The sequence below is a fragment of the Ruminococcus sp. MSJ-25 genome, assembly GCF_018917825.1.
GTDB classification, from domain to species: Bacteria; Bacillota; Clostridia; order Oscillospirales; family Ruminococcaceae; genus Hominimerdicola; species Hominimerdicola aceti.
The window spans coordinates 57,672-112,023 of the sequence record NZ_JAHLPI010000009.1 but is presented as its reverse complement, the minus strand read 5'-3'; the positions used below and the strand labels follow the sequence as shown (position 1 = coordinate 112,023).

Annotated in this window: 49 protein-coding genes, 1 tRNA gene and 2 pseudogenes (1 of these 52 running past the window's edge); 7 read left to right on the top strand and 45 right to left on the bottom strand. The window is 39.9% G+C overall.

The features are described from left to right. The first annotated feature begins 1 nt into the window (after position 1). Positions 2-109 carry an IS3 family transposase gene (locus tag KQH97_RS08830; RefSeq protein ID WP_216552594.1) on the top strand — a complete coding sequence of 36 codons (108 nt, stop codon included), beginning with the start codon at positions 2-4 and terminating at the stop codon, positions 107-109. A gap of 133 nt (positions 110-242) precedes the next feature. Here KQH97_RS08830 and KQH97_RS02740 read toward each other — a convergent pair whose 3' ends face one another. The 19 genes from KQH97_RS02740 to KQH97_RS02650 all read right to left on the bottom strand — a co-directional run bounded on the left by KQH97_RS02740 (position 243) and on the right by KQH97_RS02650 (position 17,871). Continuing rightward, positions 243-434 carry a hypothetical protein gene (locus KQH97_RS02740; protein WP_216552592.1) on the bottom strand — a complete coding sequence of 64 codons (192 nt, stop codon included), beginning with the start codon at positions 432-434 and terminating at the stop codon, positions 243-245. A gap of 96 nt (positions 435-530) precedes the next feature. After that, positions 531-1,601 (bottom strand): response regulator, encoded by a 1,071-nt coding sequence (locus tag KQH97_RS02735; protein ID WP_216552590.1) that lies wholly within the window; start codon positions 1,599-1,601, stop codon positions 531-533. A 26-nt stretch (positions 1,602-1,627) separates the two neighbouring features. Next, positions 1,628-2,320: an urea ABC transporter ATP-binding subunit UrtE gene (urtE, locus tag KQH97_RS02730; protein ID WP_216552588.1), complete on the bottom strand. Its 693-nt coding sequence runs from the start codon at positions 2,318-2,320 to the stop codon at positions 1,628-1,630. A gap of 1 nt (position 2,321) precedes the next feature. Beyond that, positions 2,322-3,101, bottom strand: a complete 780-nt coding sequence (gene urtD / locus KQH97_RS02725) for an urea ABC transporter ATP-binding protein UrtD (protein ID WP_216552586.1) — start codon at positions 3,099-3,101, stop codon at positions 2,322-2,324. A gap of 1 nt (position 3,102) precedes the next feature. Further along, positions 3,103-4,212 (bottom strand): urea ABC transporter permease subunit UrtC, encoded by a 1,110-nt coding sequence (urtC, locus tag KQH97_RS02720; RefSeq protein ID WP_216552584.1) that lies wholly within the window; start codon positions 4,210-4,212, stop codon positions 3,103-3,105. Positions 4,213-4,229: 17 nt separating this feature from the next. Further along, positions 4,230-5,135 (bottom strand): urea ABC transporter permease subunit UrtB, encoded by a 906-nt coding sequence (gene urtB, locus KQH97_RS02715; protein ID WP_117927753.1) that lies wholly within the window; start codon positions 5,133-5,135, stop codon positions 4,230-4,232. Positions 5,136-5,233: 98 nt separating this feature from the next. After that, positions 5,234-6,475 (bottom strand): urea ABC transporter substrate-binding protein, encoded by a 1,242-nt coding sequence (gene urtA, locus KQH97_RS02710; RefSeq protein ID WP_216552582.1) that lies wholly within the window; start codon positions 6,473-6,475, stop codon positions 5,234-5,236. 127 nt (positions 6,476-6,602) lie between these two features. Then, positions 6,603-7,295 (bottom strand): AAA family ATPase, encoded by a 693-nt coding sequence (locus KQH97_RS02705; RefSeq protein WP_117927751.1) that lies wholly within the window; start codon positions 7,293-7,295, stop codon positions 6,603-6,605. Positions 7,296-7,385: 90 nt separating this feature from the next. Continuing rightward, positions 7,386-8,144 (bottom strand): response regulator, encoded by a 759-nt coding sequence (locus tag KQH97_RS02700; protein WP_216552580.1) that lies wholly within the window; start codon positions 8,142-8,144, stop codon positions 7,386-7,388. A 5-nt stretch (positions 8,145-8,149) separates the two neighbouring features. After that, positions 8,150-10,861, bottom strand: coding sequence for a response regulator (locus KQH97_RS08825; protein WP_216552578.1), 2,712 nt, complete (start codon positions 10,859-10,861; stop codon positions 8,150-8,152). Positions 10,862-11,660: 799 nt separating this feature from the next. After that, positions 11,661-12,158: a hypothetical protein gene (locus KQH97_RS02690; RefSeq protein ID WP_118125300.1), complete on the bottom strand. Its 498-nt coding sequence runs from the start codon at positions 12,156-12,158 to the stop codon at positions 11,661-11,663. Positions 12,159-12,178: 20 nt separating this feature from the next. Continuing rightward, positions 12,179-12,868 (bottom strand): metallophosphoesterase, encoded by a 690-nt coding sequence (locus KQH97_RS02685; RefSeq protein WP_216552576.1) that lies wholly within the window; start codon positions 12,866-12,868, stop codon positions 12,179-12,181. Between the two features lie 32 nt (positions 12,869-12,900). After that, a complete protein-coding gene (locus KQH97_RS02680; RefSeq protein WP_118125296.1) occupies positions 12,901-13,521 on the bottom strand; it encodes a hypothetical protein in 621 nt (206 codons plus the stop codon). A 25-nt stretch (positions 13,522-13,546) separates the two neighbouring features. Continuing rightward, positions 13,547-14,530: a DUF6557 family protein gene (locus KQH97_RS02675; protein WP_216552574.1), complete on the bottom strand. Its 984-nt coding sequence runs from the start codon at positions 14,528-14,530 to the stop codon at positions 13,547-13,549. A 13-nt stretch (positions 14,531-14,543) separates the two neighbouring features. Then, positions 14,544-14,798, bottom strand: coding sequence for a hypothetical protein (locus KQH97_RS02670; protein ID WP_117876760.1), 255 nt, complete (start codon positions 14,796-14,798; stop codon positions 14,544-14,546). A gap of 32 nt (positions 14,799-14,830) precedes the next feature. Further along, positions 14,831-15,184, bottom strand: a complete 354-nt coding sequence (locus KQH97_RS02665) for a hypothetical protein (protein WP_216552572.1) — start codon at positions 15,182-15,184, stop codon at positions 14,831-14,833. Positions 15,185-15,366: 182 nt separating this feature from the next. Continuing rightward, positions 15,367-16,236, bottom strand: coding sequence for a helix-turn-helix domain-containing protein (locus tag KQH97_RS02660; RefSeq protein WP_216552571.1), 870 nt, complete (start codon positions 16,234-16,236; stop codon positions 15,367-15,369). 281 nt (positions 16,237-16,517) lie between these two features. Beyond that, positions 16,518-17,051 carry a hypothetical protein gene (locus KQH97_RS02655; protein ID WP_216552569.1) on the bottom strand — a complete coding sequence of 178 codons (534 nt, stop codon included), beginning with the start codon at positions 17,049-17,051 and terminating at the stop codon, positions 16,518-16,520. Between the two features lie 31 nt (positions 17,052-17,082). Next, positions 17,083-17,871: a hypothetical protein gene (locus tag KQH97_RS02650; protein ID WP_216552567.1), complete on the bottom strand. Its 789-nt coding sequence runs from the start codon at positions 17,869-17,871 to the stop codon at positions 17,083-17,085. Between the two features lie 419 nt (positions 17,872-18,290). On the opposite strand from KQH97_RS02650, the gene KQH97_RS02645 reads away from it, so the two are divergent. Next, entirely contained in the window at positions 18,291-21,059 is a 2,769-nt protein-coding gene (locus KQH97_RS02645) for a clostripain-related cysteine peptidase (RefSeq protein WP_216552565.1), read from the top strand. Positions 21,060-21,125: 66 nt separating this feature from the next. Here the strand turns inward: KQH97_RS02645 and KQH97_RS02640 are convergent, their stop codons facing one another. Together KQH97_RS02640 and KQH97_RS02635 are read right to left on the bottom strand one after the other, a co-directional pair. Further along, positions 21,126-22,469 (bottom strand): hypothetical protein, encoded by a 1,344-nt coding sequence (locus KQH97_RS02640; RefSeq protein WP_216552563.1) that lies wholly within the window; start codon positions 22,467-22,469, stop codon positions 21,126-21,128. A gap of 192 nt (positions 22,470-22,661) precedes the next feature. Further along, a complete protein-coding gene (locus KQH97_RS02635) occupies positions 22,662-24,839 on the bottom strand; it encodes a transglutaminase domain-containing protein (RefSeq protein WP_216552561.1) in 2,178 nt (725 codons plus the stop codon). Positions 24,840-25,430: 591 nt separating this feature from the next. On the opposite strand from KQH97_RS02635, the gene KQH97_RS02630 reads away from it, so the two are divergent. Continuing rightward, a complete protein-coding gene (locus KQH97_RS02630) occupies positions 25,431-27,350 on the top strand; it encodes a cellulase family glycosylhydrolase (protein WP_216552560.1) in 1,920 nt (639 codons plus the stop codon). Positions 27,351-27,672: 322 nt separating this feature from the next. Here the strand turns inward: KQH97_RS02630 and KQH97_RS02625 are convergent, their stop codons facing one another. Together KQH97_RS02625 and KQH97_RS08730 are read right to left on the bottom strand one after the other, a co-directional pair. After that, positions 27,673-29,001 (bottom strand): NYN domain-containing protein, encoded by a 1,329-nt coding sequence (locus KQH97_RS02625; RefSeq protein WP_117957977.1) that lies wholly within the window; start codon positions 28,999-29,001, stop codon positions 27,673-27,675. A gap of 31 nt (positions 29,002-29,032) precedes the next feature. Next, a complete protein-coding gene (locus KQH97_RS08730) occupies positions 29,033-29,161 on the bottom strand; it encodes a hypothetical protein (protein ID WP_256321323.1) in 129 nt (42 codons plus the stop codon). 185 nt (positions 29,162-29,346) lie between these two features. On the opposite strand from KQH97_RS08730, the gene KQH97_RS02620 reads away from it, so the two are divergent. Continuing rightward, positions 29,347-29,601 (top strand): DUF3795 domain-containing protein, encoded by a 255-nt coding sequence (locus KQH97_RS02620; protein WP_117896348.1) that lies wholly within the window; start codon positions 29,347-29,349, stop codon positions 29,599-29,601. Positions 29,602-29,731: 130 nt separating this feature from the next. Here the strand turns inward: KQH97_RS02620 and KQH97_RS02615 are convergent, their stop codons facing one another. From KQH97_RS02615 to KQH97_RS02590, 6 genes are all read right to left on the bottom strand, one after another. Continuing rightward, entirely contained in the window at positions 29,732-30,157 is a 426-nt protein-coding gene (locus tag KQH97_RS02615; protein WP_216552558.1) for a hypothetical protein, read from the bottom strand. A 15-nt stretch (positions 30,158-30,172) separates the two neighbouring features. After that, entirely contained in the window at positions 30,173-31,654 is a 1,482-nt protein-coding gene (locus KQH97_RS02610; protein WP_216552556.1) for a DNA methylase, read from the bottom strand. Positions 31,655-31,843: 189 nt separating this feature from the next. Beyond that, positions 31,844-32,530: a metallophosphoesterase gene (locus KQH97_RS02605; RefSeq protein ID WP_138339209.1), complete on the bottom strand. Its 687-nt coding sequence runs from the start codon at positions 32,528-32,530 to the stop codon at positions 31,844-31,846. Beyond that, complete coding sequence (locus tag KQH97_RS02600; protein ID WP_216552554.1) at positions 32,508-33,650, bottom strand: hypothetical protein; 1,143 nt, start codon at positions 33,648-33,650, stop codon at positions 32,508-32,510. Before KQH97_RS02600 ends, KQH97_RS02605 begins: the two co-directional genes overlap by 23 nt. An 11-nt stretch (positions 33,651-33,661) precedes the next feature. Further along, positions 33,662-34,945: a WYL domain-containing protein gene (locus KQH97_RS02595; protein ID WP_216552552.1), complete on the bottom strand. Its 1,284-nt coding sequence runs from the start codon at positions 34,943-34,945 to the stop codon at positions 33,662-33,664. A 70-nt stretch (positions 34,946-35,015) separates the two neighbouring features. Beyond that, positions 35,016-35,792 (bottom strand): hypothetical protein, encoded by a 777-nt coding sequence (locus KQH97_RS02590; RefSeq protein WP_216552550.1) that lies wholly within the window; start codon positions 35,790-35,792, stop codon positions 35,016-35,018. Positions 35,793-36,323: 531 nt separating this feature from the next. Here KQH97_RS02590 and KQH97_RS02585 point away from each other — a divergent pair. Continuing rightward, entirely contained in the window at positions 36,324-37,187 is an 864-nt protein-coding gene (locus tag KQH97_RS02585; RefSeq protein WP_216552549.1) for a transglutaminase-like domain-containing protein, read from the top strand. Positions 37,188-37,243: 56 nt separating this feature from the next. Here the strand turns inward: KQH97_RS02585 and KQH97_RS02580 are convergent, their stop codons facing one another. Then, positions 37,244-38,137 carry a hypothetical protein gene (locus KQH97_RS02580; protein ID WP_216552547.1) on the bottom strand — a complete coding sequence of 298 codons (894 nt, stop codon included), beginning with the start codon at positions 38,135-38,137 and terminating at the stop codon, positions 37,244-37,246. 2,255 nt (positions 38,138-40,392) lie between these two features. Between KQH97_RS02580 and KQH97_RS02575 the strand changes: the two genes are divergently transcribed. Next, positions 40,393-41,487, top strand: coding sequence for a site-specific integrase (locus tag KQH97_RS02575; protein ID WP_216552545.1), 1,095 nt, complete (start codon positions 40,393-40,395; stop codon positions 41,485-41,487). A gap of 87 nt (positions 41,488-41,574) precedes the next feature. Here the strand turns inward: KQH97_RS02575 and KQH97_RS02570 are convergent, their stop codons facing one another. Then, positions 41,575-42,651, bottom strand: coding sequence for a hypothetical protein (locus KQH97_RS02570; protein WP_216552543.1), 1,077 nt, complete (start codon positions 42,649-42,651; stop codon positions 41,575-41,577). A gap of 16 nt (positions 42,652-42,667) precedes the next feature. Beyond that, a complete protein-coding gene (locus KQH97_RS02565) occupies positions 42,668-44,278 on the bottom strand; it encodes a hypothetical protein (protein WP_216552541.1) in 1,611 nt (536 codons plus the stop codon). 190 nt (positions 44,279-44,468) lie between these two features. Here KQH97_RS02565 and KQH97_RS02560 point away from each other — a divergent pair, with 190 nt between their 5' ends. Then, positions 44,469-45,002, top strand: coding sequence for a hypothetical protein (locus KQH97_RS02560; RefSeq protein WP_216552539.1), 534 nt, complete (start codon positions 44,469-44,471; stop codon positions 45,000-45,002). Here the strand turns inward: KQH97_RS02560 and KQH97_RS02555 are convergent. From KQH97_RS02555 to KQH97_RS02495, 13 genes and pseudogenes are all read right to left on the bottom strand, one after another. After that, a pseudogene (locus KQH97_RS02555) lies at positions 44,987-45,235 on the bottom strand (polymorphic toxin-type HINT domain-containing protein); the annotation flags it as partial. The gene KQH97_RS02560 and the pseudogene KQH97_RS02555 sit on opposite strands and share 16 nt — an antisense overlap. A 120-nt stretch (positions 45,236-45,355) precedes the next feature. Further along, positions 45,356-45,850 (bottom strand): hypothetical protein, encoded by a 495-nt coding sequence (locus KQH97_RS02550; protein ID WP_216552538.1) that lies wholly within the window; start codon positions 45,848-45,850, stop codon positions 45,356-45,358. A gap of 12 nt (positions 45,851-45,862) precedes the next feature. After that, positions 45,863-46,708 (bottom strand): polymorphic toxin-type HINT domain-containing protein, encoded by an 846-nt coding sequence (locus tag KQH97_RS02545; protein WP_253286348.1) that lies wholly within the window; start codon positions 46,706-46,708, stop codon positions 45,863-45,865. A gap of 60 nt (positions 46,709-46,768) precedes the next feature. Further along, entirely contained in the window at positions 46,769-47,554 is a 786-nt protein-coding gene (locus KQH97_RS02540; RefSeq protein ID WP_118159258.1) for a hypothetical protein, read from the bottom strand. A gap of 2 nt (positions 47,555-47,556) precedes the next feature. After that, the gene (locus KQH97_RS02535; RefSeq protein ID WP_216552534.1) at positions 47,557-48,492 is read right to left on the bottom strand and encodes a polymorphic toxin-type HINT domain-containing protein; all 936 of its coding nucleotides are present in this window, start codon (positions 48,490-48,492) and stop codon (positions 47,557-47,559) included. 455 nt (positions 48,493-48,947) lie between these two features. Beyond that, positions 48,948-49,373 (bottom strand): hypothetical protein, encoded by a 426-nt coding sequence (locus KQH97_RS02530; protein WP_216552532.1) that lies wholly within the window; start codon positions 49,371-49,373, stop codon positions 48,948-48,950. A gap of 12 nt (positions 49,374-49,385) precedes the next feature. Beyond that, positions 49,386-49,937: pseudogene (locus tag KQH97_RS08725) on the bottom strand (polymorphic toxin-type HINT domain-containing protein); the annotation flags it as partial. 123 nt (positions 49,938-50,060) lie between these two features. Next, positions 50,061-50,135 (bottom strand) — tRNA-Gly (locus KQH97_RS02520). A gap of 16 nt (positions 50,136-50,151) precedes the next feature. Next, positions 50,152-50,637 carry a VanZ family protein gene (locus KQH97_RS02515; protein ID WP_216552530.1) on the bottom strand — a complete coding sequence of 162 codons (486 nt, stop codon included), beginning with the start codon at positions 50,635-50,637 and terminating at the stop codon, positions 50,152-50,154. After that, entirely contained in the window at positions 50,588-52,426 is a 1,839-nt protein-coding gene (glmS, locus tag KQH97_RS02510; protein ID WP_216552528.1) for a glutamine--fructose-6-phosphate transaminase (isomerizing), read from the bottom strand. Before glmS ends, KQH97_RS02515 begins: the two co-directional genes overlap by 50 nt. Positions 52,427-52,439: 13 nt before the next feature. After that, a complete protein-coding gene (locus KQH97_RS02505; RefSeq protein ID WP_216552526.1) occupies positions 52,440-52,898 on the bottom strand; it encodes an NUDIX hydrolase in 459 nt (152 codons plus the stop codon). Next, positions 52,898-54,091: an NAD-dependent epimerase/dehydratase family protein gene (locus KQH97_RS02500; RefSeq protein WP_216552524.1), complete on the bottom strand. Its 1,194-nt coding sequence runs from the start codon at positions 54,089-54,091 to the stop codon at positions 52,898-52,900. Before KQH97_RS02500 ends, KQH97_RS02505 begins: the two co-directional genes overlap by 1 nt. A gap of 13 nt (positions 54,092-54,104) precedes the next feature. Then, positions 54,105-54,352, bottom strand: the 3' portion of a protein-coding gene (locus tag KQH97_RS02495; protein ID WP_216552522.1) for a UDP-N-acetyl glucosamine 2-epimerase. 943 nt of this gene lie beyond the right edge of the window; 248 of the gene's 1,191 nt are visible here — the last part of the coding sequence; its start codon lies off the right edge, out of view; the stop codon is at positions 54,105-54,107.

Below are 54,352 nucleotides of genomic sequence, written 5' to 3'. Positions count from 1 at the left end.
ACTGATTTCAGCGATAGAGGAATACATAACCTATTACAACACAAGGCGTTACCAGATCAAACTGAGCAGCATGACACCTATGGAATACCATGAAGCGTATGCTGCTTAGCTGGTCGGTGCTTGCCATTTGCTAACAACAAAGCAGCCTGCACAAATTGCACAGACTGCTTTTAGTCACAACATAGAATATTTTTGTTTTTTGCGCTGTCTACTTGACAGGGGGCGGGTCACTGAGAGTACCGCTATATATTATTCTTCCTCGCGGATAGTCTTAACGCCGAAAACAAAATATACCACATGGCACACCCAAACCACTGCCACTGTTCTGCCTGCGCTCTGTCACGGAGCACTTTGAGTATCACCGCTTCGTTAAGGCTGTCAAGATCGCTTGTCGGCTCGTCAAGTATAGCGAACATCTTGTCCCTTGCCGCCATGCCGTTCATTGCAACGTGAAAAAAAGTTGCCCGATCTTCTCATTGGTATGAAAAAAATCAGCCGAGAGCATCCAACACACAGTACAGCCTTTATAGCTATTTAGGGAAATATAGAGTAAATTCTGCACCCTTGTCAACCTCGCCATATGCTTCTATCCTGCCGCCATGACGCTTTATTATGCGGTCTGCCGTGGCAAGCCCAATGCCGCTGCCCTCGTATTCTTCGTCAAGATGAAGCCGCTGAAAAACACCGAAAAGCTTGTCAGCATATGCCATGTCAAAACCTGCACCATTATCTCTGAAGGATATTACCACATAGCTCTCGTCAGGTATTGCAGACACTGTTATAACAGCGTTCTGCCTGTGGCGGGTGAATTTGAAAGCGTTCGTCATAAGGTTTTTCACAAGCATTCTCACCAGCACATCATCACCGCTTATTTGCGGCAAACTGCCCTCGATAAGAGTTATGTTTCGCTCAGGCTCAGCGGACTTGCACTCGTCGAAGATATCCCTTACTAATTCATTCATATCAAGCGTTTCATATTCAGGCTCGATACTGCACATTTTTGAGAAACTCAGAAGCCGTTCTATCATTGTGATAAGCTTTGCAGTCTTACCCTCTATCATTGAAGCTATCTTCAATGCGTCCTCTGTGTTGCCTGCGCTTATGTCCTTTTTCAGCGTATCAGCCAACATCTGCGTAACATTCAGCGGCGAACGCAGGTCGTGAGATATTGCCGAGCAGAACAGACTAAGCTCATTGTTTGCCGCCTCAAGCTTTCTGCGCTTGCTGTATATTTCAAGGTGAGTTTTCACTCGTGCCAAAAGCTCCTCCTTTGTAAACGGCTTCACAACATAGTCACAGCACCCAAGCTCAAAGCCCTTTTTTATCATAGCAGGGTCGGATTCAGAAGTCATGAAGATAACAGGTATCTCCTTTGTTTCCTCATCAGATTTGAAATGCCTGCAAAGCTCCAGACCGTCCATGCCCTCCATTTTGATATCCAAAAGAACAAGGTGTGGCTTGCTATTTTCCATCATTTTTAGAGCCGCCTTTGCACTTGTCGCCCCAAGCACCCTGAAGCCCTCATTTCGCAGGATAGTGCCTGCAAAGGCGATATGCTCAGGCATATCGTCAACAATAAGTATCTCCGCTTTTTCAAACATTTCATCACCGCCTTGCCTAAAAAATGCTATTCCGTCATGAGTCTTTGTACCTCGTCCTTGTCTGCAAGCTTTGTTTCGTTTGCATAGATTATCTCGCCCTTTTCCATTACATAAAGCTTGTTGGTGTTTTCAAGAACAAAGTCCAAATACTGCTCCACAAGAAGCACTGTTATGCCTTTCCACTCGTTTATTTTCTGTATCGCCGCTCCGATATCCTGAATTATTGACGGCTGTATGCCCTCTGTAGGCTCGTCAAGAATAAGTATCTTCGGTTCTGCTGCGAGGGCTCTTGCAATTGCTAACTGCTGTTGCTGACCGCCTGAAAGGTCGCCGCCCTTACGCTTTGCAAACTTCGGCAGTATTGGAAAAAGGTCATAGATATAGTCAGGCACTTTGCCCTTTCCGCCCTTTGGCTGCAATCCAAGCTCGATATTTTCCTCAACTGTCATTTGCGGAAAAATATCACGTCCCTGTGGAACATAGCCTATGCCAAGCTTAACACGCTCATAGACAGGCTTTTTGATGATGTTCTCCCCGTCAAATATTATCTCGCCTTTTGGGGTCTTTACAATGCCCATTATGCTTTTGAGAGTGGTGCTTTTGCCAACGCCGTTTCTGCCGATAAGCCCCACTATCTTTCCCTTTTCCACCTCAAAGCTGAGGTTTTCTATAACACGGCTCTCACCATAATATGAGTCAACGTTTTTCAAGCTTAGCATTTTACTCGCCCCCTCTTCCAAGATAAACAGCCTGAACGGTCTTGTCTGCAAGCACGTCGCTGATGTTGCCCTCCATGAGCATTTTGCCCTCGTGAAGCACTGTTACGATATCAGCCGCCTGCTTTACAAAGTCCATATCATGTTCGATAACGATAATAGTGCAATCCTTTTTTATCTCCTTTAGGATCTCGCCCGTTCGGAAAGTTTCGGGCTTGCCCATGCCTGCGGCAGGCTCGTCAAGCATTATTATCTCAGGCTTCTGCACAAGCTGCATCGCTATCTCAAGCCACTGCTTCTGACCATGAGCAAGACTGCCTGCACGTTCTGACGCTTTATCCTCAAGTCCCACACGTTCAAGTGTTGAGCGGATATTTTCCATATCCTCCTTTGAGGGCTTTTTGAAAATGGAATCAAGTATGCCCTTGTGACCCTTCAGGGAGAGTATCATGTTCTCCTCCACTGTGAGATTTACGAACACTGACGGCACCTGGAACTTTCTTCCCACGCCCTCCTGCACTATCTTATACTCTTTCATGCCTGTGAGCCTTACGGCTTCTCTGCCCTTGGGGTGGAAAATAACAGTGCCGGAGGTGGGCTTGGTCTTTGCGCAGATTATGTCAAGAAGCGTGGTCTTTCCTGCGCCGTTGGGTCCGATAAAAAAGTGTATGCTGTTGCGCATGACCTTTGTTCTCACCTCTGTGAGGGCGTAAAAGCCGTCAAAGGAAACGGAAATATTGTTTATTTCAAGAACAACGTCATTTGTCTTTGTAGCTGTAGCCATTTTACGCCGCCTCCTTTGCCTTGTCTTTGCCCTTTGTTTTAAGCTTGCGGAAAAGCGCAGGGAGCTGTTCGCTGACGATTCCAACGATACCGCTCTTGAAGAATATGATAGTCACGCAGAACACTGCGCCAATTATATACTGCCATATCTCAACCATGCTTCCTGAGCTGAGGTTATACTCGCAAAGATTGATAAGAAATGCACCGATAACAGCGCCTATTATCGTTCCTCTTCCGCCGACAGCTACCCATATTACCATTGTGATAGAATAAGAAATAGTCATCTGTGACGGAGTTATGCTTCCGTTGAAGTTTACAAAAACTGCGCCTGCGATACCTGCCAGCGCCGCAGAAAGCACATAGATAAAGTTCTTGTATGCGCTTACCTTATAGCCTGAGAAGTATGTTCTGTTCTCGCCGTCCCTGATAGCGATAAGAAGCTTGCCAAACTTACGGCTAACAAGAAATCTCGACAGTGCAAAGATAAGCGTCATAAGGATAAGTGCAAGATAATAGAGCTTGAACATCTCGTTTCTGTGAAGATTGCCCTTAATGCTTCCGAAAATGGTCTTTATCTCTGTGATACCGACGTTTCCGTTTGTATAGGTCGAAAGTGCGATAAAGATAGAATAAGCCGCCCATGTGAGTGCCTGTGAGATGATAGAGAAATAAACTCCCTTTACTCTGTTTTTGAAGATAAAATATCCTATAACGAACGCCACCGCTGAGGGTACTATTATAATAAGGATAAGAGTCAGGGCAAATGAGTTGAAAGGCTTCCAGATAAGAGGAAGTTCATCAAGTCCGCCTATGTGCATAAAGTCCGTTATCTTTCCGCCTGTTTCCTGAAGCTTAAGGTACATTGCCATGCAGTATCCGCCAAGTGCGAAATAAAGTCCGTGACCAAGGCTCAGGATACCTGTATAGCCCCATATAAGGTCGATACCCATTGCGGCAATGGCGAACGCCATACACTTGCCGAGAAATATAACTGTAGATGAACCGGAGAGCATTCCGGCATTAAGAAGCAGCGGCATGATGCCAAGTATTATTGCTATTATAAGGAAGCTTATAGCAGCTCCCCTCTTTTTGAAAAATCTGCTTAGTTTCATTGACCGAAACACCTCCCTTACTCGTCAAGATTTCTGCTCTTGATAACGAAAAGTCCCTGCGGACGCTTCTGCAAAAAGATAATAACGATAAGCAGAACAATAGCTTTTGCGATAGTTGATGAAGTATAATTCTCTGTGAAAATGCTTGCAGAGCCTATTATTACAGAGCCGATAGCAGTGCCGAGAAGTTTGCCGACGCCACCGAGAACAACTGCCATAAAGCTGTTTACTATGTAGCTCTGACCTACAGTTGAGTCGATAGAACCAAGAAGCGCCACTGAACAGCCTGCGATACCGGCAAGACCTGAGCCGATAGCAAAGGTAATGTTATCCACCTTGCGTGAGTTTATGCCCATACATTTTGCCATTGTTCTGTTTTGCATAACGGCTCTCATCTGCTTGCCGAAGTTTGACTTATACATGATAAACCACACCAGAAGCAGACAAAGTGCCACAAGAAGAATGATGAAAAGTCTGTTGTATGAGAATGTACAGCCGCCTATCTTTATTCCACCGTTTAAGAATGACGGTGCTGTTACGTTTACACCCTGTGTGCCGAAAATGCTTCTTGCCGCCTGCTGTAAAATAAGGCTTATGCCCCATGTTGCAAGCAAGCTGTCTATCTCTCGCCCGTATAATCGGGAGATGATAAACTTTTCAAGCAAGCTTCCAAGAATGAACGTCACGCCGAATGCGGCAGGTATCGCAACAAAATAATAAACGTCACGAATGCTTTCGGGACAGTATTTTACGAATATCTGCTGAACGACATATGTTGTATATGCGCCTATCATCACAAACTCTCCATGAGCCATGTTTATTACTCTCATAAGTCCAAAGGTTATTGCAAGGCCGAGAGAAGTAAGAAGTATGATAGAGCTAAGGCTTACGCCGTTGAACATAGTGTTTATAAAACGATCCATAGATTTTTGCCACGTCCTTTCGTGTCCTTAATAATGCACAGCCAAATTACTGACTGTGCATTAAAGGATACTTACAGAGGATTTATTATGAAATATGCTTATTCAAGAGGCTGGATTCCTGCCTTAACTGCCCAATCATAAGTTGAGAGATATGGGTCCGGAGCAACAGGATCAGTTGCGTAGATCTCGTTGATAAGTCCGTCGTCGCCCACCTGACCGATCCTTACAGGCTTTACAAGGTGGTGGTTGTCGCCCTGGATAGTTACAGTGCCTTCCGGTGCGTCAAAGGATATCTCGCCTGACTCGACTGCCTTGATAACGTCCTCAGGCTCAAAGCTGTCTGCCTTTTCGCAGGCTGCTTTCCAAAGATAAACTGCGTCATATGCAGCTTCCGCAGGGTCAGATGTCACTCTGTTCTCACCGTATGCGTCTTTATATGCATTAACAAATTCCTTGTTCTTTTCTGTGTCTGTTGTCTGATAATAGTTCCATGATACCATGTGACCCTTTAGGATATCAGCACCGATAGTAGCGACCTCTTCCTCTGCGATAGAGAATGACATTGTCATGTAGTCACTGCTTGTATAGTTCTTTTCAGACATCTGCTTGAAGAATGAAACGTTGCCTGTTCCGTTAAGAGTGTTGATGATAACATCAGGCTTTGCAGCTTCGATCTTTGAGATGATAGCGGCAAAATCCGTCTGATCCATATCTGCATACTCTTCGCCAACGGCTTCCGCACCCTTTGCTTCAAGCTGTGCATTGATTATCATGTTCGCTGTTCTTGGGAAAACGTAGTCAGAGCCAAGGAGGAAGAACTTCTTATAGCCCTGATCAAGCAGATAATCGATAGCAGGAACGATCTGCTGGTTTGGTGCTGCACCTGTGTATACGATATTTGATGAGCTTTCCATGCCCTCATACTGAACAGGATACCAAAGAAGTGAGCCGTATTCCTCAACGATAGGCTTAACAGCCTTTCTTGATGATGAAGTCCAGCAACCGAAGATAGTTGAAACGCCCTCGCTGTCAATAAGCTTTTCAGCCTTTGTTGCGAATGTTGACGGCTCGGAAGCTCCGTCCTCTTCAACGTATTCTATCTGCTTGCCATTTACACCGCCTGCGGCATTTATCTCCTTGATAGCAAGCACCTCAGCGTCACGAACTGACTTTTCACTGATAGCCATTGAGCCTGTGAGGGAGTGAAGAAGTCCCACCTTAACTGTGTCGCCGTCTCCGCTGCTTGAGCCTCCTCTTGAACCGCAGGCTGTGAGCATTGTTGCCGCCAGAGCCGCTGCTGAAAGCACCGCTAAAAATCTCTTCATTCTTGTCTTTTTCATAGTGTTTTCCTCCAATTCATTTTACTTTTCCATACTAAATGCAATAAAAAAATTGGCTCTCTGCTCTAAAGGGTATTTTCCCTTTGCAGATAAACCAACTTCATTGTTGTGATATTCAGTTTTTTACCTAAAACAGACCAAGCTGTTTAAGTGCCTTATCATTTTCCGCTGTACCTTTTTTATCGAGAATATCCTCTCCAAGCTTTATCTTCAGATACTGAATGATAAGCTCAGTGCATTTATCCATTCCCATACGGTCAGAATTAAGGGTCATATCGTAAAGCACCGGATTTGTCCACGTTTCACCGCCCGTGTAATACTTATAGTAATCGGCACGATAGCGGTCGGTCTGATAGATCATTCTGTGAGCTTCTTCTTCGGTAACGCCAAGACGTTCTATAACATTTTTCACGCAGAAAGCTCTTGGAGCTTCTATATACACGCTTACGGTGTTTTCATAGTCACGCAGCAGGTGATTTGCACATTTTCCAATGATAATGCAGGATTGCTGTTTGGCAAGCTCCTTGATTATCTTCGCCTGAATATTGTAAAGATTAACGTCGGAAATGAAGCTCTTGTCCGTCGGCTCAACGATATCGTCCTTGTTCGCAGACTTCATAAGTCTTTTGATAAGGTGGTAGCCCCTCAGCTTTTCGTCCACCTGAAAAAACAGATCCTTGTTTATTCCGCTGTAGTTTGAAGCCATGCTGAGTATCTGGCTTTCATAGCAAGGTATCCCAAGCTGTTTTGAAAGAGCAAGTCCGATCTGCTTTCCTCCGCTTCCGAAACCTCTTGCTATGGTAATAACGAAATTGTCCATTTCTATCACCTCCTGTGCTTATAGTATAGCACAAGGGTCAAAAGATAAAAACACTAAAAATCAGAGAAAATCCTATATTTTTCAGACAAGTCACAATGATTGTTTATACTGTGCAGGGGAAACGCCCGTTATCTCTTTAAACACCTTTGTGAAATAGTCTGCACTTGAATAGCCAAGCTCCTCGCTTATCTCATAGGCCTTCATTCCGCTTTGCCGAAAAAGCTTTTTGGCGTATTCTATTTTCACAAGGGTGCTGAATTTGCTGAAGCTTTCCCCTATCTGCCGCCTGAAAAGCTTGCCGAAATAGTCACGGCTGAAGCCAAAATGCTCCGCCGCCTGCTCAACTGAGATATCCCGACAGCTTGTATTTGAAAAATATGTGCAGATATCCTGAGTAAAGCTGTCTCCGCTACTTTTGCCCACGGCTTCAAGTGCCGAAAGCACATAGTCTGAGCAGGTGTTTTCAACCTTCTTCTCTTCAAGCTTTTCGGTTACACGTCTTAGCATATCTCCAAGCTTTTGCTCATTGACTGGCTTTAAAAGATAGTCAAACGCCCCAAGCACAAGCCCTTTTCGTGCATATTCAAACTCGTCATATGAGCTTATGAAAGCCACTGCCACATCTATGCCAAGCTCGTTTATCTTTCCAAGAAGCTCTATGCCGTCAATAAACGGCATTCTTATATCCGTCAGCACAAGGTCAAAATCTTCGGATCTAAGCACAGCAAGAGCGTCCTTGCCGTTTGACACCTCTTTTGCTATAACAAAGCCACATTCTTTCCACACTGACATTCGTGAGTAGATAAAACGCATATCTGCGTCGTCCTCCGCCAAAAGTATCTTATACACACTTGTCACCTCCATAGATCCTCAGACTGTGTGATGCTTAGAAGATCATATCTGTTTATGTATTCTTCAAGCCGCCTGAAATTCGTCTTTTTCATAAACTTCTTGAACTCTGCCCTGTGCTGTTGAAAATATTCTGCCACAGAGATATCAAAGGCTTTGCAACGGTCTAAAAGCCCTTTTACAAGCTGTGAGTTTTTCTGATCATCTACATTCTGCGGACTGCTGTCATCATCAAGCTGCAAAAATTTCTCAAGCCTGCTCACAGCCTTATGCCACTGTTCCTCAAAATCTTTTGTATCAGCATTTTGCAGTGCATCAGTTTTAAGAGTATCGTTTAGCGCCTTTGCGCTTTCATGAAGCCGTCTGCAGCAGAGATTGCCCGAAAGCCCCATAATGTCATGGAGAATTATCCGTGCGTTCATATAGCTTCCCGCTTCGATATGCTGGCAGATATATTTCTGGTCGTTTCCGTGGTCGGAAATAAAACGCTTTATTATATCAAAAAGTATGCTTTTGCTGCCGCCCAAAGCGTCAAGGCAGGCAACGCAATCGAACACCTCGTCACCCTGCTCTGTAGCTTTTTCGGGCATTTCACGCCTTATGTGCAAATGCTTGTATATCATTTTTCTCAGATCATCAGGTCGGAAAGGCTTTGAGATATAGCCGTCCATGCCTGCTTCATAGGCTTTTTGCTCTATGCCCGAAACAACGTCGGCGGTGAGAGCGATTATTGGCGTAAGTCCGAAATCAGGAAGTTCTCTTATGTGTCTTGCAGTTTCATAGCCGTCCATATCAGGCATATGCAGGTCAAGAATTATCATATCAGGGCTGTGGCTATGGCAATATTCTATAGCCTTTGAGCCGCTGTCAGCGGTATCCACCTGCAAGCCGTATGTACCTAATATCTCGCTTTCGATATCCAGATTCACACTGTTATCGTCCACCAACAAAATGACCGCTTTTTCAACAGGCACGCCCTGAGAAGTATCATTTTCGCTCTGCACCTGTGACGACTCTGCAACATCAAAGGCCATAAGGAAGCTAAAGCACGAGCCTTTTCCAAGCTGAGATGTAACCTCTATGCTGTATTTACCGCCGCTTGCCGCCTTGACGATAGATTGTGAGATAGGAAGCCCCAGACCTGTTCCGCCGTGACGTCTTGTCACTCCTGCGTCGCTTTGGATAAAAGGCTCAAAAATGCTCTCAAGCCTGTCCTGCGGTATGCCCTCTCCTGAGTCAGAAACGCTGAACATGATAACAACGCTTCTGCCCTTTGTTTCCTGACATTTACAGCTAAAGACCACCTCGCCCCTATCCGTGAACTTCACCGCATTTCCAATTAGATTTACAAGCACCTGCCTTAATCGCAAAGGGTCGCCGCAGACGAAATTAGGCAAATTCCCCGATATATCAAGACGCAATGGGATATCCTTTGCTATGGCTGTGCTTTCCATTATGGAATAAGTGTCGCTTATAAGCTTCACAAGGTCAAAATCTGTATATTCGAGCTGCAAGCTTCCCGACTCTATTTTGGAAAAGTCAAGAACGTTATTGATAAGTCCAAGAAGATTTTCCGAAGCTGTGTTTATATTGGTACAATATCTCTTCTGAGTATCATCAAGGCTTGTATTTGAAAGCATATAAAGATAGCCTGTGATAGCGTTAAGCGGTGTGCGAAGCTCATGGCTCATTTGGGCAAGAAAATCACTTTTGGCGCTGTTCGCCCTGTCTGCTTCCTCTTTAGCCTGCCGCATCTGCACCTCGGCTGTTTCACGCTTTTTAAGCTCGTTTTGCAGTATTTGCGAAAGGCGGTTGAAAAGCTCGCCAAAACGAAAAAGCTCATACGCTCCCTTTGGTGTCACACGGACGTTTGAAAGGTCAAATTCGGCAGAATTTTCATTACGCTTTGAAAGGCTCTCAGAGTAGTCGTTTATAGGTCTGACATAAAGGCTTTCAAAAACTATCAGCACTATGCCCACAATAACAAGCACGCTCACCGAACACACAAGCTGTATCACCAGTGCAGTTTCACGTCCTGCGGCAGCGCTTTCCACCTCTGCGTCAAGACGTTTATTAAGAGCCTGACGAAAGCGTTCTATAGGCGACATTATCATGGTTTTAGAATCGTTATAAAAGCTGTCATAAAGTATCTCACGGGAACGCTTTTTCATTTCATCAGGGCTAAGTCCGCTGTATTCCTCAGGCAGGGGCGTATCCTCCACAATGGAAACATACTCAGCCAATCTGCCGCCCTTGCTGTCGCCAAACTGTTTCGCTGTTATGCCTTTTGCAGTGAGCATAAGCTTCATTGACACTGTTTCGGTCTTTATGAGAGTATCAGAAAACTTTTTGGCTTCCGCAAGAAGCGCAGTTTCGTTCTCTGGAGGGTCAAGGGCGGAAAGGCTGTTTATAACACGGTCACGAGTCTTTTCCTCATAGACCTCATACCAATAGTTGTAAAGGTGTTCGATATCCCCTGTTACGGAGAATTTTCTAGCTTCATCGGTAAGATAATCGGAAGCGTCCGCAAGCTCCTGTCCAAGATCAGAAAGCTCTCCCCTGTTTGATTGTGCGGTATTTTCTCTGTTGATACACTGAGTCATATATCTGCTGCTCATTAAAGTAAGAGCCGTAATAAGAAGAAACACCACAACTGCACAAATGGTGATATTGCGGCTTTTGAGCGCACTTCTGTCCTTCTTTTCATTGACTTTCACAGAAAACACCCCCACAAAAAAATAAAAAACGCCCCGTGAAAATTACACGGAGCGTCATTGCTCTTAAATTATTACCTAAAAATTATATCATATTTTTGCAGTTTTGTCAACTGTTGTGGAATTTTGGCTATTTCAACTTTGCTTGTGATAAATTAAAATCTTTGCTTAAGAAAAGACTTAACGAGAAAAGAACAAAAATATGGGAAGGTATAGACATCTCTATCATACCCTATATTCCCATTGTTTAATTTTATACCAAAACTTACATCTTCATATTTATCATAGTTAATAAGCGTCTTTAATGATTTTCTCTTTTTGTTTTCAGATCTCACTTCAATGGGGACAAGATTGTTAGCAGTGCACAGGAAAAAGTCTTGTTCCAATTAGCAATTATCTTTTCCGTCATTTCATCAAGTGAACTGAACGGTCTGTGATCAAAACCTATTATGTTCTTGTGTCCGATATGCAGGTCTGACGTATAAAATTTTTTTGGTGCTAAAATATTCGATGATTCTGACAAAACATCCACCTGCTTTGGGTCATTATACTGCTCCATTTTCTTCGTGTTCAGCGGAATAAGTATTTATACACTTTCTGAACGTCCCCCAGGTCAATTTCCAAATCACTGGTATATGTACGACATCATCCTTAAATGTAACACTGCCGGGCAAGACCACATAGTCCACCGCCGGGTATCTGTCGTCCGATAATGCGGCCGACACTGTGCATTTCCTAACAGGTTCACTTTCACACGTTATCTCTACTATACAATTAATGTCAAAACAATCTAAAAATTCTTCTAATCGCATTGCATTTTTCCTTCTTTCTTTTCTGCCGTAAGGGTTTTTATTGCGTCTATTATTTCTCCAGTCCTCGTGTACCAATTTACAAGCTCATTCTTTTCTATAAGATCTCGTATGATCGGCTTGACCACAGGATAATAATCGTTTCGTATGCATATGTGATTGCCAAAGCCCTCATATAAGTGCGTATAATTTTCCGGTGGCTTTGTGTGCTTGAAGTTCCTTTCGTCCTTACTGAGGTAGAACACGAACTCAGTTCTGCATGATTCATCTGATTCAGGACCATTCCAATAGCAATCATCTAACGCAGGAAAATACTCCTTGACCTTTGAATATGGCATTTCTTCAGAAAAGAAAAGCGAGAACTCCTCACCTTCGGCTGTGATAAATTCCATAAGATTGCCGACCCCCATAGCACCAGGCTCGGCAAGAGTAAAGAACGCTATGTCTTTAAACATTTCCTTTGTATATTCTTGATTTTTTACGTTTGCCAATTTCATATCCACCTTTCATATCACTCTTCATAACCATATGGTTCTAATGGTATTTGCCAGTTTTCCGTTACTTGATAATATTCATCTTTGTCAGTATCGACCAGCAGTATGGGGAGTATGCCGTTTGTCAGCACATCGCCGTCAATATAAATGTGGCTATCTCCATCGTAATATATATCGTGAAAATCGCTGTCGTCTGCGATCTCAGAGGTGTATATATGCCCTGCCACGACTTTCTTATCAAGCCCAGCTATCTTGCCAAGCTGATGTGGATATTTCTGCAAAAATTCATATTCGCTTGTTTCCCACTTCCACTCATCGGCTGCTTCTTCGTTGATACCTGCGTGGACAAATATCGTATTGCCCTCAACATAATACTTCGGCAAATTTTCCATCCAGCGGATATATTTAGTATCGCAATGGTCTTGATCACTTAAATAGCCTACATACACATTGTCGATACTAGAAAAGCCCTCCAGCACAAAATCTTCGTGATTTCCCATTAGTGCGATAACTTTATCTGTTCCGTATTTCGCCTGTAGATTCATTATCTTATCAAGCACCTGTCGACTTTCATCACCGCCGTGGATATAGTCACCAAGCAAGACAAGCTTTGTATCCGGCTCTTCAAGATGTTCCAAAATGATATCCAGCGCATAAAGAAAAGGTATAAAACAGCCGTGTATATCGCTTATTGCATATATTTTCAATAAATATGACCTCCTATATTATAATTTCCTCATCAAAGCCCTAGATCGCTGATATCAAGCAGCGTTCTTTTCTGGCGGTGATCGTTTTTTATGGTCTCAAAACAGTATACCAAAAGCTCTTTACTATCTTCATCTGCAAGATATTCTTTGTACTTTTCTCTGATGTCGGCAAGAGAGAATTTTATACATATAGGCTTCTCGTTCTCGTTACATTTTTCAACCAGCAGATAGCCTTTTATCTTGCAGGCGTCGGAAAAGCGTTGTGCGTCAAATATGCGCATTTTATCACGGACTTCGCAGGCAAGCAAGTTGAGCAGATATTCGTCAGAAACAGTTTTCGCTGCCGCATAGTCACATCTGCCAAGCGTTCCTGTGCCGTTTCTAAAAAGCCCCAAAGCCTTATGAACGTTCGGTTCGATCTTTTTGCGGATATCCTCAGCTGTTAAATTTGATGAGTCACGCTCGCTTAAATGCTCTCTGTAAAGCTTGTGGAAAAGCTCAGCATTGGGGTCTTTCATAAATCTTTGCACGGCGTTATCGACTTCTTCCCTGCCCTCTTCATCATAGAACATATAGCGCATATCTAGTTTATCTGCCACATCTTCTGCTAAGATCAGCATTTTCTCAATATCTGTTTCAGTAATAAATTTCACTTGCCATTGCACCTCATTGTATTGCCTAAAGACTGCAAAAACTGATATCTTGCGCATAATTCGGCACTGTGGTATAGGCTATTATGTCTTTGCCAAACCTTTCCTTGTTCCAATAAACGCCGAGCCATTCTTTGCTTCCATTGTTTTCTCTGAATATCAGATAATGTTCATCTGCTTCGTGAATGCGCACTCCTGCATATACCATCATTTCGCTTCTCACGGCTCTTGCAAATATTTTCAAAAGATACTCATCGCAAACGCTTTGTGCGGCAGCATATACAGCAGGAACACCATGGTGAAAGATCAGTCTGCCATCTCTAAATAGTCTGACAGCGATATCGTTTATCTGCTCAGTCGCTTCGAGTATCTCTGCGCAGGAATATTCTTCAACCTCGGTGATCATAACGTCTCTTCGACAAAGAGATACAAGCAGCGGAACATTATGAAGATATCTGGAAGTGTGATATATCATCAGATCTCTGACGATCGTCTGGGCTAGGTCATACATCTTGTCGATATCTTTTTCCGTGATATAGTTTATCTCTTTACAAACGTTTTCAAGGTAAGCACGTGAATAGAAAATATCCTCATCATTGAAAGCTTTGATAGTGTTCCGTATCTGCTCCTCCGAAAAACCAAAGTACGTTATCTCATACAACACCAGCGCCGCAAATTTGACATTGCCATACGTTGAAAGGCTTGCTTTATCGACTGTATACCCTAAAACATCAGCCCAAGGAACCGCCTCTATGCTGTAAGTTTCGTTATTTGATCTATCGAGCAGATAAACATTATAAAAATTTTCGCCCTCTTCCTGTGCTTCTTTAAGCTCCTCAATATATAAAACTTCATTGTCCGATTTGTTGGGAGTTATCTGAGGCAAAGCCTTTATAGTCTCTCTTATCCTCTGATTGGCAGAGCATTTTTCAGAGCTTTTGATCATCGCTAAAAATTCGCTGACAACCTTAAATTCATCGCAGCTTTGGAGCACTTGATAAAAGTACATCATATCTCCCCCATTATCAGTCTGAATCATTCATGTCAATAACATAATCATTTATCGAAAGCCACGCCACTATATTTTCTTTCCCCATATAGAAACACCCCTGTTTGAAATACCCTGGCTCATCATCTGGGTTGTAGGCATGCGAATGCCAAGTTGCTACGTCTAACCCGCCATCCTTATATAGCACGACACAGCCTGTCATATCCTCTGGTTTTTTCTCCTTTAAATTTATAAACTCCGACAATGGAATATTCAATTTCTTCTTTGACATAAAAATAACCTCTCCTCTTATAATCGCATATCCTACAACTCATTCATATAATTTTCTGTGTATTTACCCCAACAGCTTAGCATTTCATCATCTGAAAACTTCCCGTCATATAGATAGTCCTTCAGCTTCCTTTCCGCCTTTACAATCTCATCCAGGTTCGTTATATTCTTTGGGTCGCTCTTTATTACTTCAAATATTCTTTTCAAAGCGTGTGTGTAGCCCTTTTGACCATAGGCTTTCCTACCTTCTGCCCTTATCTTTGGTTGTAAATTATGTGTAACTATATGTGAGACAGTTTCATCTATCCAGGACATCTGGTGATTAAAAGACATTCCCAAAAAGCTAACCTGAACACGACCGCTTTCCATGTTGCCCACTCCTTTCATACTCATCTTCTCTATATTTATAGTATAACACGCTTTCGCCGTTACGTCTAGTACGTTATTTGTCACATATCAAACTATTTATAGTCCAACAAACGGCACTTATAGTACCATAATAATGACCACGGTATAATCAAAACGAGCGTACACCAAATCGGTATACGCTCGTTTTTTATGAATAGTTATTACTCCGATATATACTTTTCAGCACTCTTCTTGAATCTGTCGTGAATCTCAATATTGCTCTCCGCAACGATCTCATCAATGATCTGTGAGAAAGTATTACTGATGTTGATCTTTAGAAGTTCCTGCGTTTTTGTTGATAGAAAATAGTCGAATGTTATTTCCGCCACACAATTCATTAAATGATCGTATTTGCTCTCAGTCTTCATACCGTTCCAATTATTAGCAGACCGATACACATATCCCCTGCCTTCTTCCAAAAAATTCTTTTCAAGAAATTCATCAGCATCAAAGCTTTTTTCATCATAAGGAATATTCTTCTTGATAAAATCAAGAAAACCGCTTTGATTTATACTTATTGTCAGTTCCTGGAAGTAATAACTATCAAACATTTTGCTAAGCTTCTTGCTGAACGTTACCGTAAACGAGGTCAATATCACGTCTTTCAAAACGGAAGATAGCGCCAGATTATTGATCTTATTTACGATCTGCTCAAACAGCTCTTTACCTATTATCTTGCTTACGATGCTGCTATACTGAGGGTTGTTTTTAAGAGTTACAACATTCTCGATGCTAAGGTTTAGAACAGACGCTATGGCTTTATTTTCCACATTAGGCTCTTCTCTCTTTTCGTCAAGAAGATACCTAACATCTACATCATAAAGATCTGCGAGCTTTAACAGAGATTCGACGCTGGGTAGATTTTTTCGATTTGGATTTTCCCACGCAGCTACAGTTGAACGTTTTCCTCCTTCACCAATTAATAGTTCCGCTGCCTCTTCCTGAGAATAGCCTCTCTTTTTGGTCTTTGTGTTATATGCCTCTTTTCTTGCAGATAAAAGCCTTGCCTTAAAATCATCTACATTGAACATCTAATACGCTCCTTTCTTATCATCGATCCATACACTAATTGTAGCGCAATTACTTCAGCTTGTCAATGAATTTCACACAATTAAGGTACTATTAATACCTTTTAGCGAATTAACGGTTGATATATAATATATTGTAGCTAAGTTTACTTTATCTTTATTATTTCTCGCACACATATCTCATCTAAGCCGGAGGAAAAGAGTTCAAAATTTATAGGGCTTAAACGCAAAAACACCTATGACAGACAAGCCTTCTGCCATAGGTGTTTGCGTTTTTCACAACATTACTTCACTGCCTCTGCGATAGTTACTGCCACATTTCCTACTTTTGTGAGATCCGTGACGTCCGATGAAAGCCCACCGCTGAGGGTGAGAGCTGTGCTTATTGTGAGATTCTCGTCATCGACAGCCTTGTTTTCAGCTGTTGGTATTGTGACTGCATCATATGTAAATTCGCCCTTAACAAAGCTGTATTTATCAAGTGGCTCATATGTAAAATCAACGTCGATATCCGTATTTGAATGGTTTGTAACGCTTATATCATTACCTTTTGCAGACCATTTGCCCTTTGTGTCGATATCATATTCATGAGTTTTTGCATTCCAAGTCTTTGTTCTGCTCACGTTGTATGTAAACTCCATTTCACCCCATACAACGTCAGCCTGGATAGTTTTTGAGGCTTTGATATCCTCAACATACTTTGCCTTTACACTGATATTCTTTTTGATGTTTCCGTCATCAGCCTCCGCTGCAAACGCCGCCGTACCGAGTGTTGCCGCAAGTGCTAATGCCATTACGATCGAGATCGTCTTTTTCATAAGAAATTGCTCCTTTTCAATTTATCATTATTTATGTATTTGGTGCGTCGCCGATCCCGTCCCACCTGCCGTCAAGTCCAATATATCGTCCGTCAATAGTGATGTCCTTTGCTATTGAGCCGTCTCCGTCAAAATAGTACCAATCGTCATCCACTTTGACCCAATCTGTATACAATTTGCCGTCATAATAAGAATAACGCCCATCATTTCCACCGTCATTGTACCGACCTGTGACAAGCTTGCCGTCTTCATCGGCATAATACCATTCACTTCCGCCGTCCTTAAACCAACCTGTGACCAATTTGCCGTTCTTATCATAATAGTACCAATCGCCGGTTTCCTCATCCTTATACCAGCCTGTTATCGTACTGTCGCCTGCATCTCCCGAATCATCAGTAGTGACATTCACTGTAACCGTGCCGACCGTCATGCTTTCAAAATGCGCTGTCGGTTTACCCGACAAAGTAAGTTTGCTGTTTCGGCTTTCTGAAATAGGCACTATTAGCTTACTGCTTGAAAAATAGCCTTTTATCTCGTCCATGCCCTCTGCTTGTTTGTATGAAAAATCCGCCATAACACCCACATTCCCTGTGTTTGTCAAAGTAAAATTTCCGCCGCTGTCAGACCAACCGCCGCCTATATATGAATGTGTCTCAGGATCCCACTGCCGATCTGTATAGGTGAACTCCAATGAGTCCCAAGTGATGTCGATGCTCACCTGCACTTTTGAGTCAGAATTATCCGCAGATGCAGAAACAGGCACTAACAACGCCATGGCAATTCCCATAGCTGCAAAAAAAGCTTTTACCTTTTTATCCATATTTCACCTCTCTTCATCTGACATTATGACAGCCGCCATAGTGTCCACCATTGCTCACTCAACTGTTTCAGTATCATAGCTCATCGTCTGCACAAGCACTTTCGCTGAGTTTTCTATCATTGCCATACTGTTTTCTATTATTCTCATTTTCATTGTTTAACAAGCATCTCTAATTAACAGCATGAATATTTATAATAATTATCTATGATTCTTAACAAAAAGTCAATAATATTTGCACAAACGGCAAAAAAGTTGCACAAGCGGTAGGTGATTTGGTGTACGGAAAGCAAAGCATGTCAGCTATTTTGTTAAAATAAAAAAATATTGCAAAAAGCCCAAATACTAAGCAGCCAGCTTAGGACAAATGAAAACTAAAGTGCTATAATAAGTGTATACCATATTCTAAGGGAGGAGTATAAATGAAGTTTAAAGCACTGATAACGCTGCTTACAGCAGTGGCAGTATGTTTATCGTTTTCAGGCTGTAAAAAGACAGACAAGAGTATCCAAACAGTTGCAGGGCAAAGCTATGACTTTTCCGCAAGCACGCTTGCAATAAACCGCCCCACTAGAGAGAGTAACTCACCAATGGGCGAAGAAGGCACATGGACTGTATTTGTGTATATGTGCGGCTCTGATTTGGAATCTACTAGTGGTGCAGCGTCAAAGGATATTGCAGAAATGCTCAGCGCCTCGTCAAGTGACAAAGTGAAATTCGTAATCGAAACAGGCGGTGCTTCACAATGGGTAAGCGACATTTCAAGTGACTATATACAGCGCTATGAAATAAGCGGCGGCAAGCTAAATCTTGTAGGCCAACTGCCGAAGGCTAACATGGGCGAAAGCAGTACGCTTTCTGATTTTCTCGATTGGGGCATATCAAATTACCCAGCAGGCAACATTGGTCTTATTCTATGGGACCACGGCAGTGGAAGTGTAAATGGAGTTTGCAATGATGAAAATTACGATTTTGACTCTCTCTACATAAAAGAGCTTGACAATGCACTATATGGCGTTTATGACAAAATGACAGAGCCGTTTGAATTTATCGGCTTTGACGCATGCCTTATGGCAACCAGCGAAACAGCTGCGATTTTGTCAACTCATGCAAAATACATGGTCGCTTCACAGGAAACTGAGCCTGGAACAGGCTGGGACTACAAGGCAATAGGCGACTATCTCGCAAGCAATCCAAAAGCCAACGGCGCAGAGCTTGGAAAAGAGATATGCGACAGTTTTTATAATTCTTGCAGTCTATCTTCCGCACCTAGTGCCACCCTTTCAGTTATTGACCTTTCAAAAATGGACACATTTCTTAAAGGCTTTGATATTTTTTCAAAAGACATTGAGCAGGTAACAAGCGACCAAGCTGCTTACTATAATTTTTATCTAAACTCTTGGTTTGACGATAGGTTTGGTACATACGAAGCCAAAAGAGGAATTTATACCAATTTTATCGACGTTGGAGGACTTGTAAAAGCAAATAAAGACCTATCCTCTGTATCAAATGACGTTTTAAGCGCCTTATCTGATTGTGTGGTCTACAAAAAGAACGGCTTTCAACACTCAGACGCAAGCGGACTTTCTATCTATTTCCCTGTTGGAATTAATATTTATAATTACAATCAGGAGTTTCGCATTTTTAGTGATGTTTGCATAAGTGATAACTATTTCACTTTGGTTCACAACGTAGTCTATACTATGCTTCACGCCAAACTTTCAACTACATCAGTATCTAACCGAAAAACGAATACTTGGAGCAAACCGGAAAATCTGACAAACTATACTCCGTCAGACATAGATCTTAACTTCCCTAGCGATTACAGCATAAGCGGACACAGCAGTGCTGTCACATTTTCCTCAGAGCCTGCGCTTGATTCGTCGGGCAACTACACTTTCACTTTAAGCCCTGACGCACTCGGCAATGTTATGTATGTTGAAGCTTCCGTTTACTATTGGCTTGACGATCACAAGAACATTTTTGAGCTTGGCGACACAGGCAACGTTGACGCTGACCTTAAAACAGGCGTTGTAAAAAACAGCTTTGATGGCAAGTGGTTTTCGCTTCCTGACGGACAGGTGCTTAGCGTATATCTTCTTAGCAAGGGTGACGATGTTGATTTTTACTACTCACCTATCATGCTAAATGACAAGCTCACAAATCTGAGATTTATGCATGACCGAAAAACAGGCGAGGTGACAATACTTGACACCTGCGAGGACTCCTCAGAGAACGGAGTATCCGCAAGAAGCGTTTCGCTTGCAAATGGCGATGTGATAAAACCTGTGCATTATGTAAAGAATATATACACTAACGAAAAGAACATGAATGTGGGCAAAAAATACACCTTTGACGGCAGTAAATCGCTGACGTTTGCAATGCTCCCAAAGGGCAAATACTGGTACACATTCAGGATAAACGATATTTACGGTGACTATTACGAAACTGACCCCTCAAGCTTTGATGTAAAAGAGGACAGCGACGGCATACACTTCAATGACGAACACCACACCTACGCCCCTGCCACCTGCACTAAGCCTGAAACTTGCGTGTTCTGCGGAAAAACAAAGGGCAAAGCCGCAGGTCACAAGTGGAAAAAGGCGACCTGCACAAAACCAAAGACCTGTAAGGTCTGTGGGAAAAAAGAGGGCAAGTCGGCAGGACACAAGTGGAAAGATGCAACCTTCTCCACCCCTAAGACTTGTGAAGTCTGCGGAAAAGAAGACGGCGACCCACTGAGTGCACCTATCGGTGACGGCTATATTGACTATGTTGTTCTTGACGTGGATGATGACGGTGAGGACGAGTTGGTTGAGGTATACGGCAGTTCAGAATCATTTAGCTCATACAGGATATATAACAGCGACAGTGATTATTACGATATGAATGTCGAGTCATGGGCAATTGCGCCAAGCGACTACATCATATATAACAATAACACAGGAAGCACGTCAGCTTGCTGGTATGGTGCTGGAATGCACGGCTGGAGTTTGTATGACAGCTATGGAAATTATATATGCGGAATAGATCAAAGGAGAGATGATACCGCAGAATATTCATGGGGAGAAAACGTATACTATATCGGTACAAAAGAGGTATCAGAGAAGAAATTTAAAAGCTACATTGATAACCTATCTATAATATATTCTTATCGTGACCCTAATGGTGCATCTTTTTATATGCCGTAACAAAACAAACCTCCCACAGAAACAATTCCGTGGGAGGCTTGTTTATTATATCAAATACTTATTATCTCACTCTTCGTCCTCTCCCACCGCCGAAAGCTTTTTATATCGGCGGTGTTCGATTATCTGCTGTTTGTGCTGTTCAAAATACTCGTCATATCTGTTTCTGCCAAACTTTGTTATCAACTTATGATTATAATTCATAAGTTTGGCTGTAAATTCATCACTATCAGCGTAATACAAATTAAGAAAATCATTATGATCATATCTTTGACCCTTTCGGTCAAAATCAAGCAAGTCAAGAAGCATTGCGGCATTAAAATCTATTTTCAGATCTTTATGGCTAAGGTTTTCTGCCTTTTCATCACCCACCATATAAACATGGTACAATTCCGGTTCAGCAATAAATCTGTATTCATAGCCACCCTCTTTATTCTTTAATGAAGCGGTGATAATTGCTTTTTTACTCTTGATATCATTATTGAAAAGACCCTTTATACGGCTGAGCAAACGATATGTTTCATAAAACTTCTTCTCTTTTATATCTCCACGAAGAATATTTTCCTCAGAATCCTCCTTGCTGAAAGACTTATTTCCGGCTTCGCTTTCAAACAATGCCTTTGCCGCAACAGCGTTCCAATAATTTTTCACATATACGCCCTGACCATTGTCCTGATCCTGCTCTACTCTGAAATATCCGCCCTCAGGATAAATAGAAAAGGTCGTTTTGTCAAGCTTTTGCGAAAGGCTGTGCCTTTTTGCAGTGGCGGCAGCACCACGGACGCTGACGATAATAACATTTCCAACTATTCTTATAATGCCTATGGCAAGATTGGCGGCTATCACAAAAGGCAGGATAAAGCCCCATGTAATAGCAAAGGTCGCACGCAGAGCAATAAGGATTATCCACAATGGTCCCCATATAGTCATACCTAGATCGACCTCATATTCCTCACGGGTCATCTCATCTTCAAGGAGAACAACTTTTGAAAAGTTATTATACACAGAGCCAAATACATTGAAGCCCTTTCGCCCTATCCTGAACGGAAAGCCTGCCGCAAATATCCAGCAAAGCACGCCTGAGATAAGTGCAGTGAGCCAATAATATTCAAAATATTTTGCCTGCTTGAAGCTTATTTGCTTGTTCAGGACTTTATTCACAGGCTTTTGCAGTGGAGTTACTTTACTAAAGATATTTTTCAAAATGTTATCAATATCAGTATATGAAGCCTTTTCACCGTCTTTGACAATGCCAAAGGCGCTTCCCACAGTGACGGTCTGCTTTGAGTTTTCAGCTATGTACTTATCATATCTGTCATCGTTTCCTGCGATCTTAGGTATAGCAAAGGTCACAATGACAAGTGCGACCACAAGTATCACAAACTGCATCAGGGCTGTAACAATGTTTTTCATTTTCCATATGTTCCTTTCAAATATGATCTTCTAAATACATTATAATATATTGAAATGGATTTGGCAAGAAGTATCATAAGATTTTTTCGCCATCATAAAACAAAAAAGAGCGACTGAAAAGTTAGGTATCGCAAATTTATTAAAGCGAAAAAAATGCTCTGCGGAATCACACTCTCCGCAGAGCATTTTGTTTTAGTATAACTTTCCGTTTTTCTTGTAACCGCCGTCAGCCTCAGAATATTTAAGGCACATAAACTGCCACTTGTAATTCCATTGTGGGCTGTCATAGACCTTTTCTCCGACTTCCAGCAGATAAGTCACTCCGTCTATCTTTATCTCGCCCCAGAAGTGCTGTCCTCCACCCTTGCGGTTGCCCATAACAAGGTTTGCGTCATAGCCGAGATAAACCATCATTTCCACCAGTGCGCCATTGTAATCAGAACATTGACCTTCTTTGTAAACAAAGATATTCTTGCTATGCGAGCCTGTCGGTATCCTGCCATATTTCAAATTCTTTCTTATCCAGTCCGCAGTATATTCGATCTTCTTTGCCGCCGACCAATCTTTCTTGAAATGCTTTGAGGCAAAGTTTTTAAGTATCTTCTTCTCCTCTGCTGTAAGAGTGTGCGTCGAGGTCTTTGTTTTCTTGCCCTGAACGTTGTAGATCTTATAAGTGCTGTGACTCTTCTTTGTTGCCGCATTAAGTCTTGAAACTGTGTTTATCTTGCATTGGATACCCGTCCAGCTGCTGTAAACCACCTTTCCGTTTATGGTCTTATAAGCCCTCATTTTGAAGTGATAATTCTTTGAACCTGAAAGGTTTGATTTTGTATAAGAGGTTGTGCTGTTCTTTGTTATCTTCTTGAGCTGAACATAATCGTTATAGCAATCCTTTGGCATACTATAGTAATCGTTATGTGGGATAGTCCACTCATCGCCCTTGCACCAGTATATCTGATATCCATCAGCCTTTGTGTTCTTCTTCCAGCTTATCGTGACTTTCTTATTATAAGCCTTTACCGTCATTTTCGGTGTGGATAACTTTGTGTTGCCTTTTACTGTTATATAAGGGCCGGTCTTAGAGTTGTATTCAAGCTTTACGGCATAAGTATAACTCGTTGCCTCTGAAAGCTTCTTGTCAGTATAGCTTGTGGAACTCGTGACCGTCAGACGCTTGTAGGTCTTTTTCTTTGGATCATAGCGATAAACCCTGTATTTGCAATTGCCGATCTTGTTCCAGCTAAGCTTTACAGAAGTGGTAGAGTCAGCGGTAGCCTTAAATCCCGTTGGCTTTCCAAGGACGATCTTGAATGTTGTCGAAACAGGGTATCTGCTTTCGTAGTTTCCGCCAAGAGTAACAACTGCGGTCGCTGTGCCTACATTTGTGTTATTGTAATATGTTACAGTATAGTCAGAACTCTTGATCATATTTCCGTCCGCCTTGACAAAAAGGCTCGGTCTGACAGCTTTGCCGGTATAATCCACATCAGCTATCTTTAGTATCTCGACCTCAGAAACAGCTTTCGGGCTGATAGTGAAAGGCACTGTCACATATCCTGTATAGCCGTTCATTCCTGCTATGGTCATATAGCCTGTTCCGGCATTCACATTGTTTGTGTATGATACAGTATAATCAACGCCACATCTTAGCACCGCACCACTAACTGTAACAACAGGTGCAGGAGTCTGAGCGTAGCCCGTGTAGGTGCAGCTAGTATCCACAGAAATATTCTCGCTCGATATTTCAGCCTCTACCACGTTATACTCAAAGGAATCAGTTCCATTAAAGTTGCCGATACCTTTAATATAAGCATAATGCCAGCCAAGCTCGCCACAGTCGTCCTCATATTCGATCTCATAGTCAACGCCCTCAGCAAGCACAATATCATTGTATGTAACAATAGGTTTTGGCTGAACAGGTTTACCAGCACAGTAGCTCTGCTCATACTCGCAGTCAATATTCGCACGGTAAATATCAGTTGGCACGATATTGAAAGTCTTCGTAAAGCTTCCTGTGTAATTACCTATACCAGTGAAAGTAGCCGTTGCTGTACCTACGTTTATGTTGTTCTCATAAGTAACAACATAGTCCTCGTCCTCAGTGAGGCGGTAATAGTTGTTGCTGTCCATAAGAGAATAGCCATAAAGCGTCTTTTCCGTGCCATCATACGTCTGATCGCCTTCATACCAACTGTTATACATATCCTCAGTCAACTGAATGGCTTCATCGTTTTCCGACGTATAAAGACCGACTTCCTCTCCGCCAGCGGGAATTTGCTCCTCTGCCTCAGCTCCAAAGCATACCACTGCACTTTGCAGTGCAAGACACACTGCCACTGCCGTCGTAAGCGTCCGCTTAAATAACTTCATATTATTTTTTCCTTTCCACTATAATTTTCCTACATATTACTAATTTTATCACAAAGATGTGACAATGTCAAGATAAAATACAACAAATAGGAAGCCTCATGACATTCAGTTAGATCGTGAAGTGGAGGATGTAAAATACGGTGATACCACACAAGAATAAGGAGGTCTGATTATGATCTCTGAATTTGTACGAGAACAAAAAAAGATATATTCTGACGGCTTGATAGAATCAATATAAAGGAAATTTTATATCGGTATATATGCTCACAACGCAGCGTATATACCGATTTTTGCTTCAAAAAGTTTCTTAATTTTCTGGAATTTAAAAGCAAAGTTTTGTACATATACAACATATTATACTGCATATGTGATAAAAATTAGTCATATTGTTCAATTAATCTACGAAAAGTTGTGCTAAAATACGAAAATTATTTGCGTAAACGTTTTACTCAAATATTTAAGTTGACTTATTATACTTTTAATAATATAATGTTTTACGTTGACAGAGTTAAGGCAGCAACGCACGAGGATAATACAGTGCTGCCTTAGAATACCGGTATAAAAAAAATAATTGTATAAGAGGAGCTTTTTATGGTACAGAACAAAACTTTTTCTGCAAAGGCATTACAGACTTTTGTTGCTGTAATGTTTGCCGTAATAACCTGCTTCGGTTTTATGACAACACCGACCGCAGAGGCGGCATCAGGATTTTATGTAAGCGGTACTAGTATCTATGACGCTAGCGGAAACAAGTTCGTTATGCGTGGCGTGAACATTGCTCATGCATGGTACACAGAGAAGACTGAAACTTCTATCAAGGGCGCTGCAAACAACGGCGCAAATACCGTAAGAGTCGTACTTGCAAACGGCTCAAAGTACGCAAAAACAAGCGCACAGGAAGTAAAGAACATCATAAGCTGGTGCAAGTCAAACAAGCTGATATGCATTCTTGAAGTACATGACGCAACAGGCAGCGACAGCACTTATGATCTTAACAAGTGCGTTGACTACTGGAAGGAAATGAAGAGCGTTCTCAGCGGTACTGAGAAATATGTTATCGTAAACATCGCAAATGAATGGTACGGCACATGGAACGGAAGTGCATGGGCTGACGGCTACAAGTCTGCTATCCGATCTGTAAGAAACGCAGGCATTACAAATATGCTTATGGTAGACTGTGCAGGCTGGGGACAGTATCCTGACAGCATCAAGGATTACGGTAAGTCTGTTTTCAACGCAGACTCACAGAAGAACACTGTATTCTCCATTCATATGTATGAATATGCAGGCGGAAACGCATCAACTGTAAGAAACAACATTGATAACGCACTCAACATCGGTGTGCCTGTTGTTATCGGCGAGTTCGGCGGTCAGCACACAAACGGCGACGTTGATGAGGCTACTATCATGAGCTACTGCACAAGCAAGGGCGTAGGCTATCTTGGCTGGTCATGGAAGGGCAACAACTCTGACATGAGCTACCTCGACATTGCAAACTCATGGGACGGCTCAAGCCTTTCTTCATGGGGAAATACACTTATCAACGGCTCAAACGGAATTAAGGCAACTTCTAAGACCTGCTCAGTTTACAGCGGTTCAGGAAGCTCTTCCGGCGGTTCTTCTTCAGGAACTTCAACAGATTCTAACGGCGGAGTTCTCGGACTTGACGGAACATATTACATCAAGAGCGCACTCAGCGGCAAGTATCTTGACGTATACAAGGCAAAGGCTGACAACGGCACAAACGTTCAGCAGTACAGAGGTACAGGCGGAAACAATCAGAAATTCAAGCTTGTAAGCGACGGAAACGGCTATTACACTATTTACACAGGTGCATCAAATTACAAAAGCTGTCTTGACGTATACAACTGGAGCAGGGACAATGGTGCTAACATCAACCAGTGGCAGTATCACGGCGGTGACTGTCAGAAATTCCAGCTTGTAAAGATCGGCGACGCTTATGCTATCAAGACAAAGATTTCAGACTGCTACTCATGCCTTGACGTTTACGAACAGAACACAGCTGACGGAGCAAACATTAACCAGTGGAGCTACTGGGGCGGAAAGTGCCAGCTTTGGTATCTTGAATCAACATCAGGTTCTTCCTCATCTTCATCTTCTTCAAGCAGCTCAAGCAGCAATTACAAATCGATCTTCTGGGGTTCTTCAACTGCTTCAGCATGGGGTCAGGCTGTTTCAGCAATGACTTCAAAGAATGGCGGAAGCTTCAACGCATATGACATTCAGTCAAACGGCTACTTCTACGTTGAATACTCAGGAACACAGAATCAGGTAGAATTTGTTCTTCAGAGCTGGTCAGGCGGAGCAGAGTGGGCAAAGGTTTCACCAAGCGAAACAGGCACAGCAAACGGACACTACTACGCAAAGTATTCTTACAACAACTGCAAGTCAGCATTCGGCACTTCCGATTTCGGCGGAAAGCTGGATCAGATCCATGTAGGTGCAGCAAACGGCACAGTAACGATCTACTCTGTATGCTACTGCTGGTGATCTAAGATTTTTTTCAGACTTCATACTGTTTCACAGCGGTATGAAGTCTTTTTTATGCAAAAAAAGTTTTAACTGTACCTTTGATTTTCTTCCTTCAAAAAACAAAAAAAATCAGAGCCTACTGTTATTTATGAGTTGCCTATACGGATCGGTCGCTTTAAAATATCAGATGACAGCTATGAAGTAATTGCTACAAATTTATCTGAAGATCTTTTTTCCTCTGATGACCTTAAATACACCGTGGGGCTTAGATATTTTCACGCAATTTTATTTCTTGATTTTATTAGCTTAATGATATTGATAGAAAGCCATGCGAGTTTTCTTAGATTGTTTGGATCTCTATCACGAATTTTCCTTCGGAGTTCACCTTCAGACGCAATGTCTTGACATATCTATTGCAAAAGTTCTCCATTTCTTTCATGGTAGCGGTCACTTTTGTGGCTTCATATATCTTGTGAGTAAGCTCCAGAGGGTTCTCTCCAATGAGTGAGGGCAAATGCTTTTCAAGCTCTGCAAAGAGTACGGCACGTTTCAACTCCTCCGTGCCTGCGGTGCAGAAATCATCAATGGCACAATAATAGATGCCGTGCTGTGCGAGGGCGTTCTTGATCGCCGTTCCACACTTCTCGTATTCGTACATAACGAGAAACTTTGCTTTCGGCAGGCTCTCGATAAGTCCCCAAAAGTCCGAATCACTTGACACAATAATAAAAGATGTTATCCCGTCACGGTAGAAGTCCGTGACTACGCTTGCGGTCATTCGCACATCGACCAGTGACTTTCTGTCTGTCACTCGGTCGATCTCTATATGTTCAACGGGTATCTGCGTGAATTTAGAGAGCCAATCCCAGCCTGCGGTAGTGTTCGGATCGTCATATAGCGTGATCTTCTCGATCTTAGCAAGCTCTTCCTGATTCAGACCTTTCAGAACACTATAAAGCTTGTATGGATCAGAGTTCTCACAATCGACAGCTATAGCTGTTTTCTCGGTGCTGTCGATAAAATTATAGATATTGTTTCGTGTTTCATCATCTGCGTCCCGATATTTCGTATAATCGGTGAAGCTGTCATTATGCTGACCGTAGATGATTTTCAAAAACTTACGGTCGGAATAGATGATGCTCCCGACTTCGGCAGGTTGCCAGTGAATATACATCTGAAATGGGTAATGTTCGATATTCGCCATATATTTATTGAACTCGGCTTTCATTACACCGTTCTTATTGTATTTCGGGACAAAGAACAGATCTCTGATATACTCCCAATTCAGCCAATCGTAGAAAAGTTGAGAGCATTTGTCGATATTTTCATTGATGAGCCTTGTAAACTCCTGCATATACTTCTCTGAACGGCAATTCGCTTGGATAATGGTAAATCCCCATTTTTCAAGCTGTTTGATATTATCTGTATCGTACCATTCTATGTTATGCAAATTTTTGAGCTGATACCGCATAAGATCATCGGTCTTTTTGAACTTCTGCATCAGTACTGTTCGCAGCTTACATAAATATCTTATCGTAGTGGCGTCCTTATCGGCTTGGAGCTTCTCGATAAGCTCGGAACATTCACCGTAACTCACGGTCAGAGCTGACATTCGGACGCCTATCATATAGGCTATAGTAGTAACTACCTCTTTTGTATCAACGGTCAAGTAAAACCCTCCTATTCATTTAATATGATCATCAATTGCCGTCATTATCCTGTTGAGCCGATTTTATCATGGTCTTGCTGATAGAGATTTCTGCGCTCTCCACCCGTTTGATTTTCTTGTATAATACACAGTTTACTAATTCTTCGTTTTCGTTATCCATTGCGATTCACCTCCGCTCTGCCCTATATCCTGATTATAGCACAACTGGCGGTATATTGCAATGAAAAAAGGCGTGAAAAAAAGTGCAGAGATTGACTTTTTCGGGGCTGTTTGGTATAATGAGTATAATTGAGATGTAATACGGTTTTCTCGCTTAAATCGGAATTTGTGGGAGGTGAGATTGATATGTCAAATTATAGCAGTTGCGGTATCGATTGTGATTCTTGTAGATTTAAAACAGAGCAAAATTGTACGGGATGCTACGTGCATAAGGGACAGCCATTTTGGGGCACTTGTGAGATTTATGCATGTGCTGCAAGCCAAGTTCTACCTCATTGTGGAAAGTGTTGTGATTTCCCTTGTGAAAAACTGATAGAGGCACACAAGGGAGAAAATCCAGATGGAAATGGCATTGAAATTGATAATCTAAGAAAGCTTTAAATTCTGATTTAGCTTAGTAACTGAATATACCCAAACACGGATAACCGTCCTCATCAGACGGCTATCCGTTTCTTATTCCGCATTTTCACAAAAAAAGAATGCAAAAACATTACGGCAAATAATGTTTATTCTACTGTATTTCCCCTCTCTCCTCCACAAACTCCACCAAACACATATCCTCCACAGCTATCCTAGTCTTGTCCATAAAAACAAGCTCATTAGTATAGCTGTCATAAATTCTCACTATGCCTGTCTTGGTCTGATAACTGCCACCACTTTTTCTCTTATCGGGAACAAAATATGTCACCCTTATCTCAGGGCGTTCATCAAGCATATCAAGCAGGCGTTTGAGATCGTCATTGAGCTTGTTTACCTCGTCCTCGGTCAGCTCCTCCCTGATTTCGGTGTATCTTGCGGTTTCATCAACAGCGGCGTCATAGCCTGTCAAGGCTGCAAAAGGGCTGAACTGCGCCGCCCTGTCCGATATAGACATTTGCGGATGATCGTCATAGTGCGGACGTGAAAACTGCTTTATATCATAATAATTGTCATACATTGTAAACCCCACCTTTCATGCCTTGTGACCGCCTATACTGCGGTTGCGCTCTCTTGCCGTAGCTCCCTCGGTATAGTTCGTGCCTTTCAAAATGGCATTTTTCCCATATTTGTGCTTTATCAAGAGCATTGCTTCCTGCAATGCCCTTTCTTTTTCTTCTGCGTTGTTATCAGCATTTGCCGCTTCCGCCATATCAAACAAGCTTATCTGCTCATAGCTCTCAACTTCGGGGATATCCTCTTCTCTTATGACATTACAGGCGGTCAGATTAAGCCGTCTTGCAAGCAAAGTCTTGTCGATAATTCTGTCAAAAAGCGACATGGCCGCATCTGTTATTTTTCTGGTCGAGGAAGTGTGCCTGCCTAGATTTTGAGTGCCATGGGCGTGCTTTGGTATCTTCCTGCCATAGTGGTCGCAAACCACCTCGCCCGTATAGTGACCGTCCGCCAAGCTTTCTTTATCATACCCCACAGTGAGAACGATCTGATTTGTTACAACGCCCTTATCCACAAGATCAAGTGACAGCATATCAGCCATTTCCCACAGAATAAGCCTTGTGCGCTCATAATTACACGGCTCTTGCAAGACCTGTCCAGAGGAAATGCTGTTGTTTGAGGGGCGGTATGACTTCACGTCAGGTATAGCGGTAGGCTCAATACCCCATGCGTGGTCGATAAGAAGCTCGGTATTTTTGCCGAAAACCTTGTAAAGCTTCCCTATAAGATAATGGTCCAGCGACCAGCGTGAGATATCCCCCATGGTGTAAATACCAAGCTTTTCAAGGCGGCTCGCTGTGCCTGCGCCCACACGCCAAAAGTCCGTGATAGGGGTATGCCCCCACAGCGTTTCTTTGTAAAGCTGTTCGTTCAGCTCTGCGATACGGACGCCGTTTTTATCCGCAGGGATATGCTTTGCCACAATATCCATTGCCACCTTGCACAGATACATATTCGTTCCAACGCCTGCTGTGGCGGTTATACCTGTAGTTTTCAGCACATCCAAAATGAGCATTTGTGCAAAGCCACGTCCGTCAACGTTATAAAGCCCGAGATAGCCCGTTGCATCAATAAAGACCTCGTCGATAGAATAGGCGAAAATATCCTCTGGTGACACATATTTCAGATAAATCCCGTATATTTTTGCACTCACAGCCAAATATTTCGCCATTTGCGGAGTTGCCACGATATAATCAAGCTCACATGCAGGGTCGGATAGCTCCGAATATATATAGCTTTTCTTTGCAAACTGTCTTTTAGGAGCTTTCTGCAAACGCTCCTTATTGACCTGCCCCACACGCTGAATGACCTCAAAAAGCCTTGCCCTGCCTGAAATACCAAAGCTTTTCAGTGACGGTGACACTGCAAGACATATAGTTTTCTCCGTTCGGCTCTCATCAGCCACCACAAGGTTTGTATTCAGCGGGTCGAGCTGCCTTTCCACGCACTCCACCGAAGCATAAAAAGATTTCAGGTCTATTGCAACATAGGTCTTTTCCATAGCATCACCGCCTTTTTCCTTTATGTATAATAGTATACCACGAAATTTTCTGTTTTACAATAGAAAATCGAACAAAAGTTCTGAATTTTTAATTAACTCTTTTCATGGCAGTTGACAAAGAAAAAACGTCCCCGAGGAAAACTTGGGGACGTTAGTGTTATATTGGGTTTTAAGACGGCATACAATAATCTACCAAGCTTCACTGTCATAAGGCTCAATAGGAATATTGTAATTCTCTGTTACCTTATAATACTTATCAGTGTCAGTGTCTACCATAAGAACATTTATATCTCCTGTGCTGAGCACATCTCCGTCAATGTAGTAGTGACTCGCTCCGTCATAGTAGATATCGTTAAATCTGCGGTCGCCTGAAATCGTGTTGGTATGGACATGCCCTGCCACCACCTTTTTGTCAAGTCCGTGTATCTTGCCAAGCCGGTGAGGATACTGCTCTGTAAAAATATAATCCTCGGTGCAGTATTCCCAAGCATTGCCCGAATCCTCGTCAATGCCTGCGTGGACAAAGATAGTGTTGCCCTCAACATGATATCTCGGCAGACGTTCAAACCAATATCTATACGAGTCATCAGCGTCATCATATTCGCCGCTGCCTAGCATTTCATTGACCGAAGAAAAACCGCTCATCACCATTTCCTCGTGATTGCCAAGAAGCGCCACCACCTTCCTATGACCATATATATTCTGCAAGCCCATTATCTTTTTAAGCACAGCTATATTGTCCTCACCGCCGTGGATATAATCTCCCAGAAAGATAAGCTTTGTGTCAGGCTCGTCAAGGTGGTCAATGACAAGCTCCAAAGCGTCGCAAAGTGCTGAATAACATCCGTGGATATCACTCATGCAGTATATTTTCATGCTTTTCTCCTTTTGTATCATTAGTTTGCTTGTATTTAGCTATCAGTTTTTCCATGTCCTCAGATCTTGTTTTGACCATACGCATAACCAGGTCGAGCATTGCTTTTAGCTTATCTTCTTCTAGCCCTTTGAGAACGTTCTTTTCATAATTTAAGTAATCTTTTTTAAAAGGCTTTCCAGTAAGAATATTTATCGGCATATACTCTTTTTTGCCATTTTTATTTATCTCCTTTACAAAACCGTTAAACAGAAAAAAGTCTACATAGTCCTCGAAGCTGTCAAAGAAGCCAAACCATGTTTGAGCGTCTAAATTATCATAATAACGGAAAAGAATATCTCCGCTATATTTAAAATTCTTTTTATCGTCCAATTCTCTATACTCAAAGTAATGCTTTATTTCCAGCAAAGTTAAGTCAACCCTATCTTCAATATAGCCTATATTATTATCTTTGTTATTGTCTTTATTATCATTTTTTCCATTACCCCTATTCATATTGTATGCTTTATACCAACTCTCAGGCCAAAGAAAAGAGCCGCCAATGGTTCTTGTTGTATAAACATAATTTGCAAGAAATTCAGCTATTGCATCTTGGTCTGATTTATTTTTCTGCTTGTCTGATTTATTTTTCTGCTTATCTAATTTATTTTTCTGCATTTCAAGATATCGGCTCAACGGATAATTATTCCTAAAATATATCCATGGGACTGCACTGAAACCAAGCTGGTCTGAGTGTACTGTAAAGTGTTGTTTGTTACCATATTTGTCTTTATAATACACAGTTATCATGCCGTAGGGAGCTTCATTTGCTTCAAATGACAAAATTTTATTATTTTTCCGACTTATTCTTGACGCATTAAGAAAATTTGACAGGGCACTATAAAAATCTGTATTTTCCTTACCGTCAGGGTCAATATACAATTTGTATGACCTCTCACTTTTATTCTTTATCATTTTACCATTACTTCCGAGTTCCGACACTAGCTTGTTATACTCTTTTTCAGCGTCCCCTTTATTTTCGTATGTTTTATAATTCGTTGAAAGTAAACCTACCAGATACGCCTTATAGTTTTTTCTGTAATTTTCTGGCTCATACAATGTTATTTCCTCTTTAGTTTTCATACAAATTCCTCCTAAACATTCATATTATACTTTTTACAGAGTTCTTCAACTCGCTCTTTTATGCTCTTGACCACATTTTCAGGTCCTAGCACCTCCACCTTGTCTGAATATTGCAAAGCCCAATTTACTATGCCGTATGGGCTTGTCCTTACTTCAACTATCTCAAAATCCGTCTGATTTTTAGGGAACTTGTGTTCCTTTTTATACGCCTCTGTTGTTATCTTATAATCCTCGCCAAAGCTGTCATGGATAAAAGTAAGATTGTTCGTTCCTGTTTTATATGGATTTCTCACTTTCAAGGTAACAGTTGAGGGGGCGTCATAGCTCATGCCAAGATGATTGTTCTTAAAACGCTCGTAACTGCTCCCTTGAACGGCATTATTGACCTTATCTGCACCTGTTGCCGCCGCAAAGCTTTTGCCTATCTTTCTTATTTTGATATCCGACATAAGGTCGATTCGATATATACAAAGCTGCTTTTTGCCCTCTGTATATCTCGGTTTGTCGCTTTCAAAACATCCGAGCATATAAAATCTGCCCTTATCGGCAACAATAAAATGCGGGCTTACAAAAGTGTCCTTGCGTTTTGTCAAAACAGGTTTGAGTATATATTGGCTGGCTTTCAGGTCATATTCTGTGGTATAATAATTGAACTTAAAGGCTATCTGCTGCCTGTTGCTGATTGCCTGCTGGATAGTATTCAGATTCTCTCTTAGCCCATGAGAATCTGTATTTTCGGTGTTGTATATGGGACAGGTATACTCCTTATAATGGCTTGAAGCAAGCTCGGTTTTTATACGCTCAACTAGGTCAGGCTTTTTATCCTCGTCTATCGCCTTTGACATTTTCACGGCATTTATAAGATCAGTGACTTCGCTTTTGGAAAATGGGTGATTGTAGTATATACCTCTCACAGAGTTTATTTTCTCCGCAAGTGTCAGTTCGTCATCATCGTCATCAAAATACTCGTCGCTTTCATATTCCTTGATAAGTGCGTCTATTGAGTCGAACATCAATCTACAGTCACGTCTTTCATTCAAAGTCACGCCGTCGGCGGAATCGAGGGCTATCGCCATGTTCACCATTTTGTTGTGAAATGTGCTTTTGGTACCAAGATATTCGCTTATTTCCTCCACCTTGCGCATTTGCGTCTGACTTGTGGGATTGTCCACATCTGTATTATTTTTCAGATACCCCAGAATCGCAAACAACGACTCTATGATATCCTTATTGCTCTTTCTATGCCCCTCTTTCAGGTTTTCAAGCTTATCTTTTATATTTTCCTTTTCTGCCATAGTTCGCCCTCCTATAACAATTATCTCTATAATTATATTGTATCACAGGGAATATATTCCTGTCAATCAGCTATGCCACACGAATTATAGTATTTGAAATTATCTTGAAAAAAATATCTCCTTTCTCGCTTGTTTCAGGAGTTATACTGTTATAAACAAAGGCTGAAACACAGCCGTCTATACCGTCGCCTTTCGTATCAAGGCACTCACGCTCGGCTTTCCAATCGTTTTTGTACGGACTAACATAAAGCACTGCATTGCCACCTATGATAGCATATGGATAACACTTATCCTCACGATACTTCTGAAACTCATCAAACGCCGCCAGAGCCTCTGCTTCCGCTTTTGTGAGCTTCTTTCTGTTTATTCTTCCACTCCCCATTCTGTCTGTCATGAATTTCATGCGCTTTTTGCTTTCTTCCACAAGCTCTTTTTTAGTTGCAAGAACTAGCTTATCATCGCATGAGTACTGCTCATCGCCCTGCCATATCATAGCCTTTTTGTCATATGTAAAATCTATTGGCAGGACAAAGAACACCAGATTTTTGCCTCTGTATGCAAATCTGTCTATCTCAGCTATAGCCCTTTTTCTTGTAGGATAAACGCCTCCGCACATACACAATCTATCATACTTTCTGCCGTCTTTTTTATTGTATGCCTCTACTTTCCACTTTCTTGCGTCAGCGTCACAGTACATAGAATAATCATCATATATCACCGTCTTTTTGCCCTCCTCGATCATGATGACCTGTGTACCCTTTCTTTGCTCGTCAAATGGTGGAATGTTATCTGACAATGCCAATCTCTCAATGACCTCTGTGTTAAAAATCTTTGTGTTCTTTTTCATAGCCTTACCTCCGTATCAACTCTGTCTTGACCTTATGTGCTTATTATAGCACCTTTAAGGTTCTGTTTACTGTTCCAAAATGGTCTGTAATGTGTTTTTTTGATTTTATTCCCTTTTCAAGCTTCTGTATATATTATAGCACCCACTTAGTACAGTTTACCGAACCAATTCGGCACAATTATGATATATTCTTTTTTTCTTATATTTTTTTGGCGAGATTTTTTATGTTGTGATTTTTATTAATAAGTAAGTTTCATTCTTGATATAAGGAGAAAAGAATGATATAATGAATATAATCAAAGTTTTCAGTTAAACGGCTCAGATGCCAAAATTTGAGCAATAGTTAATGCTAAAATTCCTGAAATCTAAATAAAAAAGCCCAAGAATACGATCAAAAAAAATCGCATCTGTGAACTTTTCAAAATTTTAACATGGATAGTATAAAGAACTTTGATAATTGCTAAATAGTTTAAAATTGTGGATGAGTATGATATAATAATGCTGACAAAAAATATTAAAGGGGATAGGGCCATGATTTTAAGAATCATATTTGCAGTAAGCGTAGGAGTTGTTTTCGGCTCTATTTGCGGGCTAATCTTCAAAATGCTTAATAAAAGGGTTAAAAAACCTGTTCCTGACGAAAGCCGTATTGATATTCTAAGAAGATACAGCGACTATGAACGTCAACAGGAAATACAAAAACATTCTATGAAAATGGTGCTGAACAGACCTGCTCCTGAGATATTAGACAAGTATAATTACCGCTCATATTGTGCAGCTGACCTGGAAAACAAAGATGCGCTAGTGTTTTCAATGCTGGATTTTGTATGTGATAACTTTAGTCACACAGGTGACGCAGTGTTACAGTCGGATCATAGCATTACGGGTGTAATAAAAAGCTGCGAAAAGAATGGGCTAAAAACCAACTGTAGGGGCTTGTCTATTATCCTTGCGGAAGCCCTCAGAATGAATGGCATAAAAGCAAGGATAGTGACTTGCAAGCCCTATGAAGAGCCGTTTGTGGATTGTCATGTTGTGGTGGATTGCCTTATGCCCTCCGGTACAAGAATAATGCTCGACCCGACTTATCGGCTTTATCTGACCAATGACAATGGAAAATACATTTCGTTGGCAAAACTGCGTGAGGGGATAATTGCAGGACGGACTTTTCATCACAATGTAAAGGCTTCATATAATGGTGTGGACTTCAACTATCATGACTATATCGAATATATGACGAAGAATGTGTTTCGTTTTAACACGAACTATAACCAAGATGACACGGATTATGTTTTCTCGGAGATAGAATTGGTGCCTAAAGGTTATACGACCAAGGGCTATTCAAAGGTCATACAGTTTACAACGGATAGAGATTATTTTTGGGGTATGGGGTAGGGTTTATTTTTTCATCAATATGTTGGTACAAAATCCAGCCTTTTTGTACCAACCAATCATTTATCCTCAAACTCACTAATATCCTCATCAAACACAAGATAAGCCGAACACTCATTGTTATTTATCATATCTTTTATGTCTTTCAAAGCTTCAGCGTTTTTTATTCTTTCTTTTTTAGAAAAATCCTGCTGGAGCTTTATTATATCCTCCATATCCTCACAAGATAAAAGCTTAATATCATTTCTTCTATCCAGCATACCATACGTACACTTTGTTTTTGATATCTTATTTATCTTTTGCTTTATAAGCTTCATTTCCGGATCACTTGTCCAAGTAACAGAGTGCTTATGATCATATTGATGATTTATTTCACAGCCGCAGTAGTCGCATTTTAATTTTTTATCTACATACAGCGTAAGACGTTCACCGCCAAAAAGAAGAACATTCTTTGATTCTTTTATTGTGCTTATGCATTTAAGAAACATTCTAAAGGCTATACTGCCGGTCAAGACACCATAAGCTAAAATAAAACAAATTCGTTCTGCTTTTAATGCCACAAATAAGATACCTAATATTGAGCATATAACTAAAATGCTCTTGTGTATCCTATCAAAGTCTGGTCTTTCAACAAGTTCCATTTTTACAGACGTTACCCTTGCTCTTATCCTGCTGCCAGGGTGTGTCATTTTATAATCATACATTCTATATATATCAAAAGTATGCCAAGAGTGTTGTTCCTCAAAATATATTCGGATATCATCTATTTCTCTGTCACTTAAAGTTATCTCGGTGGTTTCGCCCTCTTTTATACCAATATCTCTCCGCAGTAACTCTGGAACGACCTTTACAGGTGTTTGTTCAATACTTACTCTTTCCCACCCGATATCCTTTCCACACTCACTGCATATTATCGGCTCTTCTGCCCACATTGTTAAACAATAATTGTTCATTCAAAAATCCCTTTCTTTATATAATGTTTACTTCATTACATTTTGACATTTATTTGCCAAATATATTGTATCACACATCAAAACGATCTGTCAAATTTAAAAGCGAACAAATTTGGACAGTTGCACTTTTGTATAATACACATTCCTTAAAGTATACAGATTTCTGGAATATAACAAAAAGAGAATTAATTAAAAAGGCGCAAAAAGTGATATTTGAAGATAGCCAAGAATTCTTGCAAATGCTTTTTGACATAGCAAAAAAAGAAAGCATATATATTTATCAACGAAAGGTACCCAGAAAAAGATACAAGCAGCACCACGACAGATCACCATAACACTGTTTATAATTATAAATAAAATTGTATTACTTGATATATTTGTTCAACTTATAAGATAAGAAAATAAATGACATATTATATATTCAAAATTAAGAAGATATATCGTTTTAACGCAAATAATAGTTGTTTATTTTCTATATCACGTTTGCCTTAAAAAAGCAATAGCTCAAGTTGTTTTAAAGATAAAATCAGCTTTTTATACAAATGCGCAAACATTTAATTGGTAATATTACTGCAAAGCTTGAAGATAACGCATTATAAAATAACAAGTTTTTATTTATATAAACATAAAGCTGTAATACGTAAGCAAATAAATAAGAAATAAGGATAAGTGGTTCAGTTTTATTTGATCATACATACTCAGTATGTTTGCTTATTCTTGTTATAAGATAAAATAAGAAGAATAAGCTACTCATTATAATATATAAGAAGAAAGCACCGCTTATATTACAAAGGAAGAAGATATATCGTTTAAATGCAAATAATAGTTGTTTATTTTCTGTATCACGTTTGCCCTAAAAAAGCAATAGCTCAAGAAGTTTTAAAGATAATGCATTAGAAAGCAACAAATTTTCATTTATATAAACATAAAACTATAATAAGTAAGCAAATAAATAAGAAATAAGGATAAGTGGTTCAGTTTTTATTGACAAAGCACCTATAATTAGCTGCAATATAAAAAAAGATGTAATTGACTTATATGTTATATCTATCTCTTTTCTTATACTGCTCATAATAAAATAATAAGTTACTCGGTATCTTTATTTATTCAAGCTTATAACAAAGATACTATCAATCGTGAAATTCGCTGTCTTTCTTATTATATAATGAGTGTTCAACTTAGATAGTTGATATTTTTCGCCAATCAGTTTATACATTATATCCAAATACGCTTATTATTCATTGTTGGAAATGCATAAACTTCAAATATAATTTTATTTTTTTGATAAAAGGCATTGACTTTTGAACAGAAATATGATAAGATAAAATTGTTAAAAGAAGTATAAGTTTAGAGTTTCTAAGTAATTTAGATGCTCTTTTTTTGTATCAAAAAATAGAGAGCTCACATTCGTAAAAAAAGAATGTGGGCTCTCTTTTTGCTTTTTCGTCGTGTTTGCGAAATATGACAAAAAATTCACCTCAGCAATTCCAGCAGGAAACATTTGTTGAAGTAAATTAAAACAATAAAAAATCTGAACATGCTCATGATCCATATTGTGGTATGTCAGCTCAACAAAAGTATTTTACATTAAAAAAAACAATATCTTTAATTTGAAATAATTCAGGCTATACTATTTGCTATTGATTTACGTAATATGAAATTGACAAGCTCAACGATACTAACAAGGAAATACTTGTTTAAAAAAGTCCAACATTGCATTCCTGATTTTCGGAAACGCAAAAAACAGTTTTGTAAAAAATATGTAGTTGAATAAACAGTTAAGACTAATAACGTCTTGTATAGCATATATGATCGTTTTTTATAATATTGGCATATATGAAACCTATTCCATTCAAAATCTAATAAAGGTCTATTCCATAGATCTTTATTATAAATGCACTGACCCACTTTGTTATAGTTTGCATTATAAATCATACGGTTTGTAGAAGCTTTTGGCATTTTACAAATTTATTAATAAAAAAATATAATACTCCCAAAATGGTTCCACTAATTGTTTTTTAGATCAATTAGTCTACCTGACCAGTAGCGCGAGGTTCGGCGTAAGAGAGCCACTAACACTATAAAGGTGTCCACTGAGTATGTCTTTCGAAAGACATACGTCTTCATTTGGTGGTCGGTCTATAATCCGATTCACTGGCCTTTGGTGCTGCTAAATAACACCTTTATACTGTTAGTATCAACCGCACTTGCCCCCACCCACACACAAATTAAGAACCATAAAAAGGAGTATTTCGATGAGCAAGTTTAAAATTGTAAATAGAATTATTGACGGTAAAAATGTAGAAGTAGAAATTGGTAACAACACGTTGCAGTATGTCTTAATAAATAGGCTAACTGGAATGCGCTCATTCGGTCAAAAGAAACACCGATTCAAGGTTTTAAAAAAGAGAAAGAAAGCTAAGGCTGTTAAGAGTCTAAAAAACAAAGGCTTTAAAGATGAAGAAATCAAAGAAATCTTGAAAGGAATAAACACTTTTAAATGGAAGATATTCTCTGAAGGCACTTTTAAAAGATATCTCGGTGTCTTAAAACAATACTGCAAATATCTTAATGCAAAGTTTCAAACAAGTCATTTAACAATGAATGAGGCTGTAAAATATATACAGGAGTACATTGATGTACGAGAAGCAAGGGGGTTATCAGCTAATACTCTCAACACTGATCTATCTGCGTTATGCAAGATTTTCGGTCAAAAAATAAGTGACTACAGACACCCTCCTCGCCATGGGGTTCATTTAAAGAATGATCCGACAAAATACAATACTGAAACGGGTGAAACAACTCGTGATGTTGGATTGACCACAGGTTTAAGGCGCCGTGAGCTTGGTAAGCTAAAAGTCGATGATATAAAATTCATTGACTGCGAGACAGTTCACATTTATAGTATTGGAAAAGGCGGTAAGCATAATCGTACTGTATTGAAAGGAATTGTCGCAGTGGCAAAGCTAAAAGAATATATTGGTCGTGCAGAGAAAATGAATAATGATTTCTTGTTGACCAAAGCAGAAGCACGCGTTCCAGATGCGCTCCACTATTGCAGAGCAATGTGCGCTCAGAATACATACTATGCCGTTTTGCAGGAAATGGAAAATGATCCTGCAAAGCGTGCAGAATACATTCAGAAAATCAAGGACGAGTTTAAACGCTGCGGTAGAAAACTCAAAGAGGATCTTAACAAACCTTATTGCCTCAGGGGATATAACAAAAAGGCGGCTGAATCTATAAACAAGCCAGTTGTCTACGATCGAGTAGCAGCAATGTATGTGAGCTTGTTCATACTCCACCACTTCCGTACAGATACTACTATCTTGCATTATTTGGTGAAATAACATCTTATATATGCAAAAAGCAAAGCCTGTTCATTATGGGCTTTGCTTTTTTATTATAATATTTTCGAAATTATCTCTAGCCAAATGTCAATCCCACTCATCATTTTTTATCAATTTCCTTGCATTTATAACACTTTGATACGCATCATTAAAGTCACTCATATCCCCATTGTATTCTAAACCATTTTCCTGAAAAAGTGGCTGGTTAAGTATAACATTTACATTATGCACTATTGATATCGTAAAAGCGATCTCACCTATTTCATCATGTGTAAATTTATTTAAAGATATTCTTCTGAAATGTATCAAGCTGTCTTTTTCTTTTATTAGATCAATAGTTTGCTGAACATAATTTCGCATTACCTTATCACACTCATAAAGCGCTTTTATTTGCAGGCTGATCATCTTCAATGTATTGTCAAGCATAGTTTTAGCTAATTTCAGCTTTTCAATTTCTTCATCGCATTTTTGAGAGAAAAGCCGTGCATTATCTACAAAAGATTTTGATGAAAAAACATTTTTAATACTATTTAAAGAAGCTAAAACCGAACAAGTGCAGGCTTCTAACAGATTTTCTACGTTACTTAGTTTTATTTCATCAATTCTTTCTTTGTATTCGTCTTTTTCTTTATTTTTCATTATATTAAGTATTTCTTTTCCATCATCATAAAGCTGTGCTAACTTATGTTCTGAAAAAAGGTCCTGAAGTAAATAGTTAAGATCACTGTTATCTCTATTTTGCTCTATTATTGTATAATTATTGATATAGATGTCAATGTTTGATAAATTTACGTCGATATTATTCAAACAAGTTTCTATCTCAGTTATCCAATTTGTTTCGCCAGAAATTGTACACTCAAAATTAGGAGACAACCTTTTTAACGCTTTGAAAAATCGTTTTTCTTCTTTTTTATATATAGATTTTCTAAGCTCAACAATATGCAATGCTTTTTCTTTTATAGTATCTAACGCTAATTGATAATCACTTTGTATCAGATCATATCGTTTTTGAGCCTCATCTATGATAGCTTTTGCCTTTTTCTTGAATACTCCAGATACTATATTTCCAATACCACCTACCACTACATTAGCAGCCGTAAATATTAAACCACCTATCAGAAAAATATTACTTTTTTCGTCATATTTGTTTTTATTAGTATCCATATCTCACATCTCAACATTAAATTTTGATTTTTTCTTTTTTCGTGATTTTCTGTATAAGATCTTCTGTGCTTTCTATTGCTGGTTTTCCTCCAAATGCAATTGTCACGCTATTTGACGCAGCAATCGCATTATCATACTCCTTATTTTTTAAGAAAATATCCATTGCTTCAAACGATTCATCAAAAAACTCTCTAAGATCCTCACAATACCGACTTGCATACTCATCAAGTCTTTCTCTATAATATTTCAATCTCAGCATGACGTCGATGCTCATAGCAATTTCTAACTCAATTTCTGCATGATGTACAAAGTAAGACTTGATCTCGATTATAAGTTCTTTGAATGTTTCACTTTTCAATATAAATATTAATGAATTTTCAATAGCATTAATAGATGTGCTTTTAAATATCTCCTGAAATTCCTTTTGTCGTTGCAATTCTAATGCAGCCTTAAGTTTTAATTCTTCAATGCGTTCCCTTTCTTCACGTTTTACTTCTGCATATTTGTCTGTCAGACTCGTTACCCAATTATACACATAATTGAATAATGTACCTCCTAACATACAGCCAACAATTTCGCCAAAAACAGGAATAGGGATCAGCCAGTTTCCAACCACTGAGCCGATTTTTGAGCCAACAAAGGTTGAACCGTTTTTCCCAACTTCCCTAATACACTCTTCATCAGATATTGTTCCGTCTGCCCATTTACAAACTGTTTCTCCTGTAACTGACACTGCAGAAATAATTTTGCCAGGCACATTATTTTTACCCAAAAATGCAATAAATTTTGAGGTCGAACTTGACATGAAATGATTTAATGTAGTTGTGCCTGCGCCGTAAGCATACCCTTTTGTTGTCGCCTTTACTGTATCCTCAGTGATTTCAAGCAAAGCATCATCTAGATCTTTTTCACCACTTACAACAGCCGATATATTACTTATTGTTGATGTTGTACCGGTATATGCCGCAGAAAGTCCCGCCGCATATAAACCTGATGAATTTGCAGTTTTAATAACATTTTCTCTTACTCTGGCTTTTTTCCGCTTTTCTATTATCTCCTTGGCTCTTTCGCCCTCTTCAACTATCTGTTCTGATACTTCCGAAGATGAACGTCCGCTATCTTCGCCAAGGCGCTCCATTTCCTCTTGATCCGTACTCCATTCTTTTTGAGTTTGACCGCCTTTACCGCCTGTCTGATTATTCTTCCTTGAAATAATCTGAATATTATCTTCACTATTCATGATCTCTTTTATGTCATCGGTCTTTAAGAATGCGTCATCTTGAAAATCTTTTACTCCCTTATTTAGCGGATATATATGATCAGATTCAGCAACATGAGCTTGCCAATCATCACCATAGTTTGCAACAGCCTCTTTTTGTGTTTTCACCAAATTCTTACCCGAATAAGGATCAATCGCATTTTCACCATTTTTAAAAGCTTTGTCTTTTGCGTTATTTAACGCCGAATGATCATCATAAAACTTTTTCCTATTTTGAGATGAATATTTAGGTTTATGATACTCCACATTTGCTTTCTCTGTCATTTCCACAGCAGCATGATCAGTCATAACAGCATTACCTATCAAATATTTCTTATCTTTCTTTTTCTTTCGTGATGTATCAAACATATTTATCACCTTTACTGTCTATTTCTCTTTACTCAGCCATAAAATAAATCCCACTGATCTTTCTGCACTTTGTAAAGTTTTCGGAAGTAGGACAATTGAATTTAGACACCCTCCACGCCACGGAGCTCATTTAAAGAATGATCCGACAAGATACAATACTGAAACGGGTGAAACAACTCGTGATGTTGCATTGACCACAGGTTTAAGGCGCCGTGAGCTTGGTAAGCTAAAAGTCGATGATATAAAATTCATTGACTGCGAGACAGTTCACATTTATAGTATTGGAAAAGGCGGTAAGCATAATCGTACTGTATTGAAAGGAATTATCGCAGTGGCAAAGCTAAAAGAATATATTAGTTGTGCAGAGAAAATGAATAATGATTTCTTGTTGACAAAGGCAGAAGCACGCGTTCCAGATGGGCTCCACTATTGCAGGGCAATGTGCGCTCAGAATACATACTATGCCGTTTTGCAGGACATGGAAAATGATCCTGCAAAGCGTGCAGAATACATTCAGAAAATCAAGGATGAGTTTAAACGCTGCGGTAGAAAACTCAAAGAGAATCTCGACAAACCTTATCGACTTCGAGGATATAACAGAGAAGCAGCATTGTCTATCGGCAAGCCAATTGTTTATGATCGTGTTGCGGCGATGTATGTTAGCCTGTTCATACTCCACCACTTCCGTACGAATACTACAATTTTGCATTATTTAGTGAAATAGCGAGTCCCGCCAAATTTGTAAACATAGAATGGGTGTGTCGGCGTTGCAGAAATTGTTTCGCCATTTACACCGATATGAACAAGCTCATCAGTTTCGTTGACATAAGTCTGCGTAACTTCCTTAATTGCTACTTCGCCTGTTATTTCGTCCTCAGACAAAACCTTATCGCCGACTTGAATTTCTTCAATCGGCTCTTGTCCTTGCTCGGTAGTTACAAGCGTACCCGCAACAAAGCAGTATGAAGTTCCGAAGTCAAAAAAGTAACAACGATTTTTACAAGCCTAATATTAGCTTCCTTAATTTTAAAAATAACAAGGGCAATAAAGCAACAACCATCTTGCCCTTGTTGTAAATTAATAGATCAGCATATTTCCATGAGGAAATTTACCTCTCCAGCCACAAGGAAAAAAACCATTTTGATATATTTTTAGAATTTCAGAATAAAAAGTCGGTTCTAAACAATCCTCAAAAGTATAAGCCATTACTATTTCTAAAATGTCCCAATGAACATAATTTATAACCAAAGTAGATAAATTACCAAAGACCTCATTTATTTTTGCTAACAATAATCTATCAAAATTTTTTAAGTGTTTATCTTTAAATTCAACAACCAAAGTGTTCCATTTGTTTTGATATAAATCAGAATAATTATGAAATAAATATTCTGTTAACTTATTAACCTCCTCAAGTTCTATATTCTGCCATTTCGCACCTAACAACGACTGCTCTAGCTTCTTAATAGAAACAAACTCGTAACCATAACGAATATTAAGCACTGCATTTTGTGTGCAATTCTCAAACCAATTAATATTCATAAGATGATCAATTATCATTTTGTTCAGATTCATAATTATCTCCTATTATATTCCCCGAATTTTTTGAGGTATTCGTGGAACCATGGACTTATTAGTTAAACCATATGATACTTGCTGTTCATATGCACTTCTAACAATAGATGCTGCTTCTCTTTTTGATACGCCAGCACTTACTAGCGAATCATAACTTGCTCTATTATATTGTCCTACCGTAGGTGTTTGACCAAATTTTTGACCACCAGGTCTATATTCATCCCAAAATCCCTCTAATGTTTTGTGAGCATTGTAATGAGCGCTGCCAGTATCCGTGAAAATATTTCCTTCAAGTTTTACTGATAAACCTTCATTTCTTGGTATAACACTACCAAAAGCTGCATCCTGACTTACATGATGTCTTTGACCTGAACTATTATCATTTTTCAAATCTTTATAAGATCCAACTATACAATCGTTATGTACCAGCACTCCACACTCACCAACAAAGTAAGTATGGAAATCCTCAACCTCAAAGTTATAAACCTTGATAGGTGATTCAAGTATTTCGTGCTGAACCCATTCAACAGTTACAAGTTCACCATTTGAAAGTACAAGAACATCTCCGGCTTTAAGACTTCTTGCAAGTGTCCAGCCAAGCTTATCAACATAAAACGGGTGGCTTGGTGTTGCTGAAATTGTTTCGCCGTTTACTCCAATATGAATAAGCTCGTCTGTTTCATTGATATAGGTTTCAGTAACCGTTTTAACTGCTACTTCACCCGTAAACTCGTTCTCCGAAAGAACCTTATCGCCAACTTCGATTTCTTCAATCGGCTTAAATCCGTCCTCAGTAGTCACAAGTGTACCAGCAACAAAGCAATACGAAGTGCCAAAGTCCTTTGCAGAACCCCACATTGATGCACACGGTAATTTTTTATGCAAGCCGCGTGCAGCACTCGCTCAAAACGTTAAATATTATAACTCTTTGTGGTAAATATGTCTTTTAAAAGGTAATTTCTGTTCTAACATATTACAAATTTCATTATAATTGTCAGATACTATATAATCTGCAATATTCAGATTTTCAGCATATGAATTGTAAAAGATTGTAATATTGCTAAATTTAATGACATTATCCTTACCAAAGATATTCATCAAAAATTGATTTTGATATTCGGTCAGATCTGAAAAACAATTAATTAAACCAATTGTGCTATTAACCAAATCTGAACTCGAATACCAAGAAGCTAGATTATTTAAGGAACACGGCATATTCATTTTACGCAGTATACCTGAAGCAAATGAAACCGCTCCATAATAATTTGGCAACAAAAACGAATAACCAGATATACTTATATTTTTAATTTTAGAAATTATTTCTATTAACATTTTGTAAGTATTCCAAATATTACTTAATAGTTGCTTATCGTTTATTATTATACTATATTTAATCACTCCCAATGAATTAATGTATCTTGTATTAACATCTATATCTAATCTAGTCTGAGGCTCAAAATCTTTTCTATTAAAATCTGATTGAAAATCAAGATTTAAAAATTCATCTGACTCAAGCAACACTTTATATCTTTTATAAGGTGGTGCCCATAGTTTTTTTTCTTTTGCCCAATATATTTTTTTTATTTCATATCCAAAGTTATAAAATATTTTTTCACTTTGAAAAGCTAAATAACGTGGCAAATCATGATAATAGTTCATATTGAATTGGCATATTAATGATTCATCATTACTATGTATAATCATTTTTAATATGACCCCCAATCAAATAAATGAAATTTAAAAAATTCTGTGTCAGTATTCGGATTTTGGGATTGCATTGCCGATATTTTCTTTCTTAGATTATTATATGCAGTAGAACCAGTATATTGGGATGGGCTAGCAAACTCGTATATATCATAAATTGTTTTCCCGTTTTCTGTTCTTACTGTAATTATATCTGGTCTTTGTGATCCTTTTAATCCAGCAGTGGATAATGCCTTATTTCCATAAATCGCATCATAGTCTCCACCTTTTCCATTAGTTCCGTATCCAAACTGTGCAAAATCATCCATTGTAGCATCAATTGTATCTTTATGTTTAGGATTTTGACCATGTCCAGAGCCATGTACATTAGTACATTTATTATGCACCAACACCCCACACTCGCCCACAAAGTAAGTATGGAACTCCTCAACTTCAAAGTTATAAACCTTGATAGGTGATTCAAGAATCTCGTGCTGAACCCATTCAACTGTTACAAGTTCACCATTACTGAGAACAAGAACATCTCCAGCTCTAAGACTTCTTGCAAGTGTCCAGCCAAGCTTATCAACATAGAATGGGTGTGTTGGCGTTGCAGAAACAGTTTCGCCGTTTACACCAATATGAACAAGCTCGTCAGTCTCATTGACATAAGTTTCAGTAACCGTTTTAACAGCTACTTCACCTGTTGTTTCGTCCTCCGAAAGAACCTTATCGCCGACTTCGATTTCTTCAATAGTTTTAAATCCGTCCTCAGTAGTGACAAGCGTACCCGCAACAAAGCAATACGAAGTGCCAAAGTCCTTTGCAGAACCCCACATTGACGTTCCTGTCATTGCAACTTTAAATAAGTCGCCCTTTATCTCTTCCCAGGTGAAACTTGCTTCGCCTGTTATGTACTTCTTCGCTATTTTCCTGAACACTGATGCGCACAGCAACATTTATTGCAAACTGCACGCATCATCTCAGAAAGCTTAATATTTAAATTTCCCTATCTCCCTGTTCTTACAATAATGATTTATGACCTGCTTTTCAAATTCGTTCCAATTCCACCAATTATATTTATCAATTTTCTCAATATAACCACTATCATCATTAGGTACAAAAACCTCATAATTTCCTAGCATCATTAAACATTTAGGAATGCTACGAATTGATGTTGAATAAATTTGCTTTAGATAATGGTAATTACCACTTTTTAGTGGCAAGGGTTGTTCAGGCTCACATGGAAAATACCTTATAGTATACTTAAAATCACATTTATCGCTTATCCAAAAACGAATTAAAGGTACTTTATCTCCATCTCGGAATATCTTATCTTCAAAATACAATTCCATAGACTTTTGAAAAATTATATATTTGTTTTGCAAACTATTTTCTGTAGCAAGCTCGTTTGTTATTTTATATGCAAAAGCGTCTCCAATTTTCCATGGACACCTGTAAAAATTTTTCTTTGGGATTTTTTTCTCTGAGGTGGTTTAGAATCAAGCTGTTCCTTTAAATCATTTAATGCCTTTTTCCTTTTATCGCCTAATTGTTGCGACCTCTCATACCAAAACTCTAAATCAGCACCTTTTTCAATATGTACAATGGCACGATGTTTCACTTCATCCAGTAGTCTTCCTTTTTGCCACTGAATTTGTGCCAATGCCATCCAAAAAAGTGGTGCATCATCTTCATTCACTAAAATACAGTGAAATTTATCCATCAACATTTTAGTTGCTTCTATATTTGATTTTCCAAGTTGAAGATAACTAATATAGTATTGCTTTACATCACTATATATATCATTTTGATTAATTTTATACCCCCATGTACCCACTATATACCTCCTTTATATTCTGCCATGAAGTCCATAATCATTCAATGATTCATCTAATTTATTCGCATATTCTTCGCCGGCTGTAAGATACCTTTTTGATTTAGTCGCATTTTTCGCCGATTTACTCACTCCATTAATTTGATTATTATAAGCATTTCCGCTTTTCTTTACAGGATTGAGAGTATTATATTTTTCTATTCCAAGTTGCTCCAAACCCCTCGCTGCATCATATGGAATATCTTCAGCAATAGGTACCATTTTTAAATTTTTTCTCGAAGAATTACTTGCTTTATGTTGCGCTTTTCTTTTTCCCAGATCATTTGTTCTACCAACATATTCGATTTGATTCGTATTTTCATCGTATAAAGCATAAACACTTTGATTATCTCCACACCCATTATGAACAAAAACCCCATTTTCGCCCACAAAGTAAGTATGGAAATCCTGCACCTCAAAGTTATAAACCTTGATAGGTGATTCGAGAATTTCGTGCTGAACCCATTCAACTGTTACAAGTTCACCATTTGAAAGTACAAGTAAATCGCCTGCACGAAGTGAACGTGCTAAAGTCCAGCCAAGTTATTGATAGCAATTATTTTTACAATCCTAATTATACTATAAAATCTGTAAAAAATCAATAACCGAATACAGAAAAAGCAGACGTGGCAAAACGTCTGCTCAGCTATTTGGAGCAAGCAACGGGAATCGAACCCGCATCCCAAGCTTGGGAAGCTTGTATACTGACCATTGTACTATGCTTGCAATAAGCAAAGCCCATTCACCACGGACTTTGCTCATTCTTGTATTTTTTATTGTATCTCATCTTTAAACGCCAAGATGTGAACCCCGCGCATGCCCCAAGAGTGTTGTTGAAAACATCATCAAATTCACAAAGCCCTCTGCCTGTGATATACTGCGTTATCTCGATACCTGCTGAAAAGGCAAGGGACATAAGGAAAACGCTTTTGAACTTTGTGATACCGCAAAGATACGGGAGCAAAACGCCCAAAGGTATAAACATTGCGATGTTTCCGAATATCTGTACCAGCCAAAAATCCCGCAGATACTTGATGCTTATGTTCTCCAAAAGGTTTCGCATCTCCCAGAATGGCATAAGTTCCGCCCGACGTTCTCCCCACTGTCTGTCTATGAGAGTGAGCCAGAGGACGGCAAAGATGTACACTGCAAACAGCGATGTAAGTATTTTTCTCTTTTTACTCCACCGTAACGCTCTTTGCAAGATTTCTCGGCTTATCAACGTCATAGCCCTTTCCTACTGATACATAATATGACAAAAGCTGAAGCGGTACTACTGAAAGGCTTGCCGCAAAAAGGTTATCTATCCTTGGAGTGTAAACTGTGAAGTCAGCAACGTCCTCCATAGCATAGTTTCCATAGGTAGTAAGTCCGAAAAGCTTTGCTCCACGGCTTTTTACCTCGACCATATTGCTTATGGTCTTTTCATAAAGTGCAGACTGTGTTACCACGCTGAACACGACAGTTCCGTCCTCGATAAGGCTGATAGGGCCATGCTTAAGCTCACCTGCCGCATAGGCTTCGGAATGGATATAGCTTATTTCTTTGAGTTTAAGGCTTCCCTCCATACCTACTGCATAGTCTATACCTCTGCCGATAAAGAATGCGTCCTTTATATTCACTACCTTTGAAGCAAACCACTGCAAGCGTTCCTTATCCTCGAGAATTTTCTCTATCTTTTCAGGGATAGTATTGATCTCCTCAACGAGCTGAGCAAATCTTTCGTCGGATATCTCCCCTCTTGCTTTTGCAAACTGCATTGCAAGGAGATATGCGGCAACGAGCTGACAGCTATAGGCTTTTGTTGTTGCGACTGATATTTCCGGGCCTGCGAGGGTATAGAAGACATTATCGGCTTCTCTTGCGATCGATGAGCCAACAACGTTTACGATACCGAGAGTTTTTACTCCTTTATCCTTACAAAGTCTTAATGCTGCAAGGCTGTCGGCAGTTTCGCCCGACTGGCTTATGATGATAGCGAGGCTATTTTTTGCAAGCTTCATTTGTCTGTATCTGAACTCAGAAGCAAGTTCTACACGGACAGATAGTGAAGTCAGCTCTTCGATAACATACTGAGCCACCATACCCACATGGTAGGCAGAGCCGCAGGCAACTATATACACCTGCTGGATATTTTTCATATCCTCGTCAGAGAGTCCGACGCTTTCAAAGCTTATATTTCCGTCTGTAAGGACAGAATTGATAGTATCCTTTATCACCTTTGGCTGTTCGTGTATCTCTTTGAGCATAAAATGCTCATATCCGCTTTTTTCTGCAGCTTCTGCGTCCCACTCGATAGTTTTCATTTCTTTCTGTATTTCTTCGCCATCGAGATTGTAGAAAGCAACTGCGCCCTTTGTAAGTTTTGCAAGCTCCATATTGCCTATATAGTAGACATTTCTTGTATACTTAAGGATAGCAGGAACGTCAGAAGCGAGGTAGCTTTCGCCGCCAGTTACTCCTATTATCATAGGGCTGTCTTTTCTTGCGGCATATATCTCACCGGGATAGTCCTTGAACATAACAGCGAGGGCATAAGAGCCACGGATACGGACGAGGGCGTGATTAAGAGCGTCAACAGGAGTACCCAGGTACTTTTTGTAATAATAGTCGATAAGCTTTATGGCAACCTCGGTATCAGTTTCAGACTTAAAGGTATATCCTTTTTTGATAAGCTTTTCACGAAGCTCCTGATAGTTTTCGATTATTCCGTTATGTACGGCGATAACATTTTCATCGTCGCTGCAATGAGGGTGGGCGTTTACAGTTGACGGCTCGCCATGGGTAGCCCAACGGGTATGGCCTATACCGCAAGCACCTTTTACAGCCTTGCCGTCGTTAGTCATTTCCTTTAGGACTTTCAGCTTACCTTTAGCCTTTACGATCTCAGGCTCTGCGTCACCGTTTCTTACAGCGATACCGGCAGAGTCATAGCCTCTATACTCCAGCTTAGACAGGCCGTCCAAGAGGATCGGTGCTGCCTCGTTATTTCCAGTAAATCCAACAATTCCGCACATAACAGTGTCTCCTTTAAGCTTTATTTTTATTGATGTAATCTTCTATAGCAGGTCTATTTGGAGGAAAAATATCCTCGGGCAGGTCGCAGATATCCATAAATTTAAGCTGCGACACCTCAGAAGCCTGCATTTTAAGCTCGCCTGTATACTCGTGGCAGGTGTAGACGATATCAACGTTTGACACCTTATCGCCGTTTGGGTAAGTATACTGCATTCTTTCGCCTGAATAGACGCCAAGCAGTTCGAGCTTTTGTGCTTTAAGACCTGTTTCCTCAAAAAGCTCTCTTTCGGCTGTTTGCTCAACAGACTCTCCAAGCTCCACCGAGCCGCCTGCATATCCCCAGCTTCCGCAGTCTGTTCTCTGCTGCATGAGCATTTGACCTGCTTCGTTTATTACTATTACGCTTGCTCCCACCTGCAGCAGAGGGCTGTGGCCTAGGTGCTGGCGGAGGGATTTTATGTATTCTGACATTACACAGGCTCCCCAAAAGTATCAGGGTGACTTGGATCAAATATCTCATTGCAGGTCATAACAGTAACAAGATCCTCAGTATCACTGAGATTGATTATGTTATGGGTCCAGCCAGGTATCATGTGGATAGCCTCGATCTTATCACCACTGACCTCAAACTCAACTTTCTCTCCTGTGTTTATGTTACGCTCCTGTATCAGACCATGACCATGGACAACTATGAAAAGCTCCCATTTTGAGTTGTGCCAATGCTGACCCTTTGTGATGCCCGCCTTGCTTATATTTATACTTACCTGTCCGCAATCCTCTGTATGAACAAGCTCAGTAAAACTGCCTCTGTTATCTACATTCATTTTCAGCGCATACTTGAATTTATCTGCAGGAAGATAAGTCAGATACAAACTATACAGCTTCTTTACAAAAGAGCCGTTTGGCATTTTAGGCATAAGCAGTGTCTTAGGCTGCTGCTTAAATTCTTCAAGCAGATCTACCACCTCGCCCAAAGTTACCTTGTGAGTAACAGGCACATAACAATATCTACCCTTATCGTCTGCAACAGGCGTTACTCCGTCAAACTCGCAATGCTTTTCCTTGCCCTCGAGAAGATCAAACATACCCTCAACAAGGTCATCAATGTAAAGAAGCTCTAATTCGCTTGCTCTGTCATTTACGGAATAAGGCTCATCATTAGCCACGCAGTAACAAAGTGTTGATACAAATGAGTTGTACTTTGGTCTTGAATGACCCATAAGGTTAGGAAATCTGTATATTGCTACCTTTGCGCCTGTTTCTTCGGCATATTTCTGGAAAAGCTCTTCGCCTGCAAGCTTGCTTCTGCCATATTCTCCGTCATAACGGCCTATGAGCGTTGCCTGTATTGAAGACGAGAGCATGATAGTTGCCTTGTTATCATACTTTTTCAGAGTATCAAGGAGTTCGGAAGCAAAGCCAAAGTTCCCTTTCATGAAATCCTCGGTATTCTCAGGACGGTTTACCCCTGCAAGGTTGAAAACAAAGTCTGTTTTTCTGCAATACTCATCAAGCTGTTCCTTTGTGGAATCTATATCATACTCATATATTTCTTCAATGGAAATATTCGGTCTTGTTCTGTTTTTGTTATCTCTGATATTTTTCAGATTATTCACAAGGGCTGTTCCAACCATGCCCTTTGCGCCTGTAACCAATATCTTCATATTTTCACGTTCCTTACTGATCTTTTCTCCAGACCATTTTATTGACTACATTAACATATCCCTGAATAATTCTTACGACTTTCATTGATACTGTTTCGTCCACATAGTCAGGACACGGCTTGCCAAGAACGCCTTTCTGCTTCATTTCGATAGCCATATCTGTGGCATTGAGCAGTTCTTTTGTTGTAATTCCTGCAAGGATAAAGTCGCCTGCTTCAAGTGCTTCAGGACGCTCGGTAGAAGTACGGATACAAACCGCCG

What these genes read in the sequence shown, in the direction of transcription:
- KQH97_RS02740 (WP_216552592.1), bottom strand. Translation starts at nt 434, where the DNA reads ATGGCGGCAAGGGACAAGATGTTCGCTATACTTGACGAGCCGACAAGC.
- KQH97_RS02735 (WP_216552590.1), bottom strand. Translation starts at nt 1,601, where the DNA reads ATGTTTGAAAAAGCGGAGATACTTATTGTTGACGATATGCCTGAGCAT.
- urtE (WP_216552588.1), bottom strand. Translation starts at nt 2,320, where the DNA reads ATGCTAAGCTTGAAAAACGTTGACTCATATTATGGTGAGAGCCGTGTT.
- urtD (WP_216552586.1), bottom strand. Translation starts at nt 3,101, where the DNA reads ATGGCTACAGCTACAAAGACAAATGACGTTGTTCTTGAAATAAACAAT.
- urtC (WP_216552584.1), bottom strand. Translation starts at nt 4,212, where the DNA reads ATGAAACTAAGCAGATTTTTCAAAAAGAGGGGAGCTGCTATAAGCTTC.
- urtB (WP_117927753.1), bottom strand. Translation starts at nt 5,135, where the DNA reads ATGGATCGTTTTATAAACACTATGTTCAACGGCGTAAGCCTTAGCTCT.
- urtA (WP_216552582.1), bottom strand. Translation starts at nt 6,475, where the DNA reads ATGAAAAAGACAAGAATGAAGAGATTTTTAGCGGTGCTTTCAGCAGCG.
- KQH97_RS02705 (WP_117927751.1), bottom strand. Translation starts at nt 7,295, where the DNA reads ATGGACAATTTCGTTATTACCATAGCAAGAGGTTTCGGAAGCGGAGGA.
- KQH97_RS02675 (WP_216552574.1), bottom strand. Translation starts at nt 14,530, where the DNA reads ATGATGTACTTTTATCAAGTGCTCCAAAGCTGCGATGAATTTAAGGTT.
- KQH97_RS02670 (WP_117876760.1), bottom strand. Translation starts at nt 14,798, where the DNA reads ATGTCAAAGAAGAAATTGAATATTCCATTGTCGGAGTTTATAAATTTA.
- KQH97_RS02665 (WP_216552572.1), bottom strand. Translation starts at nt 15,184, where the DNA reads ATGAAAGGAGTGGGCAACATGGAAAGCGGTCGTGTTCAGGTTAGCTTT.
- KQH97_RS02660 (WP_216552571.1), bottom strand. Translation starts at nt 16,236, where the DNA reads ATGTTCAATGTAGATGATTTTAAGGCAAGGCTTTTATCTGCAAGAAAA.
- KQH97_RS02655 (WP_216552569.1), bottom strand. Translation starts at nt 17,051, where the DNA reads ATGAAAAAGACGATCTCGATCGTAATGGCATTAGCACTTGCGGCAACA.
- KQH97_RS02650 (WP_216552567.1), bottom strand. Translation starts at nt 17,871, where the DNA reads ATGGATAAAAAGGTAAAAGCTTTTTTTGCAGCTATGGGAATTGCCATG.
- KQH97_RS02645 (WP_216552565.1), top strand. Translation starts at nt 18,291, where the DNA reads ATGAAGTTTAAAGCACTGATAACGCTGCTTACAGCAGTGGCAGTATGT.
- KQH97_RS02640 (WP_216552563.1), bottom strand. Translation starts at nt 22,469, where the DNA reads ATGAAAAACATTGTTACAGCCCTGATGCAGTTTGTGATACTTGTGGTC.
- KQH97_RS02635 (WP_216552561.1), bottom strand. Translation starts at nt 24,839, where the DNA reads ATGAAGTTATTTAAGCGGACGCTTACGACGGCAGTGGCAGTGTGTCTT.
- KQH97_RS02630 (WP_216552560.1), top strand. Translation starts at nt 25,431, where the DNA reads ATGGTACAGAACAAAACTTTTTCTGCAAAGGCATTACAGACTTTTGTT.
- KQH97_RS08730 (WP_256321323.1), bottom strand. Translation starts at nt 29,161, where the DNA reads ATGGATAACGAAAACGAAGAATTAGTAAACTGTGTATTATACAAGAAA.
- KQH97_RS02620 (WP_117896348.1), top strand. Translation starts at nt 29,347, where the DNA reads ATGTCAAATTATAGCAGTTGCGGTATCGATTGTGATTCTTGTAGATTT.
- KQH97_RS02615 (WP_216552558.1), bottom strand. Translation starts at nt 30,157, where the DNA reads ATGTATGACAATTATTATGATATAAAGCAGTTTTCACGTCCGCACTAT.
- KQH97_RS02610 (WP_216552556.1), bottom strand. Translation starts at nt 31,654, where the DNA reads ATGGAAAAGACCTATGTTGCAATAGACCTGAAATCTTTTTATGCTTCG.
- KQH97_RS02605 (WP_138339209.1), bottom strand. Translation starts at nt 32,530, where the DNA reads ATGAAAATATACTGCATGAGTGATATCCACGGATGTTATTCAGCACTT.
- KQH97_RS02600 (WP_216552554.1), bottom strand. Translation starts at nt 33,650, where the DNA reads ATGAAAACTAAAGAGGAAATAACATTGTATGAGCCAGAAAATTACAGA.
- KQH97_RS02595 (WP_216552552.1), bottom strand. Translation starts at nt 34,945, where the DNA reads ATGGCAGAAAAGGAAAATATAAAAGATAAGCTTGAAAACCTGAAAGAG.
- KQH97_RS02590 (WP_216552550.1), bottom strand. Translation starts at nt 35,792, where the DNA reads ATGAAAAAGAACACAAAGATTTTTAACACAGAGGTCATTGAGAGATTG.
- KQH97_RS02585 (WP_216552549.1), top strand. Translation starts at nt 36,324, where the DNA reads ATGATTTTAAGAATCATATTTGCAGTAAGCGTAGGAGTTGTTTTCGGC.
- KQH97_RS02580 (WP_216552547.1), bottom strand. Translation starts at nt 38,137, where the DNA reads ATGAACAATTATTGTTTAACAATGTGGGCAGAAGAGCCGATAATATGC.
- KQH97_RS02575 (WP_216552545.1), top strand. Translation starts at nt 40,393, where the DNA reads ATGAGCAAGTTTAAAATTGTAAATAGAATTATTGACGGTAAAAATGTA.
- KQH97_RS02570 (WP_216552543.1), bottom strand. Translation starts at nt 42,651, where the DNA reads ATGGATACTAATAAAAACAAATATGACGAAAAAAGTAATATTTTTCTG.
- KQH97_RS02565 (WP_216552541.1), bottom strand. Translation starts at nt 44,278, where the DNA reads ATGTTTGATACATCACGAAAGAAAAAGAAAGATAAGAAATATTTGATA.
- KQH97_RS02550 (WP_216552538.1), bottom strand. Translation starts at nt 45,850, where the DNA reads ATGAATCTGAACAAAATGATAATTGATCATCTTATGAATATTAATTGG.
- KQH97_RS02545 (WP_253286348.1), bottom strand. Translation starts at nt 46,708, where the DNA reads ATGTGGGGTTCTGCAAAGGACTTTGGCACTTCGTATTGCTTTGTTGCT.
- KQH97_RS02540 (WP_118159258.1), bottom strand. Translation starts at nt 47,554, where the DNA reads ATGATTATACATAGTAATGATGAATCATTAATATGCCAATTCAATATG.
- KQH97_RS02535 (WP_216552534.1), bottom strand. Translation starts at nt 48,492, where the DNA reads ATGTTGCTGTGCGCATCAGTGTTCAGGAAAATAGCGAAGAAGTACATA.
- KQH97_RS02515 (WP_216552530.1), bottom strand. Translation starts at nt 50,637, where the DNA reads ATGACGTTGATAAGCCGAGAAATCTTGCAAAGAGCGTTACGGTGGAGT.
- glmS (WP_216552528.1), bottom strand. Translation starts at nt 52,426, where the DNA reads ATGTGCGGAATTGTTGGATTTACTGGAAATAACGAGGCAGCACCGATC.
- KQH97_RS02505 (WP_216552526.1), bottom strand. Translation starts at nt 52,898, where the DNA reads ATGTCAGAATACATAAAATCCCTCCGCCAGCACCTAGGCCACAGCCCT.
- KQH97_RS02500 (WP_216552524.1), bottom strand. Translation starts at nt 54,091, where the DNA reads ATGAAGATATTGGTTACAGGCGCAAAGGGCATGGTTGGAACAGCCCTT.